Source organism: Georhizobium profundi, from assembly GCF_003952725.1.
In the GTDB taxonomy this organism is placed as follows: domain Bacteria; phylum Pseudomonadota; class Alphaproteobacteria; order Rhizobiales; family Rhizobiaceae; genus Georhizobium; species Georhizobium profundi.
On sequence record NZ_CP032509.1, the window covers coordinates 1,516,661 to 1,572,267 of the forward strand.

At 62.2% G+C, this 55,607-nt stretch carries 58 protein-coding genes, 1 tRNA gene and 1 pseudogene (2 of these 60 running past the window's edge); 33 read left to right on the forward strand and 27 right to left on the reverse strand.

Features of this window, described 5'->3' with window-relative positions; translation table 11 throughout:
- The 8 genes from chvE to D5400_RS07045 all read right to left on the reverse strand — a co-directional run.
- Positions 1-178, reverse strand: partial view of a multiple monosaccharide ABC transporter substrate-binding protein gene (gene chvE, locus D5400_RS07010; protein ID WP_126008964.1) — the 5' portion only. It extends 890 nt beyond the left edge of the window; the window shows 178 of its 1,068 coding nt (coding positions 1-178); the start codon lies at positions 176-178; the stop codon falls past the left edge of the window.
- 141 nt (positions 179-319) lie between these two features.
- Entirely contained in the window at positions 320-1,138 is an 819-nt protein-coding gene (locus tag D5400_RS07015) for an SMP-30/gluconolactonase/LRE family protein (RefSeq protein ID WP_205665533.1), read from the reverse strand.
- A gap of 32 nt (positions 1,139-1,170) precedes the next feature.
- Positions 1,171-2,139, reverse strand: a complete 969-nt coding sequence (gene yjfF / locus D5400_RS07020; protein WP_164528000.1) for a galactofuranose ABC transporter, permease protein YjfF — start codon at positions 2,137-2,139, stop codon at positions 1,171-1,173.
- Positions 2,140-2,141: 2 nt separating this feature from the next.
- Entirely contained in the window at positions 2,142-3,164 is a 1,023-nt protein-coding gene (locus tag D5400_RS07025; RefSeq protein WP_126008970.1) for an ABC transporter permease, read from the reverse strand.
- Positions 3,164-4,666 carry a sugar ABC transporter ATP-binding protein gene (locus tag D5400_RS07030; RefSeq protein WP_126008972.1) on the reverse strand — a complete coding sequence of 501 codons (1,503 nt, stop codon included), beginning with the start codon at positions 4,664-4,666 and terminating at the stop codon, positions 3,164-3,166. The genes D5400_RS07025 and D5400_RS07030 overlap by 1 nt, the downstream gene beginning before the upstream one ends.
- A gap of 61 nt (positions 4,667-4,727) precedes the next feature.
- On the reverse strand, positions 4,728-5,675 hold the full coding sequence (ytfQ, locus tag D5400_RS07035) for a galactofuranose ABC transporter, galactofuranose-binding protein YtfQ (RefSeq protein ID WP_126008975.1): 948 nt from the start codon (positions 5,673-5,675) through the stop codon (positions 4,728-4,730).
- Between the two features lie 163 nt (positions 5,676-5,838).
- Positions 5,839-6,831: an AraD1 family protein gene (gene araD1 / locus D5400_RS07040; protein ID WP_126008977.1), complete on the reverse strand. Its 993-nt coding sequence runs from the start codon at positions 6,829-6,831 to the stop codon at positions 5,839-5,841.
- 163 nt (positions 6,832-6,994) lie between these two features.
- Positions 6,995-7,975 (reverse strand): aldose epimerase family protein, encoded by a 981-nt coding sequence (locus tag D5400_RS07045; RefSeq protein ID WP_245451529.1) that lies wholly within the window; start codon positions 7,973-7,975, stop codon positions 6,995-6,997.
- Between the two features lie 105 nt (positions 7,976-8,080).
- Here D5400_RS07045 and D5400_RS07050 point away from each other — a divergent pair, with 105 nt between their 5' ends.
- Positions 8,081-9,070, forward strand: a complete 990-nt coding sequence (locus D5400_RS07050) for a LysR family transcriptional regulator (protein WP_126008982.1) — start codon at positions 8,081-8,083, stop codon at positions 9,068-9,070.
- Between the two features lie 3 nt (positions 9,071-9,073).
- Positions 9,074-9,433, forward strand: coding sequence for a hypothetical protein (locus tag D5400_RS07055; protein ID WP_126008983.1), 360 nt, complete (start codon positions 9,074-9,076; stop codon positions 9,431-9,433).
- Between the two features lie 24 nt (positions 9,434-9,457).
- Here D5400_RS07055 and phnF read toward each other — a convergent pair whose 3' ends face one another.
- On the reverse strand, positions 9,458-10,192 hold the full coding sequence (gene phnF / locus D5400_RS07060; protein WP_164527818.1) for a phosphonate metabolism transcriptional regulator PhnF: 735 nt from the start codon (positions 10,190-10,192) through the stop codon (positions 9,458-9,460).
- A gap of 70 nt (positions 10,193-10,262) precedes the next feature.
- Between phnF and phnG the strand changes: the two genes are divergently transcribed.
- The 11 genes from phnG (at position 10,263) to phnE (D5400_RS07115) (ending at position 19,229) form a co-directional block, all read left to right on the forward strand.
- Positions 10,263-10,712 carry a phosphonate C-P lyase system protein PhnG gene (gene phnG, locus D5400_RS07065; protein ID WP_425364914.1) on the forward strand — a complete coding sequence of 150 codons (450 nt, stop codon included), beginning with the start codon at positions 10,263-10,265 and terminating at the stop codon, positions 10,710-10,712.
- 2 nt (positions 10,713-10,714) lie between these two features.
- The gene (gene phnH / locus D5400_RS07070) at positions 10,715-11,314 is read left to right on the forward strand and encodes a phosphonate C-P lyase system protein PhnH (RefSeq protein ID WP_126008987.1); all 600 of its coding nucleotides are present in this window, start codon (positions 10,715-10,717) and stop codon (positions 11,312-11,314) included.
- A 1-nt stretch (position 11,315) separates the two neighbouring features.
- A complete protein-coding gene (locus D5400_RS07075) occupies positions 11,316-12,422 on the forward strand; it encodes a carbon-phosphorus lyase complex subunit (RefSeq protein ID WP_126008989.1) in 1,107 nt (368 codons plus the stop codon).
- Entirely contained in the window at positions 12,419-13,297 is an 879-nt protein-coding gene (locus D5400_RS07080) for an alpha-D-ribose 1-methylphosphonate 5-phosphate C-P-lyase PhnJ (RefSeq protein WP_126008991.1), read from the forward strand. Before D5400_RS07075 ends, D5400_RS07080 begins: the two co-directional genes overlap by 4 nt.
- On the forward strand, positions 13,294-14,070 hold the full coding sequence (phnK, locus tag D5400_RS07085) for a phosphonate C-P lyase system protein PhnK (protein ID WP_126008993.1): 777 nt from the start codon (positions 13,294-13,296) through the stop codon (positions 14,068-14,070). Before D5400_RS07080 ends, phnK begins: the two co-directional genes overlap by 4 nt.
- A 9-nt stretch (positions 14,071-14,079) precedes the next feature.
- Positions 14,080-14,787, forward strand: coding sequence for a phosphonate C-P lyase system protein PhnL (gene phnL / locus D5400_RS07090; protein WP_126008995.1), 708 nt, complete (start codon positions 14,080-14,082; stop codon positions 14,785-14,787).
- A 2-nt stretch (positions 14,788-14,789) separates the two neighbouring features.
- Complete coding sequence (locus tag D5400_RS07095) at positions 14,790-15,401, forward strand: DapH/DapD/GlmU-related protein (protein ID WP_126008998.1); 612 nt, start codon at positions 14,790-14,792, stop codon at positions 15,399-15,401.
- Positions 15,402-15,556: 155 nt separating this feature from the next.
- On the forward strand, positions 15,557-16,474 hold the full coding sequence (gene phnD / locus D5400_RS07100) for a phosphonate ABC transporter substrate-binding protein (RefSeq protein ID WP_126009000.1): 918 nt from the start codon (positions 15,557-15,559) through the stop codon (positions 16,472-16,474).
- 109 nt (positions 16,475-16,583) lie between these two features.
- On the forward strand, positions 16,584-17,444 hold the full coding sequence (gene phnC, locus D5400_RS07105; RefSeq protein WP_126009003.1) for a phosphonate ABC transporter ATP-binding protein: 861 nt from the start codon (positions 16,584-16,586) through the stop codon (positions 17,442-17,444).
- A gap of 4 nt (positions 17,445-17,448) precedes the next feature.
- Complete coding sequence (gene phnE, locus D5400_RS07110) at positions 17,449-18,375, forward strand: phosphonate ABC transporter, permease protein PhnE (protein WP_126009005.1); 927 nt, start codon at positions 17,449-17,451, stop codon at positions 18,373-18,375.
- Positions 18,372-19,229, forward strand: a complete 858-nt coding sequence (phnE, locus tag D5400_RS07115; RefSeq protein ID WP_126009007.1) for a phosphonate ABC transporter, permease protein PhnE — start codon at positions 18,372-18,374, stop codon at positions 19,227-19,229. Before phnE (D5400_RS07110) ends, phnE (D5400_RS07115) begins: the two co-directional genes overlap by 4 nt.
- A gap of 7 nt (positions 19,230-19,236) precedes the next feature.
- Here phnE (D5400_RS07115) and D5400_RS07120 read toward each other — a convergent pair whose 3' ends face one another.
- From D5400_RS07120 to D5400_RS07135, 4 genes are all read right to left on the reverse strand, one after another.
- Positions 19,237-19,716 carry a pyridoxamine 5'-phosphate oxidase family protein gene (locus tag D5400_RS07120; RefSeq protein WP_126009009.1) on the reverse strand — a complete coding sequence of 160 codons (480 nt, stop codon included), beginning with the start codon at positions 19,714-19,716 and terminating at the stop codon, positions 19,237-19,239.
- Positions 19,717-19,820: 104 nt separating this feature from the next.
- The gene (locus D5400_RS07125) at positions 19,821-20,597 is read right to left on the reverse strand and encodes a phosphodiester glycosidase family protein (protein ID WP_425364915.1); all 777 of its coding nucleotides are present in this window, start codon (positions 20,595-20,597) and stop codon (positions 19,821-19,823) included.
- Between the two features lie 122 nt (positions 20,598-20,719).
- Positions 20,720-21,358, reverse strand: a complete 639-nt coding sequence (locus D5400_RS07130; RefSeq protein ID WP_126009013.1) for a hypothetical protein — start codon at positions 21,356-21,358, stop codon at positions 20,720-20,722.
- A 100-nt stretch (positions 21,359-21,458) separates the two neighbouring features.
- On the reverse strand, positions 21,459-21,917 hold the full coding sequence (locus D5400_RS07135) for a metallophosphoesterase family protein (protein WP_126009015.1): 459 nt from the start codon (positions 21,915-21,917) through the stop codon (positions 21,459-21,461).
- A 160-nt stretch (positions 21,918-22,077) separates the two neighbouring features.
- On the opposite strand from D5400_RS07135, the gene D5400_RS21070 reads away from it, so the two are divergent.
- Positions 22,078-22,233 (forward strand): hypothetical protein, encoded by a 156-nt coding sequence (locus tag D5400_RS21070; protein WP_164527819.1) that lies wholly within the window; start codon positions 22,078-22,080, stop codon positions 22,231-22,233.
- A gap of 153 nt (positions 22,234-22,386) precedes the next feature.
- Entirely contained in the window at positions 22,387-23,376 is a 990-nt protein-coding gene (gene rsgA, locus D5400_RS07140) for a ribosome small subunit-dependent GTPase A (RefSeq protein WP_126009017.1), read from the forward strand.
- 51 nt (positions 23,377-23,427) lie between these two features.
- Here rsgA and D5400_RS07145 read toward each other — a convergent pair whose 3' ends face one another.
- On the reverse strand, positions 23,428-24,666 hold the full coding sequence (locus D5400_RS07145; RefSeq protein ID WP_245451467.1) for a sensor domain-containing diguanylate cyclase: 1,239 nt from the start codon (positions 24,664-24,666) through the stop codon (positions 23,428-23,430).
- Positions 24,667-24,946: 280 nt separating this feature from the next.
- Here D5400_RS07145 and D5400_RS07150 point away from each other — a divergent pair, with 280 nt between their 5' ends.
- From D5400_RS07150 to D5400_RS07160, 3 genes are all read left to right on the forward strand, one after another.
- On the forward strand, positions 24,947-25,957 hold the full coding sequence (locus D5400_RS07150) for a Tim44 domain-containing protein (RefSeq protein WP_245451468.1): 1,011 nt from the start codon (positions 24,947-24,949) through the stop codon (positions 25,955-25,957).
- Between the two features lie 129 nt (positions 25,958-26,086).
- On the forward strand, positions 26,087-27,709 hold the full coding sequence (locus tag D5400_RS07155) for an ABC-F family ATP-binding cassette domain-containing protein (RefSeq protein WP_126009020.1): 1,623 nt from the start codon (positions 26,087-26,089) through the stop codon (positions 27,707-27,709).
- A gap of 135 nt (positions 27,710-27,844) precedes the next feature.
- On the forward strand, positions 27,845-29,140 hold the full coding sequence (locus D5400_RS07160) for a glucoamylase family protein (RefSeq protein ID WP_126009022.1): 1,296 nt from the start codon (positions 27,845-27,847) through the stop codon (positions 29,138-29,140).
- A 67-nt stretch (positions 29,141-29,207) separates the two neighbouring features.
- On the opposite strand, the gene D5400_RS07165 is transcribed toward D5400_RS07160, so the two are convergent.
- Positions 29,208-30,815, reverse strand: coding sequence for a catalase (locus tag D5400_RS07165; protein WP_245451469.1), 1,608 nt, complete (start codon positions 30,813-30,815; stop codon positions 29,208-29,210).
- 246 nt (positions 30,816-31,061) lie between these two features.
- On the opposite strand from D5400_RS07165, the gene D5400_RS07170 reads away from it, so the two are divergent.
- From D5400_RS07170 to D5400_RS07185, 4 genes are all read left to right on the forward strand, one after another.
- Positions 31,062-31,415: an SPW repeat protein gene (locus D5400_RS07170; protein WP_126009024.1), complete on the forward strand. Its 354-nt coding sequence runs from the start codon at positions 31,062-31,064 to the stop codon at positions 31,413-31,415.
- A complete protein-coding gene (locus D5400_RS07175; protein WP_126009026.1) occupies positions 31,408-31,758 on the forward strand; it encodes a TraR/DksA family transcriptional regulator in 351 nt (116 codons plus the stop codon). The genes D5400_RS07170 and D5400_RS07175 overlap by 8 nt, the downstream gene beginning before the upstream one ends.
- Positions 31,759-31,772: 14 nt before the next feature.
- A complete protein-coding gene (locus D5400_RS07180) occupies positions 31,773-32,288 on the forward strand; it encodes a pyridoxamine 5'-phosphate oxidase family protein (RefSeq protein WP_126009028.1) in 516 nt (171 codons plus the stop codon).
- Between the two features lie 81 nt (positions 32,289-32,369).
- A complete protein-coding gene (locus D5400_RS07185) occupies positions 32,370-33,017 on the forward strand; it encodes a BON domain-containing protein (protein ID WP_126009030.1) in 648 nt (215 codons plus the stop codon).
- A 194-nt stretch (positions 33,018-33,211) separates the two neighbouring features.
- Here the strand turns inward: D5400_RS07185 and D5400_RS07190 are convergent, their stop codons facing one another.
- Positions 33,212-33,898: a Crp/Fnr family transcriptional regulator gene (locus D5400_RS07190; protein ID WP_126009032.1), complete on the reverse strand. Its 687-nt coding sequence runs from the start codon at positions 33,896-33,898 to the stop codon at positions 33,212-33,214.
- Between the two features lie 272 nt (positions 33,899-34,170).
- Here D5400_RS07190 and D5400_RS07195 point away from each other — a divergent pair, with 272 nt between their 5' ends.
- Positions 34,171-34,470, forward strand: coding sequence for a PRC-barrel domain-containing protein (locus tag D5400_RS07195; protein ID WP_126009034.1), 300 nt, complete (start codon positions 34,171-34,173; stop codon positions 34,468-34,470).
- 631 nt (positions 34,471-35,101) lie between these two features.
- The gene (locus tag D5400_RS07205; protein WP_126009038.1) at positions 35,102-35,293 is read left to right on the forward strand and encodes a hypothetical protein; all 192 of its coding nucleotides are present in this window, start codon (positions 35,102-35,104) and stop codon (positions 35,291-35,293) included.
- A 58-nt stretch (positions 35,294-35,351) separates the two neighbouring features.
- Here the strand turns inward: D5400_RS07205 and D5400_RS07210 are convergent, their stop codons facing one another.
- From D5400_RS07210 to D5400_RS07235, 6 genes are all read right to left on the reverse strand, one after another.
- Positions 35,352-36,365, reverse strand: a complete 1,014-nt coding sequence (locus D5400_RS07210) for a sensor domain-containing diguanylate cyclase (RefSeq protein WP_245451470.1) — start codon at positions 36,363-36,365, stop codon at positions 35,352-35,354.
- Positions 36,366-36,480: 115 nt separating this feature from the next.
- Positions 36,481-38,022: a gamma-glutamyltransferase family protein gene (locus D5400_RS07215; RefSeq protein WP_126012895.1), complete on the reverse strand. Its 1,542-nt coding sequence runs from the start codon at positions 38,020-38,022 to the stop codon at positions 36,481-36,483.
- A gap of 54 nt (positions 38,023-38,076) precedes the next feature.
- The gene (locus D5400_RS07220; protein ID WP_126009042.1) at positions 38,077-39,519 is read right to left on the reverse strand and encodes an amidohydrolase family protein; all 1,443 of its coding nucleotides are present in this window, start codon (positions 39,517-39,519) and stop codon (positions 38,077-38,079) included.
- An 85-nt stretch (positions 39,520-39,604) separates the two neighbouring features.
- The gene (locus tag D5400_RS07225) at positions 39,605-40,630 is read right to left on the reverse strand and encodes an ABC transporter substrate-binding protein (protein ID WP_126009044.1); all 1,026 of its coding nucleotides are present in this window, start codon (positions 40,628-40,630) and stop codon (positions 39,605-39,607) included.
- Between the two features lie 48 nt (positions 40,631-40,678).
- On the reverse strand, positions 40,679-41,449 hold the full coding sequence (locus tag D5400_RS07230) for an ABC transporter permease (protein ID WP_126009046.1): 771 nt from the start codon (positions 41,447-41,449) through the stop codon (positions 40,679-40,681).
- Entirely contained in the window at positions 41,446-42,336 is an 891-nt protein-coding gene (locus tag D5400_RS07235) for an ABC transporter ATP-binding protein (protein ID WP_425364903.1), read from the reverse strand. Before D5400_RS07235 ends, D5400_RS07230 begins: the two co-directional genes overlap by 4 nt.
- A gap of 315 nt (positions 42,337-42,651) precedes the next feature.
- Here D5400_RS07235 and D5400_RS07240 point away from each other — a divergent pair, with 315 nt between their 5' ends.
- Positions 42,652-43,344, forward strand: coding sequence for a GntR family transcriptional regulator (locus tag D5400_RS07240; RefSeq protein WP_126012898.1), 693 nt, complete (start codon positions 42,652-42,654; stop codon positions 43,342-43,344).
- A gap of 15 nt (positions 43,345-43,359) precedes the next feature.
- On the opposite strand, the gene D5400_RS07245 is transcribed toward D5400_RS07240, so the two are convergent.
- Entirely contained in the window at positions 43,360-43,788 is a 429-nt protein-coding gene (locus D5400_RS07245; RefSeq protein ID WP_126009050.1) for a nuclear transport factor 2 family protein, read from the reverse strand.
- Between the two features lie 107 nt (positions 43,789-43,895).
- Between D5400_RS07245 and D5400_RS07250 the strand changes: the two genes are divergently transcribed.
- Positions 43,896-45,161, forward strand: a complete 1,266-nt coding sequence (locus D5400_RS07250) for an amidohydrolase family protein (RefSeq protein ID WP_126009052.1) — start codon at positions 43,896-43,898, stop codon at positions 45,159-45,161.
- Between the two features lie 87 nt (positions 45,162-45,248).
- On the opposite strand, the gene D5400_RS07255 is transcribed toward D5400_RS07250, so the two are convergent.
- A complete protein-coding gene (locus tag D5400_RS07255) occupies positions 45,249-45,872 on the reverse strand; it encodes a TetR/AcrR family transcriptional regulator (RefSeq protein WP_205665534.1) in 624 nt (207 codons plus the stop codon).
- Positions 45,873-46,020: 148 nt separating this feature from the next.
- On the opposite strand from D5400_RS07255, the gene D5400_RS07260 reads away from it, so the two are divergent.
- Positions 46,021-47,058 (forward strand): aldo/keto reductase, encoded by a 1,038-nt coding sequence (locus D5400_RS07260; protein ID WP_245451471.1) that lies wholly within the window; start codon positions 46,021-46,023, stop codon positions 47,056-47,058.
- Between the two features lie 74 nt (positions 47,059-47,132).
- Here D5400_RS07260 and D5400_RS07265 read toward each other — a convergent pair whose 3' ends face one another.
- Entirely contained in the window at positions 47,133-48,116 is a 984-nt protein-coding gene (locus D5400_RS07265) for a calcium/sodium antiporter (protein WP_126009056.1), read from the reverse strand.
- 511 nt (positions 48,117-48,627) lie between these two features.
- A tRNA-Met gene (locus D5400_RS07270) sits at positions 48,628-48,704 on the reverse strand.
- 227 nt (positions 48,705-48,931) lie between these two features.
- Between D5400_RS07270 and D5400_RS07275 the strand changes: the two genes are divergently transcribed.
- The gene (locus D5400_RS07275) at positions 48,932-49,900 is read left to right on the forward strand and encodes a Gfo/Idh/MocA family protein (protein ID WP_126009058.1); all 969 of its coding nucleotides are present in this window, start codon (positions 48,932-48,934) and stop codon (positions 49,898-49,900) included.
- A 13-nt stretch (positions 49,901-49,913) separates the two neighbouring features.
- Here the strand turns inward: D5400_RS07275 and D5400_RS07280 are convergent, their stop codons facing one another.
- Positions 49,914-51,170, reverse strand: coding sequence for an MFS transporter (locus D5400_RS07280; protein WP_245451472.1), 1,257 nt, complete (start codon positions 51,168-51,170; stop codon positions 49,914-49,916).
- 568 nt (positions 51,171-51,738) lie between these two features.
- Between D5400_RS07280 and D5400_RS21500 the strand changes: the two are divergent.
- From D5400_RS21500 to D5400_RS07305, 5 genes and pseudogenes are all read left to right on the forward strand, one after another.
- A pseudogene (locus tag D5400_RS21500) lies at positions 51,739-52,044 on the forward strand ((2Fe-2S)-binding protein); the annotation flags it as partial.
- On the forward strand, positions 52,016-52,501 hold the full coding sequence (gene bfr, locus D5400_RS07290) for a bacterioferritin (protein WP_126009060.1): 486 nt from the start codon (positions 52,016-52,018) through the stop codon (positions 52,499-52,501). The pseudogene D5400_RS21500 and the gene bfr, both read left to right, overlap by 29 nt.
- A gap of 237 nt (positions 52,502-52,738) precedes the next feature.
- On the forward strand, positions 52,739-53,503 hold the full coding sequence (locus D5400_RS07295) for a DeoR/GlpR family DNA-binding transcription regulator (RefSeq protein WP_126009062.1): 765 nt from the start codon (positions 52,739-52,741) through the stop codon (positions 53,501-53,503).
- Between the two features lie 144 nt (positions 53,504-53,647).
- The gene (glpD, locus tag D5400_RS07300; RefSeq protein WP_245451473.1) at positions 53,648-55,177 is read left to right on the forward strand and encodes a glycerol-3-phosphate dehydrogenase; all 1,530 of its coding nucleotides are present in this window, start codon (positions 53,648-53,650) and stop codon (positions 55,175-55,177) included.
- Between the two features lie 50 nt (positions 55,178-55,227).
- Positions 55,228-55,607, forward strand: partial view of an ABC transporter ATP-binding protein gene (locus D5400_RS07305; RefSeq protein ID WP_126009066.1) — the 5' portion only. It continues 703 nt past the right edge of the window; 380 of the gene's 1,083 nt are visible here — the first part of the coding sequence; its start codon is at positions 55,228-55,230; its stop codon lies beyond the right edge, outside the window.

Genomic DNA, 55,607 nt, shown 5'->3' on the forward strand with positions numbered 1-55,607 from the left:
TCTCGTAGCCGGCGGCTTCGAACTGCTCGACCATGGAATTGCCATCGGAAATCCAGCGTGCGGAAGACTGCGTCGGCATGGCGATGCCAACGAAGCCCTTGTCCTGCGCGAAAGCCGGTACGGCCAACGCAGTCGTTGCAAGCAATGCTGCGGCAATCGCAGCTGAAATATAACGCATGAGTTCCTCCCATTGGCGGCGTGACTGCGCCAGCCTCGATCCGATCTCCTCATCGGACCCCGAGAGTTAGGCAAAAGAGATATGACGGTCAAATTCCGTATCAGACGAAAGATATACCGCTCCCGGTATGCCTGAAGCGCGTCAGGCCGTCAGGACAGCCGGCTCAGGCCGCCCGGAGACGTCGAGGCGGACGGCGTAGGTCAAGCCATCGGCGGGACGAGGGGACGGAATGTTCTCGAGCGCGCTCGTCACGAAGAGCGTCGAAAAGTCTGCTCCGCCGAATGCGGGGCAAGACACATGGGCGGCCGGTAGAGAAACGACCTTTTTCAGCGAGCCGTCGGGCGCGTAGCAGGCGACACGTGATGCGCCCCATTGAGCATTCCAGAGACAGCCTTCCGCATCCGTCACGGCACCGTCTGGCGAAATGTCTTCTAAGGTCAGGTCGATGAACACTTCGGGCTCGCCTGCCGGCCATCCTTCACGGTCCAGCTTCACCGCGTAGACCATGCCGGAGGTGGTGTCCGCGTAATAGGCTCGGCGTCCATCCGGCGCAAAGCAGATGGCGTTCGGAATGGTGATGGCGTCGAAGAGCTTTTCGACGCGGCCCTTGTTGAAACGGTAGATCGCGCCTCTGCCCTGTTCTGCCTTCTTTCCCATCGTGCCGAACCAGAAGCCGCCGAAGGGATCGGCACGGCCATCGTTGGAGCGGGTGGATGCATCGTCTGCTTCGACCGCGGCGATCCCCGTTCGCTCTCCGGTCGCGATGTCGAAAAGGCTGAGGCCTGTTTCGCTGGCGATCAGCAGCCGGTCGCGGTCGACCCAGCCTGCCGCCGAAACGCACTCGCCGAAGCTCCATTCGAGAGGGCCGTCGGCTGACCGGCTGAGGAGCTTGCCCGCGAGAATGTCGAACCAAAAAAGCTGGCCGCGCTCGGGATGCCAGAGCGCGCCTTCGCCCAGCATGCATGCGCGCTCGTCATGAACCTGAACCTCCCTCATGCGCGCGCCGCGCCGAAGGCCGTCAGGCGAAGAAGACCCTTCTGAAGCAGGATGAAGAGCAGGAGCAGCATGCCGATCACGATCTTGGTCCACCAGCTGGAGAGGCTTCCATCGAAGACGAGATAGGTCTGTATGAGGCCCATCGTCAGCACGCCGAACAGGGTGCCGATCACATATCCGGCGCCGCCTGTCAGGATGGTTCCCCCGATCACCACGGCGGCGATCGCCGTCAGTTCTGTGCCGACGGTGGCGAGCGGATAACCGGAACCGGTGTAGACGGAGAAGACCACGCCGGACAGGCCGGCCATCAGGCCCGAGAAGGCGTAGATCAGGACAGTCGTCCGCCCGACATTGACACCCATAAGCCGCGCGGTCTGTTCGCCGCCCCCGAGGGCGAAGACGCTTGCGCCAAATCGCGTGCGATGGGCGAGCAGGGCGCCTGCCAGCACGACGACGACCATCAGGACGCCGATCAGTGTCAGCCGTCCTCTGCCGGGCATCAGCCAATAGGCGTTTTGAATTGCAGCAAAGAACGGGTCGGTGATGGCGATCGAGTCGATCGTCAGCATATAGGCGGCGCCGCGGGCGAGGAACATGCCGGCCAGGGTGACGATGAAGGCCGGCATGGCAAGCGCATGGATCAGCCACCCCATCGCTGCTCCGAACGCGCTGGTGATGACCAGCAGCATGACGATGACCAACGGCGCCGGCAGATCGGTATCGCGCAGCATCACGGCGATGAATACACCGGAAAATGCGATGACGGAGCCGACCGACAGGTCGATGCCACCCGAGAGAATGACGATCGTCATGCCGACGGCGACGATGCCGAGATAGGCGTTGTCGGTCAGCAGATTGCCGACGACGCGGGTCGACAGGATGTTCGGGAACTGCAGATAGCAGAGAAAATAGCCGACGATGAAGATGCCGATCGTCGTGAGCAGAGGATAGAGGCGCGGATTGATGGTCATGACGCTTCCTTCCGCTCTGCCCGTGCGGTGCGCCGTTCACTGATCAGCGTCTTCAGATAGAACCAGTCGGCCGAGAGGTTTGGTGATTGCATCACGAGGATGACGAGGACCAGACCTGCCTTGATGACGAGATTGTATTCCGACGGAAAGCCGGCAAGGACGATGCCGGTGTTGATCGTCTGGATGATCAATGCGCCGATCATCGCACCGGCGATCGAGAAGCGTCCGCCAAGCAGCGAATTTCCACCGATGACGACAGCCAGGATCGCGTCGAGTTCAAGCCACAGCCCGGCATTGTTCGCGTCGGCGCCGCGGATGTCGGCTGTCGCCACGATGCCTGCCAGCGCCGCGCAGAAGCCCGATGCCATGTAGACGGCGATCAGGATCACGGTGGCATTGACGCCGGCGAGAGCGCTTGCCGCACGGTTGATGCCCGTCGCTTCGATGAGAAGTCCAAGTGCGGTTCGCCGCATCAGCGCAGCAACCAGGATCGCCGTTGCAAGCCAGAGAATGGTGGGGAACGGCATGCCGTAAACCGTGCCCGAGCCGATGAACGCGAAATCGTTGTTGGAGAAAGTGAGGATGCGGCCTTCGGTGATCAATTGCGCGATCCCGCGACCGGCCGTCATCAGGATCAGCGTCGCGACGATGGGCTGGATGCCGATGAGCGCAACGAGGCATCCGTTCCACAAACCTGCGGCAAGACCCGCCAGCAGCGCCAATGCCAATGTCGCGGGAAGGCCGAAGCCGGACGTGATCGCATAGGCCGCGACGGCGCCGGCGATCGCCATGACTGTGCCGACGGAGAGATCGATCCCGCGCGTGGCGATGACGAGCGTCATGCCGACGGCGAGCAGCGCAACCGGTGCCGATCGCTTGAGCACATCCACGATCGGCCCGACAAAGCGTGCGCCATCGTAGGAAATGGAAATGAAGTTCGGGAAGAACAGCGTCACAAGCGCGACGAGGGCAGCCAGCGTCAAGAGCTGCGGCGTGATGCGTTGAAGCGAGCGTATCATCAAGCAGCCTCGGGCTTCGCGATCGCGCGGACGATCGCGTCCGTGCTGATGTCGGCGCCGGCGAGTTCGGTGACATGGCGCCTGTCACGCACCACGATGACACGATCGCAGACAGCGACGAGCTCTTCGAGTTCGGACGAGATGACGAGCACGGCCATGCCGGTCTTCGTGATCTCCTGGATGAGCCGAACGATCTCGGCGTGGGCGCCCACGTCGATGCCGCGGGTGGGTTCATCGAGAATCAGGAAGCGCGGGTTCATTGCCAGCCAGCGCGCGAGAACCACCTTCTGCTGGTTGCCGCCCGACAATTCTCCGATCGGCTTGTCCGCGCTCGATGTTCGGATGTCGAGGCGGCCGATATAGCGTTCGGCAAGCGCATCCTGCTCCTGGCGCGAGATCTTCGACATCCAGCCGCGTTTGGCCTGCAGCGCCAGAACGATGTTTTCGCGCACGGACAATTCGGCGATGATGCCATCGACCTTGCGGTCTTCCGGCGCAAAGCCGAAGCCGGCAGCGATCGCCTCGCGCGGGCTGCCATGGGCGACGCGCCCGTGCTGGTCGGAGGCGCTGCCGCTGTCGCTGGTGCGGACGCCGAAAAGAAGCTCCGCGCTTTCGGTGCGCCCGGAGCCGAGCAGGCCGGCAAGTCCGATCACTTCGCCTTCGCCGACAGCTAGATCGAAGGGTTCGATCATGCCGGCGCGGCCGACGGCTTTGAACGTGAGCAGCGGGCCGCGCTGAGCGTGATCCGTATCCGCATGCTTGCGGTGCTCGTGCGCCGCTTCTTCCAGGTCGCGGCCGAGCATATGGGAAATCAGACGCACGCGGTCGAGGTCGGCTGTTCTCTCCGTGACAATCTTGCGGCCGTTGCGAAGCACGGTGACGCGGTCGCAGATGGCGAAAACCTGATCGAGAAAGTGTGAAACGAAGATGATGCCGAGGCCTTCGGCGCGCAGCTTGCGCACAATGGTGAACAGCATGCGCACTTCGGCTGCATCGAGGCTGGCGGTCGGTTCGTCCAGGATCAGAACCTTGCCCGAAAGCGCCACGGCGCGTGCGATGGCGATGATCTGGCGGATGGCGACCGAGTAGGCGCCAAGATCGCGATCGACATCGATATCGAGCCCGTAAGGCTCCAGCATTGCCCGGGCCTGCGCCCTTTGGGCTCGTGCGTCGACGAGGCCAAAACGGCGTGGCTCGCGGCCGAAGGTCAGGTTCTGTGCAACGGTGAGATTGGGCAGGAGGTTCACCTCCTGATAGACGGTGCCGATGCCGAGCGCTTGCGCTTCTGCCGTCGAGGATGGATCGATCGAAACACCGTCCAGGCGGATCTCGCCGGCATCCCGCTTGTAGGCGCCCGTCAGGCATTTGATCAGCGTGGATTTTCCTGCGCCGTTTTCGCCGAGCAGTGCGTGCACTTCGCCGGCGGCAAGCTCGAAATCGACGCCCTGAAGCGCCTTGGCGCCGACGAAGCTTTTCGACAGCGATGTGATCGACAGGAGCATCGGTTCTTTCCCGCAAGGAAACCGGGGCAATTGCTGCCCCGGTTCTGGTTGGCAGGATCTCTTAGTAACCGAGATCCTTGCGAGCCTCATATTCGGCTGCCGGATCGTCTGCCTGGGTGTAGAGGCGCGATTCCGTCTGGATGAACTTCTCCGGCTCGGTGCCATCCGCCCAATAGGCTTCCAGCGCGTCGAAGGCGGGGCCAGCCATGTTCGGCGTCAATTCCACCGTTGCATTCGCCTCGCCTGCAGCCATGGCCTGGAAGATGTCCGGAACGGCGTCGATGGAGACGATCTTGATGTCTTCGCCAGGTGCAAGCCCGGCTTCCTTGATCGCCTGAATGGCGCCGATCGCCATGTCGTCATTGTGGGCGTAAAGCGCGCAGATGTTTTCGCCACCGCCTTCGGCCTGCAGGAAGCTTTCCATTACGCTCTTGCCGCCGGCGCGCGTGAAGTCGCCGGTCTGGCTGCGCACGATCTCGACATTGGCATGGCCTTCGATGGCATTGCGGAAGCCCTGTGCCCGGTCGATTGCCGGCGACGAACCCGTGGTTCCCTGTAATTCGACCACCCGGCACTCCTCCTCACCGACTTCGCCGAGGAGCCATTCGCCGGCGACTTCGCCTTCGTGGACGAGATCCGAACCGACGGCTGTCAGATAGAGATCGTCCGAGGAATCGACCTGGCGGTCAAGAAGCACGACCGGGATTTCGGCCTCCTGTGCTTCCTGAAGCACGCTGTCCCATCCCGTCGCGACAACGGGCGCGATGAGAATGGCATCGACGCCCTGCGCGATGAACGACCGCAAGGCTGCGATCTGGTTTTCCTGGCGCTGCTGTGCGTCGGAGAACTGAAGCGTATAGCCGCGCTCTTCGGCCTGCTGCCGCGTGAGCGTCGTTTCGGCGGCGCGCCAGCCGGATTCCGATCCGATCTGCGAGAAGCCGACTGTCTGTGCTGATGCTGCTGCCGATAGAGCGAGCAAGGCCGCCCCGGCAAGAAGTACTCTGGTCATGGTTTTCCTCCACTGTCCACGGGTGGGGCTATCGCGCCCAGCCATGTTCCTCCTCGGACCCGTCCGCGCCGGCCCCCTCGCGCTTGCGAACCGGCAGCTTGGCCGGATCGTGTCTCTTCCCGACATCGACAGCGCAACAAATTGCGCGTCAAAGCCTCCGATTTCAAAGCATGCGCACGGTCTGGCGCTTTTCCTTGTCAGGCTTCGTGACGATCTCCAGCCGATTGGTCAGGGGCAAACCGAAGGCGGCAGCCTCGATTTCGAAAACGTCGCCATTCTGCGCCGCGAACCCTTCGGCAAAGGATAGTGTCGCCGTTCCGAACATGTGGACGTGGACGTCGCCGGGCCGGCGGAAGATGCCGTATTTGAAATGATGATGCTCGAGGTTGGCGATCGAATGGGACATGTTCGCCTCACCCGAGAGGAACGGCTTTTCGAAGACCACCTCTGCGCCTCGCCGGATACGACTCGTCCCTTCGATGCTGTCCGGCAAGGGGCCGACGAGCAGTTCCGGCCCGACCGCGGCCTGGCGCAGTTTGGAGTGCGCGAGATAGAGGTAGTTCCGCTTCTCCATGATGTGGTCGGAAAACTCATTGGCGAGCGCGAAGCCGACACGATAGGGCTCCCCATCGTTGCCGATGACATAGATGCCGGCAATTTCGGGCTCTTCGCCACCGTCCTCGGCATAGGCAGGGCATGCAAGCGCGCCGCAAGGCGCGACCAGCGCGTCGCCATTGCCTTTGTAAAACCATTCCGGCTGCACGCCCGGTGCGCCGTTCAAGGGCTTGCCGCCTTCGAGACCCATGCGGAACATCCGCATGGAATCGGTCTCATTATCGCTAGCTTTCTCGTGCATGGCCGCGCGTGTCGATGCCGATCCCAGATGGGTCAGCCCGGTTCCCGTCAGGTGCAGGTGGCTCGGATCCGGATGCAGGACGGGCGGCAGGAGCCGGCCATCGGCGCAGAGCGATGCCAGGTCCACGGCCTTGCGCAGGCCAAGATTAAGGATCGACGATCTGAGATCGGCGCCATCGTTCGCGCAGGCTAAGGCCAGTTCGTAAAGCGATGCATCGGTCGCGACGTCGTAGGCTTCCGTGCCCTCGCGAGCAACGATCTGGGCCTTTCCATCTTCGCGACGGTACTGTGAGAGCAGCAATTCGGACCTCCTCCAATGCCTCTCCGCGCCCGCCGCGGCGGTTGCGAAGAAGTGTGGCCCGCAGTCTCCCCCCGCAGACCTGATCTTGTGAGCCCGTGGGTAACATCGGCTGATATACGGTACAAATTCCAATATTTGCCGCAGCTATACCACTCCGGCCATATCAAGGCATCGATCGCCGAATTTCAAAGAGCGTTTCGCTTCTGTAGACTTCTCCTGGCCGCAGAATCGCGTCCGGAAAATTCGGACGGTTCGGTGCATCGGGCCAGGCTTGAGCTTCCAGGGCGAGGCCTGCGAATGCAGGAAGGCTGCGCCCAGCTTCATCGACAGCAAATTGCGTGTTTTCGCCATCGTAGAACTGAAGGCCGGGCTCGGTCGTCGAGACATGAAGCGCGATATCCGCATCGGGTGCTTTCAGAACAGCGGCCGGCCGCAGTGGCCCCCGCCCATCTCGAAGACAGAAATTGTGGTCGTATCGATGCCCGCCGATCCGGCGCGGTTGCCGGAAGTCAAACGCGGTGCCGCCGACCGAGGCGACGTCGCCGGTCGGGATAAGCTCGTCGTCGACTGGTAGATAATGCGCGGCGTTGATCGTCAGCATCTGCTGCCGGATGTCTCCATCTCCCAGACGGAAAAAGGCATGGTTGGCAATGCTGCAGAGGGTAGCGCGGTCTGTCGTCGCCGTCGTCGTGATCCGGAGCGAGGAGGGCGCCTCGATCTCATAGCGGGTCTCAATGTGCATGTGACCCGGAAACCCTTCGTCGCCGTCGGTCAGGTCGATCGTCATGGTGACGTGCTGATCGCTTCGGTCAACGATGTCCCATATGTGGCCGTGAAGCCCGAGGCTCCCGCCGTGGAGTGTGTGGCGGTCGAGAAAATTCGGGGTCGTCTGGTAGGTCGTCCCGTCGATGGAGAACCCGGCGTTCCCGATGCGGTTGGCGAAACGACCGACCATCGCCCCGTAATAGGCCATAGGCCCGAGATAGGGCTCAAGCGTCGGGGCACCGATGACCAACGAATGGCCGACGCCGACCAAATTCAGCGATTGCAGCCGTGCCCCGTAGGTCAAGATGCAAGCGCTAAAACCTCCCGCCTGAATGCGAACCCCGACGACCTCCTGCCCATCGGGCATCGTTCCGAACACAGCCAAACCATTCCCTCCGTTGCATGGTTTACGCCAGCGTTGCTAGAAGTCGACATGCGCGTCAAATCGCATTTCCGCTTCGAGAGATAACAGTATGGTCATGTCATGAGCCAGGCCGAGGGTCTCACCAGCCAGAACCACCTTGTTCGCAAGGGGCTGAAATTCTCGCAATTGCGGCTGCTGGCCGTCTTGCGGGACACCGGACAGATCGGCGCGGCGGCCGAGCAGGTGGGCATGACGCAGCCGGCCGCATCGCGCCTCATGGCACAACTTGAGGAGATGATCGGCACGCCGATCTTCACCCGCCATGCGCGCGGCGTTTCCTTGACGGAAGCCGGCCACATCATGGCCGATCAGGCGGTACGGACCCTGCGCGAGCTCGATCTTTCGCAGGAACGTGTGGTCCAGGCGATCCAGGGAACGCGTGGCCTCGTGCGCATCGGATCAGTCACCGGCCCATCGCTCGAGCTGATCCTGCCGCTTGTGCGCGAGATCCGGGTGCTTTCGCCGGCCGTGGAAATCGCGGTTCAGGTCGATACGTCGAATAAGCTCGCCGAAGCGCTCCTTGCGCGTGAACTGGATTTCTATGTCGGCCGCATACCCGATGGTGCCCACGCGCAACCATTCGCGGTGTCTGACATCGGTGACGAACCGATCGGCCTCGTGGTGCGGGCGGATCATCCCTTGACCCGGATCGATCCGTTGTCGCTCGACCGGTGTCTCGATTACGATTGGGTGATGCAGCCGCCAGGCGGCCTGCTGCGGCGTACGGCGGAGGACTACATCCTCTCCAAGGGCTTGCGTCTTCCCCGCCGCGTGCTCGGCACCGCGTCCACGCTTTTCACCCTTGCGCTCGTGCAGAAGACGAACGCAATCGCGCCGCTGGCCAGGGCGGTGGCGGAATTCTTCATCGACAGCAGCGGCCTCGGCAGCCGGCTTGCCACCTTGCCCGTGGCGCCCGACCTGACGGTCAAGACCTATGGCGTCGTGACCCGCCAGGAGCGCGATCTCTCTCCCGCTGCAGAAACGATCCTCGCGACGCTGCTGCGCCGCTGTTCACCGGGTAGTATGCAAGGTGGAGAGGCGGGTGGCTGACCTATGAGCAATGGCAGTGCGCGCCATCCCGTCACGCCGGATGGGCGCTACTTTGTCGTGCGCGGAAGGCTCTGGCGGACGACCAATCCCGATCTCGATGCCGATGCGCGGACAAGGCTCGTGAAGGAGCTCATGGATGCGCGTCGCGCGGTCAAGTCGGCGAAGGCCGCGACCGATGCCGACGCACTCGCTGATGCCCGCGCCGCCGTGCACAGCGCTAAGGTGGCTCTCGGCGAACGCGGCGCGGTCTGGTGGGATGACGGCGCCCCCGATTTCAACCGCCACCTCGCGCGAAACACGCCCTACCGCGATTGGTTCGAAGCTTTGCCGACGGACGGTGGAGAAAGCGATATCGAGCCCTGAGCCAAAGCCGGCGATGGCCATCCCTCAATGCTCGATCCGCAACTCGATGCGGTCGGCTGCGAAGCGGGTTCGAGTGAGGTGGAAGGCCCGTCCGTCAAGCGTGGCGTTCGTTCCAGTCGCCACGAGCACGATCGAGCCTTTGGGCAGGTCGAGATGCTTGAGCTCGGCTTCACCGGCGCCTTCGGCCAGCACGCGGGTTTCGCGGCGGATATAGTCGTCAATGCCGAATTTGCGGAACGCTGCGGTCATGGATCCGGTCGCTTCGAAGGCGTCGGCAAGGCCCTTGAACCGCGAGGCGTCGAGCCAGTGCGTGGCGAGCGAGATGGGGCGGTCTGCGGCAATGCTCACAGTCTCCAGTTCCAGCAAGCTGTCGCCAGCGCTGAGGCCGAGTTCTGAGGCCACGCTCGGGCTCGCCTCCCGTTCCTGCGTGCCCAGCAACCGACTTTCGATCGAAGCGACCTGATCGGACAGTCCTGTGCTGAGCCGTGTGCGGAGGCGGATCGGGTAGGACAGGCGGCCTGAGCGGGTGACGATGGTGCCAAGCCCGTGCCGGGTCTGCACCAACCCTTCCGACGCAAGATGCGCGATTGCTGCGCGTGCAGTGTGGCGGTTGACGCCGAACTGTCGACCGATCTCGAATTCGGACGGCAGCTTTGAGGCGGGCGGAAACTCGCCGCGGTCGATTGCGCCGCGCAGTTGGTCCGCCACTTGGCGCCACAGCGCGACCCCGCTTCTGGAAATGCCCACCTTGTCCGCCATCGTCACAGCCTTGTCATCGATCATCTCTAGTGTAGGCTACAGTTGTCTAGATAAACAGACAAGTGACGGGATGGCTTCGATGAGTTGGGACGGCCGGAAAGAAGCGATGGGTCTGCTTGCCCGCGCTGACATGTCATTACTGGATCACTTGTGCCAGGAGGCTGGTCTGCCTCGGGAGACACGCGTCGTCCGGCCGCCGGAAACCGGCCTTGTCACGCTGCGCGGACGTATTGGCGGCGGTGGTTCGCCGTTCAATGTGGGAGAGGTGACCGTGACGCGGGCGAGCGTCGAGATCGACGGTCACATTGGCCATGCCTATGCGCTGGGACGTGATCGCAAGAAGGCGCTGCAGTCAGCGATCTGCGATGCGCTCTGCCAGGATGAAATGCGGCGCGAGATGATCGAGCAGCAAATCCTCAAACCGCTGCGCAAGGCGGAGCAAGAGGCTGACTTACGGCGTGCCGCAGAGACCGCGGCCACCAAGGTCGACTTTTTCACAATGGTTCGCGGCGAGGACTGAAGATGACCGCTTTCGCAACACAGCAGCCTGCCGATCCGGTCTTCCGCGCACAGGCGAATTTTCGGGCATTGATGGACGCGCTGTCGCGTCCCGGCTCGATCCAGCGGCTTCTCGTCGATGATGACGCCGGCGCCATTGATGCCGATCTGGCCGCCATTGCGCAGACGCTCATCGATCACGAGACGTTCCTGTGGCTGAGTCCGTCGCTCGCCGACGATAGGAAAGCGCGCGAGTGGCTCGCTTTCGCAACGGGCGCGCCGCTCGTCGATGCGCCCGAGCGCGCCGCCTTCGCGCTCGTCGCCGAGGCCGATGCGCTGCCCGACCTTCGCGCTTTCGGGCAGGGAACGCAGGAATATCCGGATTGCTCGACCACCATCGTCAAGGCCTGCGGAGGCCTCACGCATGGACCGCGCCTGGCTTGCTCGGGCCCGGGCATCAAGACGCCAACGACCGTGGCACCCGCCGGTCTCGGCACGGATTTCGTCGAGCGCTGGGCGGAGAACCGGGTGCTGTTCCCCCGCGGTGTCGATCTCATTCTGTGTGCCGGGGGCGGCGTGATGGGCATGCCGCGCACACTCACCATCAAACGCCTGGAGGTCTGACATGTATGTTGCCGTCAAGGGTGGCGAAAAGGCGATCGCCAACGCTCACCGGCTTCTGGCCGACCGTCGTCGGGGCAACCGCGACCTGCCAGCGATCGGGCTCGAGCAGATCGTCGAGCAACTGGCGCTCGGGGTCGATCGCGTCATGGCCGAAGGATCGCTTTACGACCGCGAACTGGCCGCACTCGCCGTTCGGCAGGCGCGGGGCGACATGATCGAGGCGATCTTCTTGCTGCGGGCCTATCGCACCACGCTCAGCCGCTTCGGCTATTCTCGCCCGATCGAGACGGGTGAGATGCGGATCGAGCGACGCATTTCAGCCACCTTCAAGGATCTGCCTGGCGGGCAACTGCTTGGGCCGACTTTTGATTACACGCACCGCCTGCTCGATCCGGCATTGGCCGGCGACGAAGCGATCCCCGAAGGCGAGCGGATCAGCGTCGACGATGCATCGCCGCCGCCGCGCGTGTCGGCGCTGCTTGCCGAAGAAGGTCTGGTGGAAGAAGACGGAAGCGTCGAGGGCGACCATATCGCCGACATCACCCGCGAACCGCAGGACTATCCGATGGGCCGCGACGGACGGCTTCAATCTCTCGCCCGCGGCGACGAAGGCTTTCTGCTCGCGCTCGCCTATTCGACGCAGCGCGGCTTCGGTCGCTCTCATCCTTTCGCCGGCGAAATCCGCATCGGCGAGGTGGAGGTGGAGCTCGATGTTCCCGAGCTCGATTTTGCCGTGCCGGTTGGGCGCGTGCGCGTCACCGAATGCCAGATGATCAACCAGTTCAAGGGCTCGGCGAAGGCGCCGCCGCAGTTCACCCGTGGTTACGGTCTCGTCTTCGGCCAGTCGGAGCGCAAGGCGATGGCCATGGCGCTCTGCGACCGGGCCCTGAGGGCCGGCGAACTAGGCGAAGAGACGGGCGCACCGGCGCAGGACGAAGAGTTCGTGCTGTCCCATTGCGACAACGTGCAGGCCACCGGGTTCGTCGAGCATCTGAAGCTGCCGCATTATGTCGATTTCCAGGCCGAGCTCGATCTGGTGCGCCGCATGCGTGCGGTGCACGAAGCGGAGAACGAGACTGCCGACGACCAGCGGGAGGCCGCCGAATGACCGGGGAACCCTTCTACAATTTCGCCTATCTGGACGAGCAAACCAAGCGCATGATCCGGCGTGCGATCCTCAAGGCGATCGCGATCCCCGGCTATCAGGTGCCTTTCGCCAGCCGGGAAATGCCGATGCCTTACGGCTGGGGGACCGGGGGCGTGCAGGTGACTGCCGCCATCATCGGCCAGGACGATGTGCTCAAGGTCATCGACCAGGGCGCGGACGACACGACGAATGCCGTTTCCATCCGGGCATTCTTCCAGAAGGTGACCAATGTCGCGGTGACCACCGACACGGGCGCCGCAACGATCATCCAGACCCGCCACCGCATACCCGAACATCCGCTGACCGATGGCCAGATCATCGTCTACCAGGTGCCGATCCCCGAGCCGCTGCGCTTCCTCGAGCCGCGGGAGACCGAGACGCGGACGATGCATGCGCTTGAGGAATACGGCTTGATGCACGTCAAGCTCTACGAGGACATCGCCCGTCATGGCGAGATCGCAACGACCTACGCCTATCCGGTCAAGGTGGAGGGTCGCTATGTGATGGATCCGTCGCCGACGCCGAAATTCGACAATCCGAAAATGCACATGTCGCCCGCACTGCAGCTTTTCGGGGCAGGGCGCGAACGGCGCATCTATGCAATCCCGCCCTATAGCGACGTGGTGAGCCTCGATTTCGACGACCATCCCTTCACGGTGCAGCGCTTCGACAAGCCGTGTGCGCTGTGTGGCGCGGACGATGTCTATCTCGACGAGGTGATCATGGACGACCGCGGCACGCGCATGTTCGTCTGCTCCGACACGGCGCACTGCGATGGGCGCCGCTCGGAAGGTCATGTCGGAAAACAGGCCGCTGTCGAGGAGGCACGGCGATGAGCGACCAGCCCCTGATGACCGCACGCGGCGTCACGAAAATCTATGGCGAGCGCATCGGCTGCGAAGCCGTCGACCTCGACATCCACCCTGGCGAAATCGTCGCGATTGTCGGCGAATCCGGGTCGGGCAAGACCACGCTTTTGAACTGCCTTTCCGCGCGGCTCGCCCCGTCGGCCGGCAGCATCGACTACCGCATGCGCGACGGTCGGCTGCAAGATCTCTATGCGATGGGTGAGGCCGAGCGCCGGTTCCTCATGCGCACCGATTGGGGCTTCGTGCACCAGAATCCAGCGGATGGCCTGCGCATGGGCGTCTCGGCCGGCGCGAATGTGGGCGAGCGGCTGATGGCTGTCGGCGAGCGCCACTATGGGCGGATTCGCGACACCGCGCTTGACTGGCTGGAGCGGGTCGAGATCTCGACCGACCGCATCGACGACAGGCCGAATGCCTTCTCGGGCGGCATGCGCCAGCGGCTCCAGATCGCGCGCAATCTCGTCACCGGCCCGCGGCTCGTCTTCATGGACGAACCGACCGGCGGTCTCGACGTCTCGGTCCAGGCCCGGCTTCTCGACCTGCTGCGCGGGCTTGTCGGTGAATTGGGGCTCGCAGCCATCGTCGTCACCCATGATCTCGCCGTGGCGCGGCTCCTGTCGCAGCGGATTATGGTGATGAAGGATGGGCGCGTCATCGAGCATGGTCTGACCGACCGGGTGCTCGACGATCCGCGCGAGCCCTACACGCAGCTTCTCGTCTCTTCCATCCTGCAGGTGTGAGGAAAGACCATGTCAGACCCACTCGTCGTTTCGGGCGTCGCCAAGAGTTTCACCATGCATCTGAGAGGCGGGCTGCGTCTGCCCGTCGTCGACAATGTCATTTTCCGTGTGGCGCGCGGTGAATGCGTCGTACTCGGCGGCCCTTCGGGTGCCGGCAAGAGTTCGATCCTCAAGATGCTCTACGGCAATTACGCGGTGGACGGCGGCGAGATCCTCGTCACGCACGATGGCGAGACCGTCGATCTTGCCCAGGCCTCCCCACGCCAGGTGCTGCAGCTGCGCCGCAGCGTCATCGGGTATGTCAGCCAATTCCTGCGCACGGTGCCGCGCGTTTCGGCGCTCGATGTCGTCGCGGAGCCGCTGATCGCGCGGGGCCAGGACGCAGAGGCTTCGCGGCAGCAGGCAAGCGCGCTGCTTGAACGATTGAACCTTCCGCACGCGCTCTGGTCTTTGCCACCGGCGACGTTTTCCGGCGGCGAGCAGCAGCGTGTGAACATCGCGCGGGGCTTCATCACCGAACATCCGGTGCTCCTCCTCGACGAACCGACGGCATCGCTCGACGCGCAGAACAGGCGCGTGGTCATCGCGATGATCGAGGAGAAGAAGCGCGCTGGTACCGCCTTGCTCGGCATCTTCCACGATGAGGAAGTGCGCGAGGCGGTGGCAGACCGGATCATCGACGTCACGGCCTTTCGGCCGGCGCGCGAGGCCGCCTGATCATGGGACGACTTTCACCTGAACCGTCCATCCACGAAACGGCCGAGATCAAGGGGTGCACGCTCGGGCGCTACACGGAAATCAGCGCGCGCAGCCGCGTGGCCGAAACGGTGCTCGGCGATTATTCCTACATCATGCAGGATTGCGATGTGTGGTGCGCGACGATCGGCAAGTTCGTGTCGATCGCTGCGGCCGTGCGCATCAATGCCACCAACCACCCCACCTGGCGCGCGAGCCAGCACCACTTCACGTACCGGGCCGGCGACTATTTCGATGGTGCCGAAAACGATGCCGCGTTCTTCTCTTGGCGCCGGGAAAATGCTGTCACAATCGGCCACGACGTGTGGATCGGCCATGGCGCCACACTTCTTCCCGGTGTGTCGATCGGCAATGGCGCGGTGATCGGTGCAGGTGCCGTCGTGTCGAAGGATGTCGAACCTTACACGATCGTCGGCGGTGTCCCCGCCAAACCGATCCGCAAGCGTTTCGAGGCCGATATCGCCGCCGAACTCGATGCGCTTGCCTGGTGGGATTGGGACCACGACAAGCTGCACGCGGCGCTTGACGACTTCCGCACGCTGGCCATCGGCGACTTCATCGCCAAGCATCGCTGACGGTCTGCCGAGGCTGCGGCCATAGCTCCCCGCGAGCCTTCATCAATCTGTTGCAATACCGTCAACCCACTGTCGTGAACGCTCGGTAGGGAGTGGATGCCAGGCCGGATGGGGTGTCCGGACCGCACATATTCCAATTGATCGTGGAGATCAGGATGATCGCTCAAATCGCTCGCGGCGCCGTCAACGTAGCGCTCGCAACCAGCCTTCTCGCCGGCTCGGCCCTTGCTCAGGACATCGATGTCTTCCGCGTCGGCCTTCTCGGCGGTGAAAACGAAGCCGACCGCCTGCGCAAGAACGACTGCATGGTTCAGCAGCTCGGCGAAATCCTTGGCGTGCCTGTCGAGCTCTATCCGGCTTCGGACTATGCCGGCGTGATGCAGGGCCTCGTTGCGGGCCAGCTCGATGCCGCCCAGCTCGGTGCCTCCGGCTACGCCGGCATCTACCTGCAGGATCCGGAAGCCGTCGAGCCTGCCTTCGTCGCACTCGAAGCCGACGGTTCGGATGGCTACTACGCCATGATGTACACCAAGGCCGACAGCGGCATCGAGTCGCTCGAAGACATGGAAGGCAAGTCTCTCGCCTTCGCCGATCCGAACTCCACGTCCGGCTACCTCGTGCCGAAGGCCGAGCTCGAAGCCCAGGAAATCGTCATCGACGACTATTTCTCTCAGACCGGCTTCGGTGGCGGCCATGAACAGGCGGTGATCGCCGTTCTCAACGACCAGTATGATGCTGGCGTCACCTGGACCTCGGGCGTCGGTGAAGAGTCCGAAGGCTTCTCGCGCGGCGCTCTGCGCTCGATGGTCGATAAGGACCTTCTCGACATGTCCGACCTGCGCATCATCTGGCAGTCGAGCCTCATCCCGAACGGTCCCTGGGTAAACCGCAAGAGCCTGCCGCAGGACGTCAAGGACAAGGTCAATGGCTGGCTCGAGACGCTGAACGAGACCGATCCGGAGTGCTACATCAACGTGTCGCAGGGCGAAGGCCAGGGCTTCCAGGCCGTGGACCACTCGTTCTTTGAAGGCGTCGTTGCCATGCGCCAGCGCGAACTCGAAGGCTCCCGCTGAGCTGATCGCAAACCAGCGATAAGTCAGACAGGTCCGCAGCTTCTGCGGGCCTGTCTTTCCGCGAATGGCAGCCACCCGTCCGGGTACCGGCAACCTCGAAGGACATCCCATGCTTGCGATCAAGAACCTGACCAAGAGCTTCAAGACGCGCAATGCCGTCGACAATATCTCGCTCGATATCCCAGACGGACAGATGGTGGGAGTCATCGGGCGATCGGGTGCCGGCAAGTCGACGCTTTTGCGGATGATCAACCGGTTGGCAGAGCCGACCGGCGGCTCGATCATCTTCGACGGCCGGGACGTAACGGCGCTCAAAGGCCGGGAACTCCTCGAATGGCGGGCTAATTGCGCGATGGTGTTCCAGCAGTTCAATCTCGTCGGTCGCCTCAACGTTCTGACCAACGTGCTGACCGGGCGTCTCTATCACCATGGGCTGATCGCCAGCATGTTTCAGGTGTTCACGCCTGCCGAACGTGCCTTCGCCATCCGCGCGCTCGATCGGCTGGGCATGGCGCATACGGCTTTGCAGCAGGCCGATACGCTGTCAGGTGGTCAGATGCAGCGCGTGGCCATCGCCCGTGCGCTTGCCCAGGAACCGAAGATCGTGCTCGCGGACGAGCCGATCGCGTCGCTCGATCCGATGAACGCGAAAGTCGTCATGGATGCGCTGCGCACGATCAACCGCGAAGACGGCATCGCCGTCATCTGCAATCTTCATACGCTCGATACAGCCCGCAACTACTGCGACCGCGTCATCGGGCTCTTCGAAGGCCGTGTCGTGTTCGATGGGCCGCCATCCGCGTTAACCGAGCAGGCAGCACGCGAGATCTACGGCGCGGAGGCGGACGAGGCCTTCAGCGAAAGCATGACGTCTACGACGCTGAAGCCTGCAGGCACCGAGGTGCCGGCCGAGCGTCTGACGGAGGCGGACCTGCAGCAGCGCGCCCGCGCAGAACTCCTGGCAGGCTGAGCCCATGGCCTCCATAGATGTGAACGCGGGGCCGCAGCCCGACGACGCTGTTTCCGTATTCGAGCGTCATCGCAGCGAATTGCGCCGCCAGCGCCTCGGCATGAACATCCTGTTCATCGGCGCATTTTTGCTGGCGCTTGGCCTCTCGATCTGGGTGTCGCGCTTCTACCCGGATCGGCTGGCTGCCGGCCTGCCGCGCATCTTCGAGTATTTCGGCACAATCATGCCGGACCTGCAGTTCGACGTGCTGTTCGAAGGGAGGGGAGCCGACGGACGCGCCGTGCCCGGTTCGCTGACCTACTGGTATTCGGATTTCAACGTCTACATTCGCCTCATCGTCGAAACGATCTTCATGGCGCTCACTGCGACCATTCTCGGCGCAACGGCCGCCTTTCTTCTCTGCTTCCCGGCATCGCGAAACCTCGCGCCGAACAGCTTCATCTACATCGTGTCGCGCCGCTTCATGGAGATTTGTCGCGGCGTGCCGGAAATCCTCTACGCGCTGGTCTTCGTCTTCGCGATCGGCATCGGGCCGCTCGCCGGCGTGCTGGCAATCGCAATCCACTCCGCCGGCGCACTCGGCAAGCTGTTTTCCGAGGTCAACGAGAACGCGTCGATGCGTCCGGTCGAGGGCATACGCGGCGTTGGCGGCAACTGGTTCGAGGAAATCCGCTACGGCGTCGTTCCGCAGGTCATGCCGAATTTCGTCTCCTACACATTGCTGCGCTTCGAGATCAACGTGCGCGCGTCCTCCATCGTCGGCTTCGTTGGTGCCGGCGGCATCGGGGCGGAACTCAACCGGGTGATCAGCCTCTATTCCGACGATCGCGTCGTGGCCGTCCTGCTGCTGGTCGTCATCACCGTCACGCTGATCGACCTGCTTTCCGAACAGATGCGGACGCACTTCATCGGCCGGGAGAACCTGCAATGACCGCGATGACGCTGCAGTCGATTTCGTCGAGCGACATTGCCAGTGTTCGCCAAAGCCATCCGCAAGCGTTCGGCTCCACCTTCTCGACGATCACGCGGTGGGCGATCTGGCTCTCGGTCATCTTCTATGTGATCGGCTCGCTCTATTATTTCGAGGTCTACCGGCTTCTCGATGCCTCCGGGCGCGCCCTCAACCTCATCGCGGCGTTCTTCAACTGGGAAGACATGGGCGAGTGGCAGTATCGGCAGATCTATATCGGGATCGCACAGACCCTCGGTATGGCATTTCTCGGAACATTGCTCGGCACCGTCATGGCGCTCTTCATCGGGTTTTTCGCAGCGCGCACCACGATGCCGTTCGTCGTGGTTCGCCAGATCGTGCGGCGTATTCTCGATATTCTGCGTGGTGTGGATCAGCTTGTCTGGGGTCTGGTGTTTGTTCGGGCAGTCGGACTGGGTCCGCTTGCCGGCGTGCTCGCGATTGCCGTATCGGATACGGGCACCCTATCGAAGCTCTACTCGGAAGCGCTCGAAAACGTGGACCGCAAGCAGGTCGAGGGCATCCGCTCGACGGGCGCCGGTCCGTTGAAGATCGCGCGCTATGGCTATCTGCCCCAGGTGCTGCCGATCTTCATTTCGCAGTCGCTCTACTTCTTCGAATCCTCGACACGAAGTGCAACGATCCTTGGCCTTGTCGGTGCCGGCGGCATCGGCATGATCATCATCGAGCGCTTCCGCGCGAACCTCTTCGATCAGGTCGCATTCGTCGTCTTGAACGTGCTCGTCTGCATCTTCGTCATCGACTGGTTGTCGAAGAAGATCCGTGCGCGGTTGATCGGCGAAACGTCTCACTAAGGGCGTGCTAAGCCGCTGCCTGGCGGTCCGTACCGTCGATGGTCACTTCGTCCGTGTGGGCAAAGCCTTTCGAATAATCGAGCACCGAGATCACTTCCGGGCGAAGCTCGAAGACAGCCACGCCGCTGATGTCGAGGCCGCTCATCATCGAGGCGTATTCCGGATACTTTTTCGGAAGCTCGGAAACCAGTATGTCTCGGATCATCGCTTCATCAGTGACCGGGAAGGCGCGGGCCGCCATCGATAGACCGGTGATGGCCATCGGATCGGTCGTGTCGTGGTCGATGGTCAGCGACACGCGGTTGTCGCCCGCGAGATTCCGGGATTTCTGCGTATCTCTTCCCGTTATGAACCACAGGGTCAGTCCACGGCTGACATAGCCCACCGTGGTCGCCTGCGGCCAACCGTCCGCGCGGAGCGTGGCCAGCGTGAGGATGCGGTGCTTGTCGAGCAGGTCGAGAATGGTGCTGCGAAGTTTGCTATCCATTGGAAAAGCCTCCTGCATAGCGATCGCAGGAGAATATTGACTGAGCAGTCGATCGCATTGATTTCGCGCAAATCGGCTCGTTTTCGTCGAGCGTGACGTCGTCGCTATTCCACCACGCCCAGGATCGGGCCGTAGCCGCCGTGCCAGGAAAAATCGTTGCGTCTTTTTTCGGGGAGAAAGAGACCAGCGCCGCGGCCACCGTCGAGAAAAAGTGCGTTGGGGCAGGCCAGTTGGTCGCGGAAGAACCGCGCGAATTCATGAAAATTCACGCGCCAGTCGCTGATCGCGAACCGGATGAGCCCGCCTTCGCAGACACCGACGCCGCTGCGTCGGGTTGTATCGGTCGAACCGGGGATCAGCGCGGGGTGGAGCGCGTTCTCGATGACGAGCATTGGTCCCGACTGGGTGGCCAATTGCGCATCGGGCTTCACAGCAAGAAAGTCTTCCGTCGGCAGGATGCCCGCTCCATCCTCTCCGGAAAAGAACACGCCGTTGGGCTTTTTGTAGAAATTCGGCACCTGTCGCGGCGGGCCTTCGATCGTGGTGGTATCGGCCGACCGCAGTTCCTCTCCATTCTCGATATAAAGGCCGAGCGGCGAAAAATCGGTCTGGTACATGCCGGCATTGATCGCGAAGATGAGGTTCTGCTCCTGCTCCCGGAGCGCGCCAGCGAGGTTGGAGAAGCGGCGGTAAGGCAGACCCTCTTCATTTCTCCAGAACAGACGCAGGTCGGACACGGCAGGGTCGATCGTGCAGACGACATAGCCCGAACCCTCGAAACGTTCGTCGCTGCACTGCAGAGCCTTGGCCTCCGGAAGCGCGAAGAGCACGGCGATTACCGCCAACACGGCCGTCAACGCAGCACCGGCCAAACCTCGTATTGCAGTCATGCACTGTCCTCGCTCGCTGTGATCGGTCGGTCGATAGCAGGAGAGTGCCGTAATTCTAAGACCACGCTTCACCCGTGCCTTGGAAATTTCGAGGTATCGGCGGCAATCGAGATCTAGCGAAGAAGCCCGTCGAGATCGAAGTCGTCCCACCCTTTCAGGCCGGACGACTGTTTCTCCCCGCTGACAGTGCCTTCGGCGCGGCCGGACGAGCCGCCCAATTTGCCCGCCTTCTTCAAAGCAGCTTTCTGGGCTCCGCGTCGTCTGTTTTCGGCCGCGGTCGCTGAGTCTTCTTCACGCCAGACCTCGGGAAGATCGCGGTCGAGCACATCCTCGATATGGCGCGGATCGAAAACGTGAAAGGTGATCTTGCGCGCCCGGCCACGCAGCTTGACGGTTCGGGTTCCTGCACTTTCCAGCCGGCCGTCCTTCAACCAGCGATGGCGTTCAGCGGGCTTGATGGCGAGAATGTCCTCGACCTCGCGGGGTATCACCGGAAGACTTTCGATGCCGACAAGTTTGCTGGTGACGGCCTTTACGAGTCCGAAGTGATCGTCCTCATCGTCTTCCGGCACGCGAAGCACGATCGCGCCGGATTCGATGTCGACCTTCCTGCGTTCCTTGAAAGGAAGATGCGCACGGATTTCGAGGAGGATGCCCCTGGTGCGCACAGCCGAACCCAATGTCGCGGCCGGTGAAAGGGGCCATTCTTGGATCAGTCTCGTCGGTGGTTTGGGTTTTGGTGCTCGGGGCATGATGCTCAGATGGAGTCTGACGCATCGGCCTTCAATCTGATTCTTTCGGCCGTTTGCAGTCTGCGCCAATTCATGGCGACCGGTACGACGCCCATGATCCTCATACGATTTCGTGGATCACAGGCATCAACTGCCCGTTCGTGATCTGCACCTTTGCCAAGGTGATGGGCAATCTGAACCTGCGCGGGCCCGTACTGCCGGGGTTCAGGTAAAGCACGCCATCCCCCATTTCGATGCTCGCCCGGTGAGAATGTCCCGAGATGACGAGGTCGATGTCTGTTTTACCGGGAGAAAACGCCAGGTCCTTGCGATCGTGGATCACGAATATACCCAGATCGAAAAGCCTTGTCCGCAGCGTCTCGGGATAGGTCGCTGCCCAAGAGTCGACATCGATGTTTCCGCGGATCGCCGAAACCGGGGCGACCGTTTCCAGTCGCTTGATAATGTCGGGGTTTCCGATGTCGCCGGCGTGGATGATGTGATCGACGCCTTGCAGCAGGGCAATTGCCTCAGCGCGCAGGAGACCATGCGTATCCGAGATGACGCCGAGTGTGGGCATGGCAGAAGGGGTCCTTCACATCAGAATGAAATAAGCGGCTTTGTCTTGGCAGATCAGCAAAAGTAGGGCTCGCTCAAATCACGCATTCCTCGCCTTCGCCACAGGGATCTGGCACACCATGTGTCGGGGTACGGACGACACCGCCCCAGTTGGAGGACCGATGCCGAAGAACAAAGGCCAGAGCACTCTCGACAAGGAGCGTGCGAAGACGGAAAAGCTCCTTAAGAAGGTTGGGTATACAGCCTTGAAAGAAGCCGGCGTCAAATCGATGCGTCCCAGCCTGCCGAATTTGAAGACCGTGAAGCGCGAGCCGTAGTCTGGCCCATCAGCCCGTCTCGCACCGGTCCCCACAGGTCCTAAACATGCAGGCGCGCCGCATCATGCTGTGGTAAGCAGGCGTCGCATGTCGGCGAGTGCATCTCCTGCGTCGTCCAAGATTTCGGCTGTGCCCGTGGAAAAGAGAACACCAATGCTTGAACCGACCGGCGTAGCCGCCCTTGGCGCTTTGGGCTGGTCGTCATTTTTCAGCGATCAGATCGGCGAAGACGACGTTCATCTCGTGCCCGTCCGCATCGCGAATATCCATCGCGCACGCATCAGCGGATACTCCGCAAATGGCCCCGTCGACCTTGTTCTGCCGGCGAGCGAAGCCGTTGGCGATTATGCGGTCGGCGACTTCGTCCTTGCAGAACCGGGCGATCATCTCGTTCGTCGGCGCCTTGAGCGCACCTCGCTGCTTTCGCGGCGCATGAGCGACGGCAGCACGCAGCTCTCCGGTGCCAATGTCGACACGCTGTTCATCGTCACTTCCTGCAATGACGATTTCAACGTTCCACGGCTCGAGCGGTATCTGGCCATGGCAGCACAATGTGAAATCCCTCCGGTTCTGGTGCTGACCAAAGCGGATACCCCACAAGGAGCCGATCCGTTCGTGACACTGGCGAGCGATCTGGCGCGAGACCTGCCGATCGTGGTGGTCGATCCGCGCCGCCCGGAGGTTGTTTCGAAACTGCAATCCTGGTTCGGCTTCGGCAAGACCGTGGCGCTCACGGGCTCTTCCGGGGTTGGCAAGTCGACGCTCGTGAATACGCTTTCAGGCTCCAGCGCCGATAGCGCCCAACTCACCGGCGCCGTTCGGGAAAGTGATTCCAAGGGACGACACACGACGACCGCGCGCTCGTTGCACGTGGTCAGCGTCGGTGGCTGGGTGTTGGATTCGCCCGGTATCCGATCGGTGCATCTCGGAGAAATGGCCGAGGGGCTCGATGCGGTGTTCGCCGAGATCAGCGAGTTGGAGAGCCGGTGCAAGTTCAGAAACTGCACGCACAGCCACGAGCCGGCCTGCGCCGTGCTCAAGGCCGTGGAAGATGGGAGGATCGATCCCGATCGCTTCGCCCGCTGGCGTAAGCTGCATGACGAAAACAGTGCTTCCGGTGCGCATAAGTCGTCACGCCGGTGAGCTTTCCGAACAGCCGCCGAGAGATCAGCTGATCGTCAAGCCGTCAAGCCGTCATCCGAAGTCGACTTCGATGCGTCGATCGCCGCGGACCCGGACCCGGCAGATGCGCGAGAATTCGTCGGCCATGATAAGCAGCTTGAAGCGATCGGGGACGTCGGCTGTGCTGATGAAATCGAGCCCGGCGCCGGTTTCGGAGAGGGTCCGCACCGTGCAATCCATCGTCGACCGTCCTCCATTGAACGCGATGCGTCCACCTTTCAGTACCCGACGACGTACATCGGCTGGAATTGGCTGTGCGGGACTTTCCCAGCGGATACAGCGGTTGCGTCCGTCCGACTTCGCGACATAGAGCGCCGCGTCCGCCCGTTCGAGCAGAGTGTCTATGTCCAGCGTGGTCCGATCGAGACCGGCCACGCCGACACTGATCGTCGCGCCGACCGGTCCATCGACATGCTCTATTCGAAGACGGGCAACCGCAGAGCGGAGTTTTTCCGCGACGTCAAGCGCTGCCGCGGCGCTCGATTGATGGAGGATGATGGCGAATTCCTCGCCGCCAAGTCTTCCGATGATGTCTGAGTGACGGGCGTTCGCCTTGAGCGTCGATATGACCTCGACCAGAAGCCGATCGCCGAACCGATGCCCGTAGGTATCGTTGACGCGCTTGAAGTGATCGAGATCGATCATCATCACGCTGAGATCGGTGCCGTGACGCCGGGCGAGGCCGATGGCGCGCGCTGCCTCTTCGCGGAATGCGCGCCGGGAGAGGGCACCCGTTAGCGCATCGGTCATGGCCAGCGTTCGCAGCTCCAGTTCGCTGACGACGAATTGGGCGAGATCGGCGAGAATGCCCTGGTCGCGCTTCGAAAAAGTACGGGGCACCGTGTCCGCCGCGCAGAGCGTGCCGATGACGTGACCATGCGGTGTGCGCAGCGGCATCCCGGCGTAGAAGCGCAGCTTCAATCCCTCGATTACCGCCGGATGATTGTGAACGGTGGGATGAACCAGTGCATCTTCGACGATGAGCGGCTCGCCATTGACGACGGCGATTTGGCAAAGCGATTGCGACAGGTCGGTTTCCGCCACATCGACGCCCTGGCGGGATTTGTACCATTGTCGATGCCCGTCGATCAGCGTCACGGTCGAGATCGACACATCGAAGATCTGACGGGTAAGCCGGGTGATCCGATCGAAGGCTTCCTCCGGTGGCGTGTCGAGCACGTCATAGCGCTCCAGGGCAGCGAGACGATCATTCTCGTCGTCCATCTCGCGCAGGGCATCGCGCTCGCTCACGCTCTCAATCTCCTTCAGTGATTTGCCGAAACCGTGCTGGCATAAATTAAAGAATTTCTTAATTCGCGGCGGACAGTTTAACGGATTGTTAGAGCAGATGAAGCGGTTGCCGGACGGGCATCCACCACCTCGGCGCCTTGCAAGAGAGGGTGGATATTGCCATATCCCGTGCAGCGGACCGGGCCCCTCTGGCGAACTTCTCGAAGCGTCGCGATGTCGGACCGTCTGGATATTGGCCCGCTTTGCGACTTCTCAGCGGGCAACTGGAGCAACGGTTGCCATGATGCATCTCGGACGTTTTCGCTTTTTCGCCCTGCTGTCGGCGGCATTCATCGCTATGGCGCTTGTCTCTGTCGATTTTGCCGAGGCGCGTCGTGGCGGCAGTTTCGGCAGCCGCGGCTTCCGCACGCAACAGTCCGCCCCACCCACGCGAACCGCACCGAACCAGACCGGTCCGGTCGAGCGCAGCATGACGCCGGCGCCGAGCACCGCGCCGCGCCAGCAGCAGACGGCAGCTCAGCAGCAGCAGCGGCCGGGCATGTTCGGTGGCCTGGGCGGCGGGTTGATGCGCGGCATCTTGATCGGTGGTCTGTTCGGCATGTTGCTCGGTTATGGCTTCGGCGGCTTGGCCGGTGCGCTCGGCTTCCTGGTGCAGTTGCTCCTCATCGGCGGGCTCGTGTGGCTGGCGATGGCGTTCTTCCGCTCGCGCCGGCAGCCGGCCGTCGCCGGTGGCGCCCGCACGCAAGCCTCGGCCGGTGGACCGGGCTTTGGACATTCCTCGATGCGTGATGCGGCGCCCCAGTCGTCGCCGAAGGCATCAGCTGCGGGTTTCACGGTCCCGCGGATTGGCGGAGGCGCAGCTGCTGCTGCCCCTCAAATGACCGACATCGCCGTCGATCAGGAAGATCTCGACATGTTCGAACGCCGTCTCGGCGAGGTGCAGCGCGCGTTTGCAGACGAGGATCACGCTGCTCTGCGCCGGCTTTCCACGCCCGAGATGGTCTCTTATTTCTCGGAGGAACTGGCCGACAACGCAAAGCGCGGGGTGCGCAACGAGGTGACCGGCGTGAAGCTTCTGCAGGCAGATATTGCCGAAGCGTGGAACGAGGGCGAGGACGACTATGCCACCGCCGCGTTCCGCTACGAGGCGACGGATGTCCTGCGCGACCGCACCACCCGCGCTTTGGCGGGCGGTGTCGACGAACCGACCGAAACGGTCGAGTTGTGGACCTTCGTGCGCCGGAACGGTGGGGATTGGAAGCTTTCGGCGATCCAGGAAGCTGCCGCCTAGAGCTGCAACCCCCTGCCGATCGCGTTGAGACGTCATGTAAAACCGAGCTTGTGGCGCGGCAGCTCTTGCGCCGCAGGCGGCAGGATGGTTTGAGGCGGCTCCCCGCTTAAACTGACCCGGACACCGCGCATGATCCGCCTTGAAAGCATCGGCAAGCAGAACGGCAAGCAGATCGTCTTCATCGAGGCGTCGGCAGCACTTCAGCGCGGCGACAAGATCGGCCTTGTCGGCCCGAATGGGGCTGGCAAGACAACGCTTTTTCGCATGATCACCGGCGAGGAACTGCCTGACGAGGGGCAGGTCTCGGTCGATAAGGGTGTGACGGTCGGCTATTTCAGCCAGGATGTCGGCGACATGGCCGGGCGCAGCGCAGTGGTCGAGGTGATCGACGGTGTCGGCCCAGTCAGCGCGCTGGCAGCCGAGATGGCAGAACTCGAAGCCGCGATGGCGGACCCGGACCGTGCCGATGAGATGGACGACATCATCACGCGTTATGGCGAGGTACAGGGCCGCTACGACGAGCTCGACGGCTACGCGCTCGATGGGCGCGCGCGCGAGGTCCTGGACGGGCTTGGCTTCAGCCAGGACATGATGGATGGCGATGTCGGCAAGCTTTCGGGCGGCTGGAAGATGCGGGTGGCGCTCGCCAAGATCCTGCTGATGCGGCCCGACCTGATGCTGCTCGACGAGCCATCGAACCATCTCGACATCGAAAGTCTCATCTGGCTCGAAACCTTCCTGAAGGGGTATGACGGCGCCATCCTGATGACGTCGCACGATCGGGAATTCATGAACCGCATCGTCGGCAAGATCATCGAGATCGATGCGGGTGCGCTTACCACCTATTCCGGCGATTACGAATTCTATCGCCAGCAGCGCGCAATTGCCGAAGTGCAGCAGCAGGCGCAGTTCGAGCGCCAGCAGGCAATGCTGGCGAAGGAAGTCGCCTTCATCGAGCGATTCAAGGCGCGCGCAAGCCATGCCGCGCAGGTGCAAAGCCGGGTGAAGAAGCTCGACAAGATCGAACGCGTGGAGCCGCCGAAGCGCCAGCAGACCGTGCGCTTCGAATTCCAGCCCGCACCGCGCTCCGGCGAGGATGTCGCGACCGTCAAGGGCGTTCACAAGAGCTATGGTGACCGCACGATCTATGATGCGCTCGACTTTCAGGTGCGCCGGCGCGAGCGCTGGTGCGTGATGGGCGTCAACGGTGCCGGCAAGTCGACGCTGCTCAAGCTGATCGCAGGCGCTTCGGAGCCAGATGCCGGCTCCGTCACGCGTGGACCGAGTGTGAAGATGGGCTATTTCGCGCAGCACTCCATGGAGCTGCTGGAAGGCGAGAGCACGGTGCTACAGTCGCTGGAAGATAGATTTCCGCTGGCGGGGCAGGCGCCTTTGCGGGCCCTTGCCGGCTGCTTTGGCTTTACCGGCGACGACGTGGAGAAGAAGTGTCGCGTGCTTTCCGGCGGCGAGAAGGCCCGCCTCGTCATGGCCAAGATGCTGTTCGACCCGCCGAATTTTCTCGTTCTCGATGAGCCGACGAACCATCTGGACATTGCCACCAAACAGATGCTCGTCGAGGCGCTGTCGCGGTTCGAAGGCGCGATGCTGTTCGTCAGCCACGACCGTCATTTCCTGGCCGCGCTCTCCAATCGTGTGCTGGAACTGACGCCGGAGGGCCCGCATCTCTATGGCGGCGGCTACACCGAATATGTGGAGCGGACGGGCCAGGAGGCCCCTGGCCTGCGGAGCTGAGCCAGTCGTCTGGCACTTTCGGCATCAAGCCCTATCTGCTTCCGTCAGGTCATAAATGACCGGCAAACCGAACACTGGTCAAAGGCAGACGTCGACGGCCATGGAGCTTCGGGCAATGGGACTTACAGACGCTTCATGACTGGTAACCTTGCTGCGCCTGCCACAGTCTCTGCCGAAGCGGATGACGCACTGCTCGAGATGGTGCAGCGGCAGACCTTTCGCTATTTCTGGGAAGGAGCGCATCGTCCGAGCGGGCTTGCACGGGACCGGCAGAAGACGACCGGCGACCCGAACAACGATCTCGTCGCGATCGGCGGTTCCGGTTTCGGCTTCATGGCGATCGTCGTGGCGGTCACGCGCGATTGGACTTCGCGGGATGCGGCACTGAACAGATTGGGCACGATGCTGTCCTGTCTGGAGCAGGCGACGCGCTACCGGGGTATGTTCGCGCACTTCATCAACGGGCGTACAGCGCAAACCATACCGTTCAGCCGAATGGACGACGGAGCCGACGTCGTTGAGAGCGCCTTGCTCTTCCAGGGGCTTCTTTGCGTCCGGCAATTCTTCGACCGTGCCACGTCCGTAGAGCGGTCGCTTCGCGAACGCATCGACCGGCTGTGGCAAGAAGCGGAGTGGGACTTCTATCGGCGCGACGGGGGCAACCACCTCTATTGGCACTGGAGCCCGAACCATGGCTTCGCCATGAATCAGAAGGTTACGGGCTGGAATGAAGGGCTGATCGTCTATGTGCTTGCGGCGGGCTCGCCAAGCCATCCGATTGATGCGGATGTGTATCATCAGGGTTTCGCGTCAGGGCCGGGCTTTCGAAACGGGCGCAGCTACTACGGCATCGAACTTCCGCTTGGCATGGAATTCGGTGGTCCGCTGTTTCTCGCGCACTATTCGTTCTGCGGCCTCGATCCGCGCGGGTTATGCGATCGATATGCCGATTATTTCGAGCAGAATGTCCGCCATACGCAGATCAATTACCGGCACTGCGTTACGAACCCCCATGGCTACAAAGGGTATGGACCGGATTGCTGGGGGCTGACGTCGAGCCACAGCCCTTCAGGCTATGTCGCGCACGCACCCGACAACGACATCGGTGTGATCACACCGAGTGCTGCGCTTTCCAGTTTCAGCTATACGCCTGAGGAGGCGATGCGGGCACTTCGGTCGTTCTCGGCCAAGCCCACCAACCGCATCTGGGGCCGGTTCGGCTTCGTCGACGCGTTCAGCGAGAGCCGCAACTGGTTCGCCCGCACCTTTCTCGCGGTCAATCAGGGGCCGATCGTGATCATGCTGGAGAATTTTCGGAGCGGCCTGCTCTGGGATCTGTTCATGGCCGCTCCCGAAGTGCAAATCGGGCTTGCGAAGCTGGGCTTCACCAGCCCGCACATGACGAAGAACCGTGCTTCGATCGGTTCCTGATGCAGCGTTCGGACCAACCGCCTGTGTGGTCGGCCCGAATGGTCAGTGTTAAAGTCGCACGAGATAATTACCGTGCGCGGGCAACCTTCTGGTCGTGAGCCATGGCGTTCTTGTCTCCTTCGCCTTTGGCGAATGACGACGTGGCGGGAACGCCCTGATAGCCGGAGATCGATTCCGCGCTCGCCATGCCCGGAGCGTCCGACGTACCGCCGACCAAATCGCGGGTGGCTTTCTCGATCCGGTCACCGATCTCCTTGTCAACGTTGCGCCAGTAGTCGAATGCCCGTTGCAGGATCGGCTCGCTGACGCCATTGGCAAGGTGGCCGGCAACGTTGTCGACGAAGCGCGCGCGTTGCGCATCGTCCATCACGTCACGCACGAGCGCGCCGGGCTGACTCCAATCGTCATCTCCCTCGCGCAAGGTATAGGCGGCGCGAACCATTTCGCCGTCTGCCATCCATGTTGCTTCTCCACCGACTTCCGGCTGTGCAGCCGGGCCACCGTAGGAGTTGGGCGCGTAGACCGGATCGACGGCATTGACCGTCCGGCCGCGGCCGGCGCGCGAGTAGGAATGCACCTCGGCCGCCTTTGCCTGATTGACCGGTATTTGCTTGTAGTTCACGCCGAGGCGGGCGCGGTGGGCGTCGGCGTAAGAAAAGCCGCGTGCCAGAAGCATCTTGTCGGGGCTGAGGCCGATGCCGGGTACCATGTTGTTCGGCTCGAACGCCAACTGCTCGATCTGCGTATCCCAATCGACCGGGTTGGTATCCAGCGTCAGCTTTCCGACTTCGATCAGCGGATAGTCCTTGTGCGGCCATGTCTTGGTGAGGTCGAACGGATTGATGCGATAGGTCTTGGCGTCTTCGAACGGCATCACCTGGAATTTCAGTGTCCAGCTCGGGAATTCGCCTTTGGCGATATGATCGAAGAGGTCGCGGCGATGATAATCACCGTCCTGTCCGGCCATCTTGTCCGCTTCGTCCTGGGTGAGGTGCGCATTGCCGTCACCGAGATCGGTGTGGAAGTGCCATTTGACCCAGAACTTCTCGCCGGCCTCGTTGATCAGCATGTAGGTGTGGCTGCCATAGCCGTTCATTTCGCGCCAGTTCTTCGGCACGCCGCGATCGCCCATGAGATAGGTGACCTGGTGGGCGCTTTCCGGGCTGAGCGTCCAGAAATCCCACTGCATGTCATGGTCGCGCAGGCCGTTGTCGGCGCGACGCTTCTGGCTGCGGATGAAGTGTTGGAACTTCATCGGGTCGCGGATGAAGAAGATCGGCGTGTTGTTGCCGACCATGTCGAAATTGCCGTCCTCGGTGTAAAATTTCACCGAGAAACCGCGCGGATCGCGCCATGTGTCGGGGCTGCCGCGCTCACCGGCGACGGTCGAGAAGCGGATGGCAGTCTCGACCTTTGCACCGGGCTGAAGGAACTTGGCCTTGGTGTACTGGCTGATGTCTGCCGTCACTTCGAAATGGCCGAACGCACCGCTGCCCTTGGCGTGGGGCTGGCGCTCGGGAATGCGCTCGCGGTTGAAGTTCGCCATCTGCTCGATCAGGTAGTGATCGTTGAGCACGATCGGGCCGTCTCGTCCTATAGAAAGCGAATGTTCGTCGCTTTGTACCGGGATCCCGGCATCGGTCGTCGTGCGGGGGGCGAATGTTTTCTCGGCCAATATCGTGCCCTCGGGAGCGTGTTGTGGGGATAATATCGCTCAACGGCAGAGCGAGCAGCCGGTTCCGTCAATAGTTGAAGAAGATGATCCTGCAGGATCGCAGCTCACTGTGCTGTGGCCCGGGACCGGCTGTTCCCAAAGACGTCGGGCACACTCAACACCATTCCGGCGGAGGTTTCGTTGACCCATGTCAATGGCGTCGCCCGTCTAGGAGCATAGAATTCGTCCTTCACGGAGGATTTCGCCATGGAACGATATGGATGGCAGGATTGGGTGATCTTGCTTCTCGGCGGATGGCTTGTTGTGTCGCCCTTCGCTTTGCGCACCCTCGGATATGAAAGCGGGCCGGCGCTTGCCGCGGATTGGAACGCCTATATCGTCGGCGTTCTCGCCCTCGGTCTCGGCATCGCCGCGTTGCTGGCACGAAGGATCTGGGAAGAGTGGGCCGACATTGCGCTCGGTGTGTGGCTTATCGTGTCGCCCTGGGTGCTGAGCTTTGCGTCCGATCGTCCGATGACGACCAATGTCATCGTGGTCGGCGGGCTCATGATCCTGGTGGCTGCATCGACCATCGCGACCGATCGGACGTCTCATGCGTGAGACCACGGGAAAGCCCGACGGGCTCGATGTCGACGCCATGCGGCGCATACTGACGGCGCGCCGGGATGAACTGGATCGGCGCTTGGGCAGGATTGGCGCCGATCTGGCCCAACCGGGTGACCGGGATCTGGAAGATCAGGCTATCCAGCGCGAGAACGACGAGGTGCTGGAGGAACTGGGCGAGGCTGGCCTTGATGAACTGCGCCAGATCGAGGCCGCCTTGAAACGGGTCGAAGAAGGTACCTACGGGATTTGCACGCGCTGTGGGAAGCCGATCGACGCGCGGCGGCTACAAACCCTTCCCTCGACGCCCTTCTGCGGGTCCTGCGCCACAAAACGCTGAACGGCGGGATCTTGATGATCACTGAGATGACCAGCGAAGACTGCATGGCGCTTCTCTATGAAGTTGCGACAGGGCGTCTCGCCTGTGCGCTTGACGATCAGCCCTACGTGGTTCCGATCCTTTTTGCAGCCGAGCCGGGGCACCTCTATGGATTTACGACCCTGGGGCGCAAGGTCGAGTGGATGCGTCAGAACCCGCGCGTCTGTGTTGTCGTCGACAGGATTGAGCATCGGGAATCTTGGGAAAGCGTCATCGTCATTGGCCGCTATGAAGAGATTTCTCCAAATAACGGCCACGAGGGGCAGCGCGATCATGCCTGGTCCCTGCTGCAGGCCAATGCTGGCTGGTGGGAACCCGGTTACCAGCACACGCGGATCGGCGATGTCGACCGCCCACTTCTGCCCGTGTTCTTCCGCATCGCCATCGTCGAGATGACGGGGAGGCGGTGCGCAGTCGAGAAACGGGCGCAGCTGCCACCACAGCCAGGCTTCGTCGAGCGGATGATCGGCCGATTTACGTCACGAACTTGACCCTGATCAAGGCAGGGCCCGGACATTGTTCTAGAAGGGGACACGAGAGGCTGGAAGGTGGCTCATCCCAAGGAGGACCACATGCTCGACAAGACACTCAGACAAAACATCATCGATGCGCTGGATTTCGACCCTGGACTCGATGCCGCCGATATCGGCGTTGCGGTGGAAAACGGCGTCGTCACGTTGACCGGCCATGTGCCGACTTTCGACGAGAAACTGACGGCGGAAGATCTCGTCAAACGCATCAAGGGCGTGCGCGGCATTGCGCAGGAGATCGAAGTCCGCCCGGCCGGCACGCATCGCACCGCCGATGACGAGATCGCAAAGCGTGCGCTGAACGTGATCCGATGGAACACGACCATTCCCGACGAGCAGATTCAGGTGAAGGTGCAGAAGGGCTGGGTCACGCTGACCGGAAAGGTGGAATGGCAGTACCAGAAGAACGCCGCAGCCGGTGCAGTCCGCGGGCTCTCAGGCGTGACCGGCGTTTCCAACATGATCGAGATCCGGCCGCGGGCGGAGGCGACCGACATCAAGAAGCGCATTGAGGATGCCTTCAAGCGCGATGCCGAACTGGAGGCCCAATCGATCAGGGTCGACGTTCACGACGGAAGAGTGACGCTGGAGGGCCATGTGAAAGTGTGGGCCGACCGGCAGGCCGCTGAACGCGCCGCATGGTCGGCGCCGGGCGTGACGGCTGTTGAGGACCGCATCACCCTGGCCTGACGCGGTTCGGGTAACCGTCGTGGAAACGCGGTCGTCGAAAGGCGACCGCGTTTTGCCGCCCAGCGATCCGCCGGCGCGACCGTCCGAGTGCAAAGGAGAGAAGGGGCAAATACTTCGTTTTGACCCCCATCGATGCCGACCATCGGTATCTCAACGAAGCGAGTTGACGCAGATGAATGCCTTGCTGGCTCGCACTAATGATGCGTCATGCTGGAGAGGGGTGCCGCCACACCGGGATGCTGGAGATAGCCCTCCTGGAAGCCCGCGAGATCGATCAGCCCCTCAAGATCGATGACTGACAGCATCTGTCGGTCCCAACGCACCAGCTTGGCGGCACGCAATGTCTGCAATGTTCGGTTGGTATGGACGACCGACAGGCCGATCATGTCGGCAAGGTAGGTCTGCGTGGCCGGAAAGCGCAGGTGAGACCCAGTCGTGAGGCCAGCTGCCCGCGCCCGCAAGAAAAGTTCACAGATCATGTGCGCGAGGTGCTGCTCAGCATTGCGCCTGCCAAGCGAGGCAATCCAGGCGCGTGCAATGGCGCCGTTTCTTTCCGACAACTGACAGAGGCTGTTGGCAAGTGGTGCACTCCGCGATGCCGCCCGGCTCATCGTGTCGTTACGGAACCTGGTGGTCGAGCAGGCGCCCATGGCTACCACACCATCATTGGACGGCTGCTGCGCGCACAGGCGCAGATCGATGAAATCCCCGCACATGTAAATCGCAGTGATCTGCCGTGTTCCCTCGGGCGTCAGCTGGTAGCGTGCAGCAAAGCCATGTTGCACCAAGTGGCTGTAGGCGGCCTCATCTCCCGTGTGCAGCAGATGCTCATGGCTGCGATAATGGGCGGATTGACCGGCCGTTTCGTCAAAAAGCGCCATGAAGGCGGCGCCCTTGCGATCAGCAAGTCGCTCCTCATGCAGATTGTCATAGGTCAAGATGCTGTCCTCTCAGTCCGCAAACAGCATGCGCCTGTGACCAAAAGGTTTCAAATCACAAACTATTATCGTCTCATCTGCTGACAATTTTTACGGAGCCGAGTTTGTTGGACCGATGACGCAATTGGCATCGGCCCAGGCGAGGCGCGCGCTCTTCATTGGAACCGAGACGCGTCTGCGCTGTTGCCCTTGCGCAAACACGAGGAGACAGCACCATGGATCACAGCAAACACGCCAGGCTCTCGGATATCGAGATCACCGAGCGCAATCTCAAAGGCTCCACCGTTTATGGCGCCAACGACGAAAAGGTCGGCAGCGTAGCTCACATGCATGGCGTGGGAAAAACCGCCCGCGTCGTGATCGACGTCGGCGGCTTTCTGGGCTTTGGCGCGAAGTCAGTCGCGGTGGCTGCCAGCGAGCTCGATATCATGCGAGATGAGGGTGGCACGGTCCACGCGGTCACCGCTTGGACGAAAGACCAGCTCAAGGACATGCCCGAGCACACCGACTCATGATGGATCAGGCCCGGTTCGCGCCGGGCCTTTTGCCATTACGTCTGCGCGAGCCATTCCGGATCGTTTGTATTTGGAACAAACCGGGGTCGGCCCGTCTTAGCCCTCCAATCAACAGGAGGCGATGACATGAACTATCTATGGCTTTTTGTCGTTGCGGGCGGCGCAATCATACTTGGGCTCGTTCTTGCTTTCGCCGCGATGAACACGCGATCGCACGCCTGCCGAAGCCGCTAGGGGCAAGGCCAAGACGCGCGAGATGTATCAAGAACGCGACGATGAGACCAATCCGCTCGAGGCGGTTATCGACAACCGGGTCACGAAGCCATCGGAGCACCACACCACAGTGCCATCGCAATCCGGGGCGTCGACCGCACAGCCACCGCAACCCGGAACATCAGATGAGCGCCCTCGTTGGGAAGGTCCGGCGGAAAACCGGCCGCGCGGTTATAAACCTGCCATCGACGATCCGAGCCAAGCATAGACTGTCAATTCCGGAGCATCCCGCGGCGTCACTTCGCGCCACTGCGGGTGCTGGTTGCGCTGGTACGACGACGGCGAGGACATCGGCTGCATAGCTGCAGCAGGCATGGTATTTGCTTGGTACGCCGCATCGCTTGTTCGGAGAAGCAGCATGATCGACCTTGTTTTGCTTGCATGCCTCATTTCGCAGCCGGATCAATGCCGTGAACACATCATTTCCTCAGAAGGGTCCAAGGCTGCCTGTGTGCAGACTTCTATCATGACGCTTGCACGCTGGGCTGGCGATCATCCCGGCTGGCATATCGAGAAGTTCCGCTGCGAAGAGTTTAGCCGAGATGCCTAATCGGCGCGCGTCAGGGTCTGCCTGTTGCTTCGATGGCGGCTGACCGGCTCATCGCACATCAAGCGGCTGCGCTGTTGCGTCCCGTAATGGATGGACCTTCGACCTTGGGCGGGCCTTTGAAGATCCGGAAAGTACCGCGGCCAGCGGACTTTGCCGCGTAAAGCGCCGTGTCGGCATTGGCGAAGAGATCGGCTGGGTCGATCCCTTTCGCTAAGGCAATGCCGACCGAAGCGCCGAGTGCGTGACTGTTTCCTGCAAGCTCAAAAGGGTTGGCCATGGCAACAGTGATCGCGCGGGCGCATTCCGCGATGTCCTCCAGATTGGCACCCGCACCCATCAGCACTGCAAACTCATCGCCGCCGATCCGCGCGACGAGATCGGCTGACGCACACGTCGCCAGAAGCCGTGCAGCCGTTTCGCGCAGGCAGGCGTCTCCCACCATATGGCCGTGCCCGTCATTGACCTGCTTGAAGCCATCGAGATCGATGAGGAGCAGTGCCGAAATCGCGTCGGCTGCTCCCTGGTTGACCAGCCTCTCCTGAAATTGCGACCGGTTCGGCAACCCGGTCATCTCATCGAACGCTGCGAGGTGACGCAGGCGGTCGACAGCGCGTTTTTCGGCCGTGATGTCCTGCTTCATGCCAAAAATACGAACCGCGACGCCGTTCTCGCACTCGACCTGCGCGGTGATGCGCATGAACTTCTGTACGCCTCTCGCAGTGACGATCTCGGCGTCGAACGAAAAGCCGGTGCGGTCTGCGATCGCCTGGCTGCGTCGTCGCTCCATCTCTGCCCGCGACTGCGGTGTGTAAAGCGCAAGCGTGGTTTCTCGCGTAGGCATCGAGCCTCGCGGCAGATCGAAAATGTCGTAGACTACATCCGTCCAGCGCAGCGAATTGTCTGCGAGTTCACACTCCCAGACGCCGATCTGTGCTGCCTCGGACGAGCGCGCAAAGATTTTGCGAGAGTGGGCGAGCTCCCGTTCCTGCAAGGCGACGACTGCAAGCAGTTCGTCGACGCGCCGGCGCAACACAGCCATATCGTCAAATTGACTCGCCAGAAACTCGTGCACCAGTGCGCATCCTCAACGTTGCGCCGGAAGTCTAGTGCGGGAGAATTAAGGATTGCTCACCTGCCGTCGCAGCGCGAGCAGGCTTTCTTCAGTCGCGCGGATTGGATCCTCCGGCTCAGAGACCCAACGCGACACCGTCGCTGCGGGGATCATGTGCGCCTTCGATGATACCGTTCTCGACGCGGATGAGACCGGCCTGTCCCGAAATCGGACTGTGCGGTTCCAGCAGGCTGATCTCGTGGCCGCGCTGCGCAAGCTTGTTGAGCACCTCTTCACCGACGCTCTCTTCGATCTTCAGGCTGTCGCGGCTGTCCGAAAAGGTTCGGCCAAGCAGGAAACGCGGCGCCGCCAGTGCAGCGGCTGGATCGAAGCCATGGTCGATCACCCGCGACAGAAGCGTGGCAAGCGTTTGCGGCTGACCGTCGGCGCCCTGCGTTCCATAGAGGAGGTGCGGCCTACCATCCTTCAAAGTCATGCCTGGGTTGAGCGTATAGAAGGGACGGGCGCCCGGACGAAGGCGGTTGGGCGAGGCCGGATCGCGTGAGAATGCCGCTCCCCGGTTCTGCCACAAAATGCCCGTGTCGCCGGCCACGACACCGCTGCCCCAATCAAAATAGATGCTCTGCAAGACACTGGCGCTACGGCCATGCGCGTCAACAGCGGCAAAGAATACCGTATCCCCGGTCTTGAACCTGTGAGGCCAGGGCAGGGCGGCTTGCCGATCGATCCGCGCGGCTTTGTCGGCCAGGCGTTCAGGAGCGAGCCATGCGCCGACGTCCAGAGGGCTGAAGTCCGGATCTGCGATGTCGGTCCGTGACAGGAACGCCTGTTTGATGGCCTCGACAACGAGGTGATAATAATCGGCGTTGTCGGCCGCAGCTTCGGCGATGCCAATGCGGTCGAGCAGAGCCATGATCTCGAGTGTCGACACGCCCTGCGTCGGAGGCGGCGGAGCCAGCAAATCCAGTCCGCGATAGCCAAGGCGCAGCGGCGGCTCGACGCGCGTGCGCGTGGCAGCGAGATCGGCGGCGCTCAGCGGCGAACCGGCCGCCTGCAAACCTTCGGCGATCTTGGCGGCAAGTTCACCTTCGTAGAAGCTGCGGTATCCGTCGCGCGCGATCATGCGCAGGCTCGCTGCCAACTGCGGCAGGCGGACCAAGTCGCTTTCGGTCTTCAGGTGCGATGTGTCGTAAAGTGCCGAGAAGCCGGCCCAGGTGCCCATCTCGCTGCGGCGGAAATCGAGCCAGAAGGCCTGCGATGCGCTGAGGGGAAATCCCTCCTCGGCCAGGGCAATTGCCGGCTCCAGAAGTGATGCGAAACTTGGTCCGCCGCCCCAGCGCGTTCGCGCGAAGTCATGGGCTGTGCCCCAGCTGTCGACGACACAGGCACTCGTGATCGCCGACATGGGACCGCGCAGCGGTATCGGAGCAGGGATGTTGCTGATGTTCGCGGCGGCCTGGCCGATGCCGGACAGCGTGTCGGCCTTGCCGGTCTCATCACTGACGATCCAGATGGCATCGCCGCCAAGTCCGCAGAAATGCGGGTAGACGACGGCGAGCGTGGCGCCGATCGCGATTGCCGCATCGATCGCACTGCCGCCTGCGGCCAGCACATCTCGTCCGGCCTCGCTCGCCAGGTGGTGGGGGCTTGTGACCATTGCCGTCCTGGATGTCGCGAGCCGGCCTTTGGTGTCGTGCATGGTCAATGTCCTTCAGCAGCAGCCGGCATGATCGCGGAACCAGCCTTCGAGCGCCGTCTCGATCTGCGGCCAGGCGGCATCGAGTTCGGCGAAGCGGTCGGCCTGCTGGCGATACCGTGCGCGCAGTTCGTCTTCGGCTGCGGGAAGATCGACGCCCAGGACTCCACCGTTCTTGACGATGCTGCGGCCGGCCACGACGACCTCCTCGATATGGGCCGCGGTTGCCCGAGCGAAGAGGAGGTCGATCGGATCGACTTCCATGATGCGATCGCGGTCGAGGGCCTCGTGGTCGATGACGATGAAGTCGGCGGCCTCGCCGGCCGCGAGGGCTCCTGTTCCCGGCGCACCGGTGGAACGGCGCCCATGGGCAACGCTTTCGAGAAGAAACTCTGTCCGGTTCCAGCTTTCGTCGAAGCCGAGGCCGCCGTGCAGGGCGTTGGCGATGCGGGTTTCGCGAACCATGTCATCGTCTTCGTCGAAGGCCAGGCCGTCCATGCCGATCGCGATCCGGCAGCCTCGTCGCCGCGCTTCGGCAATGGGCCCGATGCCCGAGCGCAGATGCATGTTCGACGAGGAGTTCGTGACGATGGATGCGCCTGCTTCGGCGATCATGTCCAATTCGTCCGGCCTCGCATGAATGCAGTGGGCGAGCGTTAGGCGCGGCGACAAAAGCCCGATGTCCTTTAGATAGGTCACGATGCCCTGGGGAAAGGTCCGGTCTGCCCAGTGCCGCTGATAGGGCGTTTCAAGCAGGTGCATGTGGACGCGCCGACCGGTTTGTGCGGAACGCTTAGCGACACGGACGAGAAGTTCATGCGAGCACCATTGAACGGCGGCCGGGCCATACTGCACATCGACCATGGGTCCGGTGATTGCATCCGCGATCTCGTCCGTCATGTCGATCAGCGCGTCGACGGTGAGCGGAGGCCGGCAGTAGGTCTCTTTCACGATCTTCTCCGCTTCGGGCGATAGTCCTGCAAGCAGGCTCGCTTCATCGCCATAGACGATCGGGTTCTGATCGCGGATCGCAGGCGCGTAGGCGATCCGCACGCCGATATCGCGGGCGGCGCGGGCGACCTCGCGCGCCTCGTCGACCGGCGAGAGCTTGCCGCTCGGACGGGTGTAGTGAACCATGATCGAGCCACAGCCGGAGCGCGCCGCGCGTGCGAGCGGTGCCAGAGCCGCAAGATAGGCGTCTGGCGGTGTCGCGAGCATCGAGCGAGGCAGCCATGTTTCAAGCGGCATGAAGGCGGCGCCGAAGGACGACAGCGCAAGCGGCCGCGCGTGATCATGCGCATTGGCAAAAGCGGGGATGATCAGTCTGCGCGGCGCATCCTGTTGAAGAGGCGCCGTTGAGGCCCGCGTGATGAGCTCGTTTTCCCACGACAGGGCGAGCGGGACCGAAAGATCGGCTCCACGTCCCGTCAGCGCGTGGCGTGCTTGGATTGTGGGCATCGGACTGCGCCCGCCTCTGCTTGAATTGACTGCGGCGCCGACAAAGCCAGCGCCGCCTGATTTTGGAGATCGACGGTCGCCGGCCTCAGTCGGCTTCGTAGACCAGTTCGCGCTCTTCGCGTGGCGGCAGGAATTCGCGCGAGAAGACCTGGTCGACGGCCGGGGTTGCGGTTAGCCCGTAGCCTTCGACCACGATGTCGATGGCCCGTGCGAGACGCTCGTCATCGACATCGCCGAGACCAATTTCGGCCGCTTCTTCCGATGCCATCAGCCGCTCATAGGCGAAGTTCAGGCGCTGGCGCTCGATCTCGGCGTTGACGAGGTTGTCGTAATTGACGACGGCTTCCATCGCCGTGTCCTGATCAACGCCGATTTCGATCGACGCCTTGTTCACCGCACGGACGAGGCCTGCCACTGCATCTGGATTTTCGTCGAGCAGTCGCTGCGACACCATCAGGCCGTTGGAATAGAGATCCATGCCGTAGTCGCCGAACTGCCACCAGTCGTAGTCGGCTTCCGGATCCTGGCGGTTTGCGAGCAGATTGAAGTAGCTGGTGATGTTGAAGACCAGCGCACCGTCGATCTCGTCCCGGATCAGCATCGGTTCCTGGAGGTTCGGCGCCATGTTCGAAATCTCGATGGCTTCCATGTCGAGATCGTTCGTGCGGGCGAAGACGGGCAGGAGGCGCGTGGTCGGCGTGCCTTGTGCGCCGCCGAGCGTGCGCCCCTGGAAATCCTCGATCGAGGTGATGCCGCTTTCCTTCTTCGTCACGATGGCGAAGGGCGGCTGGTTCCACATCATGTAGACCATGACCGGCGCGTCGTCCGGCCGTTCGGAGGCGTTCTGGATGATGGCGTTGATATCGCCGAAACCGGCATCATAGGCTCCGCCCATGATGCGCGTGACGGTCGCGCCTGAGCCTTCGCCCTGGTCGATGATGACGTTGAGGCCTTCCTCTTCGAAATAGCCCTTATCCTTCGCAACGAAAAACGCAGCGTCGGAGCCCTGGGTCTTCCAGCCGAGCGTGAAGCGGATATCGGTCAAGTCTTGTGCCAGCGCGGACGAGGCAAGCAGCGTGGTCACCAGCGTTGCGGTCAGAAAGGTCTTCATGGCAGTTCCCCTGTGTTGTGGTGTTCGGCTTATGGTTGGTCGTTGGGTTCAGGTGGCGATTTCGTTCTTGCGGGTCGCCCAGCCGATGACCCGGCCCTCGATCGCAGAGAAGATCGCGTAGAGCGTCACGCCCATGCCTGCGAGAATGAACAGGCCGGCAAAGACGAGCGGGACATCGAAGTTGGAGGAGGCCGACATCATCACATTGCCGATGCCGCGGTTCGACGCGACGGTTTCGGACAACACGGTGCCGACGAAGGCGTAGGTGATGGCCACTTTCAGCGCAGCAAAGAAGAAGGGCATGGTGCGCGGCAGGCCGACATTCCAGAGAATGTCGAACTTGCTGGCGCCGAGCGCTTTCAGCGTGTCCTCCTGCTCCGGCTCGGTCGTGGCGAGGCCGGTCGCGATGTTCACGACGATCGGGAAGAAGCAGATGACGATGGCGGTGAGGATGGCAGGGACGGTGCCCGAGCCGAACCAGAGCACGAAGATCGGGACGACGGCGACCTTCGGGATCGACGAAAAGCCAATTAGCAGCGGGTAGGCGGTGTCGTAGGCCGTACGCGATACCCCGATCACCGAGCCAATGATGACGCCGACGGAAACACCGCAGGCAAAGCCCACCATGGTCGTCATCAGCGTCTGCACGATATGCGGCCACAACACGTTGATGCGGGTGAAGAGCGTGGTGAAGACTTGCGACGGGCGCGGCAGCACGAGATCCGACACGCCGAGCAGGATGCACAATGCTTCCCAGGTGACGAAGAACGCGACAATGAGCGCGCCGGCCGCAATGCGGCGTTTGAACTGCTCGTTCATGGGCGCACCTCGCTGGTGGCGGTGTTTCCGCTGCGCGCTTCGACGATCAGTCCGCGCAGTCGCTGGTTGAGCTCGACGAAACCCGGTTCGAACGTCATCTCGACCGTGCGCGGACGAGGGAAGGTGACGGCGCTGTCGTCAAGGATGCGACCCGGTCGGGCGCTCATGACGCAGATGCGCTCTGCGAGATAGCCGGCTTCCTTGAGGTCATGGGTGACGAGCAGCACCGTGGGTTTCAGCTTCAGCCACAGGTCCTGCAGCGTGCTCCACAGTTCCTCACGGGTGAATTGGTCGAGCGCCCCGAAGGGTTCGTCGAGGAGCAGGAGGCGGGGTTCATGCACGAGGGCGCGGCAAAGATTAGCGCGCTGCAGCATGCCCCCTGACAATTGCCAGGGATAATGGTTGGCAAACCCCTTGAGCCCGACTTCCTCGAGCAGGGCATGAACACGGTCGCGGAACTCTGTCTTCCGCTTGGCGCGGAATTCATGACGGAACGGCCGCACGATCTTGAGTGGCATCATCACGTTCTTCTCGATCGTGAGCCATGGCAGCAATGTGGGGTTCTGGAACGCCATTCCGATCCGCAAAGCCTTGGCTTCGACTTCCCTGCCGCCGACGAAGACCGCTCCGGTCGTCGGTCTGATCAGGCCGGCGGCGAGCTTGAGGATCGTGGATTTGCCGCAGCCGGAAGGGCCGACGAGGGCGAGAAACTCGCCATCGCCGATCTTGAGCGACGTCTCGGAAAGCGCCGGAACCTGATTGTCGCCCCGTCCGAACGTCACGGTCGCCTGGGAAAGCTCCACAGCCGGCGTTCGGATATGCCGCTGCGCTGCTGCGGCGATCTGCGAGCCAGCCGGGGGAGGGGTCAATTTGTGCATACTGTTCATAACAGAGAGTGTATGCAATCGTGATGCCAGTTTCTCGTGGATCGGAGAAGGGCAGTGTTTTCAATGGTCCACGAGAAATCGGCGGAACGACGACGCGGCGAGCAATCGATCGATTGCCGTTGCTGCACACGAATTGAGCAAAGCGTTGGCTGCAAATTGAGCGGCGAACTGCATGCGCACAGCACTCTCCTTGATTGATAAAGACACCCGCTGCCGTTAATCACTCTGTCGCTGGGATGGAGAACTTCTGTGGTTCGAGAAGACAAGGCGCCGGGTTCCCCCGTTTCGCGCGATGGTCTGGGTGACAAGGCGGGCATGATCTGTCGTGCAATCCGCCGCGCCATTGTGGAGCAGGCGCTCCGGCCAGGCGATCGGCTGCCGGAAGATGCGCTTGGCGAGCGCTTCGGGGTGAGCCGAACGATTGCTCGCCATGCCCTCGGGCAACTCGGGGCAGAAGGTCTGGTCGACCTGCGGCGCAACCGCATCGCGGTGGTCGCCACGCCCTCGATGGAAGAGGCGCGCGACACGTTCGACATCCGCATCGAACTGGAAGGCCTGGTGGTGAAGGCGCTTGCCGGCCGGCTCGACAAGAAACAGATCGCTCGGCTGCGCGAGCATGTGGAGGCGGAGCAGGCGGCGCGGCAGGGCAGTGAGGCAACCTCGATCAGGCTTGCGACCGAGTTTCATGTGCTGCTTGCCGAAATGACCGGAAAGCCGATCCTCACGCGCTACGTCAACGAGGTCTCATACAGATGCGGCCTTACGCTCTCCGCTTTCGGCCGGCCGCACTCGTCGGAATGTGCCGTCAACGAGCACAGCGTGTTGATCGACGCTCTTGCTGAAGGAGATGTTCAGGAAGCCATGCGGCTGATGCGTGAGCATCTCGAGCAGGTGGCCGATCGCGCGCTGCTAGTCGCACCGGACGCGCGCAATCGCGAGCTCATGGATATTCTTGCACCTTATGCGGAAGAGGTTGCTTCGCGATCGAAGCGTCCGCGCAAGGCTTAAGTCTTGCCGGCAGCCTCAGCTGCGGGAAACTGAAGGATCGAGGATCCATTCGGCGCTGTCGTTCCAGACATCCATCTTCACGATCTTGCCGTTGCGAACGACGAACCGGTCAACGTAGCGGTTGTCCTTGAAGGGCGTCCCATCAGGCCATTCGCCGTACAATGTACCGATGCTGTAGACGACAGTCTCACCGTCGCCCGGTGCGACGTCGAACCGATCCATCTTCTTCTTCACCCAGTTGTAGCGGGCGGCGTTAAACGCCGTGGGACCGCGCGGATGGTCGAAATCGCGCCCACCGGTGAAGGTCACGACGAATTCCGGCGCGACGAAAGCGGCGGCGCCTTCCGGATCCGGGATCATCGATGTCTCCAGATAGCGGCGCACGATCTCGGCATCGTCATGGATGCGATCGTCAGGGGCATTGGCCAGGGATTGGACAGACATGATCGCTCCTTCGTTCGCTCGTGCGGTGTGTCGAGTATTCGGCTTGATTGAATACATTTTGATATGCATATTGCATGCTATTCTTTCGCGCAAGTGAGCGGTCTTCAATGCTTGATCTGGTTCTCCGCAACGGGCGGATACGCGGCCGCGCAGAGCCCGTGGACATTGGCATCCGTGGAGGGCTGATCGCGGAAATCCAGCCACGGATTTCGTCATCCGCACCGCATGAAGATCTTGGCGGAAGGCTGATCCTGCCGGGCTTCTGCGACACACATGTGCATCTGGACAAGGCGTGCCTCCTGAACCGCTGCGGCCATGACCATGGCGGACTGGCCGATGCCATCGCTGCCGTTTCCCGCCTCAAAGCCGATTTCACCTGCGAGGATGTCTACGCCCGCGGCGCACGATGCCTCGACCGCGCAATCACCCAAGGAACGAGCCACATGCGCACCCATGTGGAACTGGACCCGGCGGTCGGGCTTCGCAGTTTCGAGGCGATCCTAAGCCTGAAGCAGGATTATGCGTGGGCCATCGATCTCAACATCTGCGTGTTTCCGCAGGAAGGGCTGTTCAATCGTCCGGGCACGGAAGCGCTTCTGGTCTCAGCGCTCGAGCAGGGCGCCGACGTCCTCGGTGGCTGCCCCTATACCGACACGCGTCCCGATGCTCATGTCGCACGCATCTTCGATCTGGCTCAACGCTTCGATGTCGATCTCGATTTCCACCTCGATTTCGATCTCGACCCCAGTTGGATGCACCTCGACGCCGTCATGCGTGAAACGGAGCGACGCGGCTGGGGAGGGCGGGTTGCCGTGGGGCACGCGACGAAGCTTTCCGCGCTCTCCGCTGACGCCTTGGCGCAGATCGCAATACGCTTGGAGCAGTCGGGCGTTGCCGTGACCACTTTGCCGGCCACGGACCTCTATCTCATGGGCCGCACGCATGACGGGAATGTGCCGCGCGGCGTGACGCCGGTCCACCGCCTTCAGGCGCAGGGCGTCACCTGCTCGATCGCCACCAACAATGTGCTGAACCCGTTCACACCTTTCGGCGATCTCTCGCTGCTGCGCATGGCGAACCTCTACGCCAATGTCTGCCACGCCGGCCCTTCGGACTTTGGCTCTGTGCTCGACCTTGTGACGGAAAGTCCTGCACGCTTAATGCGGCTTCCAAATTACGGGATCGCTAGGGGTGCCGCTGCCGACATGATTGTTGTCGATGCGCGAGACGAGGTCGAGGCCCTGGCGGCGCTTCCAGATCCGATCAAAGGCTACAAGCGCGGCCAGCCGACATTCGTGCGTGAACCGGCGCGCCTGCTCTCTCCTTCGCACGTCAAGCAGGCAGCGCTGCGGAAAGGCAGTTCCAGCTTCTGATAGGGCCGTCCAAAGGCTCGGCAGAACCCCGCTCGCACTTCCGTTCGCGTCACCGCCGTTCAAATGGCCTGCCGGCAGCTGGAAGTCTCAGGGATCTGTCTGCGGCCAGCCGGCCATCACGCGATCCACAATTCCCAGCAGCTTGGTCCGAGAGGCCCCGTCCTTAGCCAGGGTCGACATGCCCTGAATGACAGCGAAGACGTGGCCCGCCAGTATCTCCGCATCGGAACCTGATGGAAGGATGCCCTCACGGATATCCCGCTCGATCCGGGCGCGCAGGGCCGCCTCGATGCTCCTGCGGATAGCGGCCAGCGACTCGCGCACGGCATCGGCTTCCGTCGAACTGCTGACGAGGGAACTGGCGAGAAGACAGCCGGGCGGCGCGTCGTCCCGCGTGTCACCGAGTGCTGCGGCGACGAGCAGGTCCCGGGCTGCATCATGGGCTGTGGGCGCCTCCGCAATTTTTTGCTCGATGGCATCGAGGCCGCCCAGATAGAGCTGAACCGCCTCCAGGAAGAGGCGTCGCTTGTCCCCGAAAGCAGCATATAGGCTTGGCGGCATGATGCCCATGACACGGGTCAGGTCGGCGATCGAAGTGGCCTCATATCCATGGCGCCAGAAGAGGTGCATGGCGCTGTCAAGCGCCGCGTCCCTGTCGAAGGACAGCGGGCGACCAGCGCGTTTTGTCGTGGATGCGGCCGTTGATTTCATAAGGTTCACTGTAGAATGCTTGACCGACTATCTCAAGGCGGTTAGAGAGGTTTTGTAGCGATCACTAGGAAACCATCGTATGTCTCTGGGTTCATATCGTCCGCTGGGTCGGTCAGGCCTTCTCGTAAGCCCGCTTTCACTGGGGACCATGACCTTTGGCATCGATCGATGGGGCATGGAGCGTCCCGACGCAGAAGCTGTTTTCGATGCCTATGTCGAGGCGGGTGGAAACCTCATCGACACCGCCGACGTCTATGCCGGAGGCCGCAGCGAGGAAATGGTCGGCGAAATCATCGCGGATCGCGGGCTGCGCGACAGCCTCGTCGTTGCGACGAAATCCGGCTTTGCCAACGGCCGCGGCCCACATGTCGGTGGCAATGGCTCCAAGCACGTCCACGCCGCGCTTGAGGGATCGCTGCGCCGGCTTGAGACCGACTATGTCGACCTCTATTGGGTCCACATCTGGGATACGGTGACGCCAGCGGAGGAACTTCTGGAGACGATGACGAACCTCGTGCGGGCAGGCAAGATCCGTTACTGGGGACTGTCCAACGCGCCTGCTTGGTATGCCGCGAGAGTGGCGACGCTTGCGTCCGTCCACGCCATGCCTGGCCCCATCGCGCTGCAGTATTTCTATTCTCTCGTCAGCCGTGAGGTGGAGGCCGAGCATCTGCCGCTTGCTCGGGCGATGGGCCTCGGCATGGTTCCCTGGAGCCCGCTTGCCTACGGCCTGCTCACGGGCAAGTATGATCGCGCTGCGGTCGAAGCGGGCGCGCCCCGTGCCGGAGGGCTGCCGAGCGATGCCGGGACCGGTGCTTCGCGTCCGGAAGGCGACAAGCGGCTGGATGGAAGCAATCCCTTCGGCGATACGCTGTTCACCGATCGCAACTGGGCCATCGTCGAAGCGCTTCGCGGTGTTGCCGATACGATCGGAGAGACGCCTGCGCGCGTGGCGCTGGCCTGGGTTCTGTCGAGACGCGGGGTCGATACGGCCCTGATGGGGGTGAGCCGCGTGTCTCAGGTTCACGACAACGTTGCTGCCACCGAGCTTCGGCTGCCGGCAGACCAGATCGCCATCCTCGACGAGGTCAGCAGCCCACAAACCGCGATGCTCTATGGGCTCTTCTCACCGCAGGCGCGCCAAAACTTCGTCTTCGGCGGAGCCTCCGTCGTCGATCGCGAATAAAACAGTAGGTTTCCAGCGCGTTTGACGAGGGCGCAGCCCAAGGCGGGGCCTTTGCTCAGTCAGTCTCGGGTCTCTCACGGCCAGATGAGGAAGACGTAGCCAGCGTAAAGCGCGAGCAGTACGCCCCCTTCCCATCTGCTGACGCGTCTGCTGGTGAAAGCAAACGCAAGGAGCAGGAAAGCCACGGCGATCATCACCAGATTATCGAAGGTGGCGATCTCACGCGGTACCGCGCCCGGAGCGATGAGAGCGGTGAAACCGCCGATGCCGAGAATATTGTAGATGTTGGAGCCGACGATGTTGCCGAACGCGACATCGCCCTGTTTTTTCAGGCCCGCGACCACCGAGGTCACCATTTCGGGCATCGAAGTTCCCACTGCCACGATCGTCAATCCGATGACGGTCTCGGAAATGCCAAAGCCCCGTGCAAGCGCAACGGCGCCCGATACGAGAAACGTGCCTCCGATGATCACGAGCGCCAACCCTGCGATGGCGGTGGCGAGGGAAAAGCCGAGAGACCGGGCCGGGCGCACTTCAGTCGGAGTAAGGGCAGAACCTGCCTCCTGCCGCGCAGCACCTTTGTCGAATGCCGCTCCATGATCGGATGGGCCCGTGCTTTCCTGGCGAAACGCGATGTAGATATAGGCGCAAAGCGCAAGGATGAAGACCAGGCCCGCCAGTCTGCTCATCGGCATGAAGGCGGCGATACCCGCGAATACAAGCGTGGCTGCGACCATCGTCACGCCATCGCGCCGCAATGCGCGCGATTCAACCGCAATTGGCATCACGAGTGCTGCAACGCCCATGATCAGCAAGGTGTTTGCGATGTTCGAACCGACGATATTGCCGTACGCAATGCCGCTGGAGCCGGCAAGCCCGGCCTGAACCGAGGTGACGAGTTCGGGCATCGAAGTTCCGAAGCCAACGAGCGTCAGCCCGATGACGAGAGGCGAGACGCCAAGGCGCGTAGCCACGTTCACGGCACCGCCAACGAGGAGTTCGCCGCCAACCAACAGCAGAACAAGGCCTCCGAGCAGTGGGAGCCAGACCTCGAACATGAATAGAACTCCTGATTAGAGCGCGGCCCGCTAGCGCGGTGCGACTGACGTGATGCCTGCGGTTCAGCATGAGCCGACATCGACCACGCTTCCGATCCGATGTAGCCGTGTTGTCGAAGTAAGCAAGAGCCAAGCACCGGCGCAATCGAGGCTGACAGCACGTTTTCCCGCGCCATCATCCGAACCCGTGCCCAGCTTGCGTTGAATAGCAGCGTGTCGCCGGGCACGTTCGTCGAAGCTTCCATGCCGATCGAAGAAATCCGCGCTTCGGGGCGCCGTGCACGGAACGCAAGCGCGTCTCGTCCGGAAAGATCAATTCGAAGCAATGGACCGCCAAGCGAGACGCCGTTGCTTTGAGATCGGCGAGCTGTCGCACGTAGTAACGCCCGTCCCGGCGCGTGAGGTAGGAAATCCGACCCATTACATCTCCGCATACATTGGCGCGAGATGTCACACATAAAACTGAACCCCTGTTCGGCCTTAAGTGTTTGATTTTGCTTGGATAAGACAATGGTAGCGGAGGAGGGATTCGAACCCCCGACACAAGGATTATGATTCCTCTGCTCTAACCTACTGAGCTACTCCGCCGGGTCCCGTGCGACAGGTCTTGGTGCGGGTGCGCCGCTCAATCGCTGGGGTCGGCGGCATATAAGGTGTGGCGGTTTTCGGTGTCAAGCGGCAGCGCTTCAAAAGCTTGGGACCTGGGTGATCTCCGGGCAGGCGGGTTGTTCAAGCGATGTGCGCCCCCCCACTGCCGACTTGCGCTTCAATGGCGGGATGACTATCCCAGCCGCAGGCAAGAAGAGGCGGAAACCATGACGGAACGGGACGTGCCGGCCATCGCGGTCATCGGGGCGGGCTATTGGGGCGCAAACCACGCGCGGACGCTGCGTGGCCTCGGCGCGCTGGTGGCGGTGGCCGATCGCAATGCGGAGCGGGCGGCCGCAATTGCCGCGGAGACCGGGACGGTTGCGCGCACGCCTGCCGAGGTTCTGGCAGACCCCGATATCGACGGCGTCGTGCTGGCACTGCCGCCGCAATTTCACGCCGAGAATGCGCTGGCCGCGATCGCCGCGGGCAAACATGTGCTCGTGGAGAAACCGATCGCGCTGAAGATCGAGGACGGCGAGGCGGTGGTCGCAGCCGCGCGCGACGCCGGCCTTATCGCCATGACGGGTCACGTGCTGCGCTTCCATCCGGCGTTCGAAGGGCTCATGGACCTGATTGACAGCGGCGAGCTCGGGCAGATCCGCTACATTCACTCGCACCGGGTCGGGCTCGGCAAGTTTCACCCGGAAAACGATGCGCTATGGGATATCGCGCCGCATGATCTGTCGCTGATTTTGGCGATCACGGGGGAAGAGCCCTCGCGCGTGTCGGGCGAGGGCACGGCCGTCATCGATCATTTGAGCGATTTCGCCCATCTGCATCTGACGTTTCCCTCCGGGCTTCGCGGTCACGTGTTCACCTCGCGGCTCAATCCCTACCGCGAGCGGCGGCTTTCGGTGATTGGCGACAAGGCGATGGCCGTGTTCGACGATGTCGCGCCGTGGGCTGAGAAGTTGCAGCTTTATCCGCACCGGGTCTGGCGCGAGGACGGCAGCATCCATTTCGAAAGTGCCGAGCCGGTCTATCAGCCAATTCCCGAGGGCCTGCCGCTGACGCGCGAGTGTGCGCATTTCCTGCACTGCATCAAGACGGGCGAAGCACCGCGCACTCCCGTCTCCGATGGCCTGGCGGTGATGCGTATCCTCACGGCCGGCATGGTGCGTCACCAGAGCTGAGGCTGCTCATCTGTCAGGCGGTTGCCGGCACCGACGGGCTGCCGCGCGATCGCATCATGATGAAGGTGATGATTGCGACGTTGAGCACGTTCCAGGCGATGCCGTTGATGAAGGCGGCGTGGTAGGAGCCGGTCCATTGATAGATCGCGCCGGATAGCCAGCCGCCGAGTGCCATGCCGAGCACGGTTGCCATGATGACGATGCCGACGCGGCGGCCGGCTTCCTCGGCCGGCAGATATTCACGCACGATGATCGCATAGCTCGGCACGATCCCGCCCTGGGACAGACCGAAGACGAGCGACACCACATAGAGTGACGTCAGCCCATCGGAGGGCAGATAGAGCGTCAGCGCAATAAGCTGGCCGATGGTGCCGAGAAGCAGGGTTCGGATGCCGCCGATCTTGTCGGCGAGTACACCTGACAGGAGACGGCTGACGACGCCGCCGGCTACCATGACGGCCAGCATTTCAGCGCCCGCGGTGACGCCGTAGCCGAGATCGGCGCAGAGCGCGACGATGTGCACCTGTGGCATCGACATGGCCACGCAGCAGCCGACGCCCGCGACGGCCAGCAACCACTGCAGCTGGCGCGGCGTAAGCGTCATGCGCTGGCCGGTTGCCGGGTCGATGCCAACGCGATTGGCATCGGCCGTGAAATTGGCTGGAATGCGCGGCCGCAAGAGAAGCGCGCCGGGGATCATCACGCAAAGCGAGATGACCGCGATGGTGAAATAGGCGGTGCGCCAGCCTTCGACCGCGATGATATCCTTGAGCAGAAGCGGCCAAATGGAGCCGGCGAGATAGTTGCCGCTGGCGGCTGCCGCGACCGCGATGCCGCGGCGGCGCCGAAACCAGTGCGAGACGTCGGCAATCAGCGGGCCGAAGGATGCCGCCGTCCCGATCCCGATGAGAAAGCCCTGGATCATAGTGAAGACGATGAGGCTTGGCGCCATCGCCGCGCCGGCAAAGCCGATGGCGAGCGCCAGGGCCGCGCCCAGCAGGCACGGTGCTATGCCGAAGCGATCGACGACGCGGCCGAGCAGCAGGTTGCCGACGGCAAAGCCGAGCATCGTTGCCGTGTAGGGCATGGATGCCATCGATCGGCTTACCGCGAACTCCGCCTCGACAGCGGGCATGACGAGGATGACCGACCACATCCCGGCGCTGCCGACCGTGCCGATCAGAGCCGATATGGCAAGCCGCGTCCAGGAATAGCGGCCATCGAGCGCAAAGGATGCGGGAACGCGCCCGGAGAGAAATGACGAAAACACTTGGACGACCCCGCTCGTGACCCGCTGAAGAGGGCCGCGGCATGCTGGGCAGCGCCCGGCACGACGCTGATTGCGCCGCCCGCCTGCTGCCCGGCGAGAATGCAACCGTGGTTCTTCCTGCACAAGTTTTAATCGGTGTAGGATCTTTCAGAAATTCTGATGGGTCACAAAGCCTGCATTCAGGTCTTCAGGCCGTCTGGCACACTGGTTGCATAGTCTTGTTCAAGGTCCAGAGGGGGCCAGCAAGACGGCATCGAACGATGCCAAAGGAAAAGGCCGCCGGGCCCGGAACGCGACCTCGGATGAACAGGCGCAAACCGGGTTCCGGCGGCCTTTCGTCGTCCGTGACCAACAAAATCCCAAGCAACTTTCAGTTTGGAATAATTCTAAACTATTGATTTCATGGCGCGATCTGTCCGCGGCCTTTGACAAAGTTGATCCGCTGGCTCATATAAGACTGGCGAGCCCAGCCGATCAGCCGCCTTTCGCTGCCCATGCGATGCGAGATGGCAACCGGTCGGCGATCATGGCCGCCTGTTAACTCGGCGGCATTGCAGAGTGGTTGGACATGATCGTTTGTCACTGCAATTACATCAGTCAGAAAGACATCGAGTCGACGATCGTGTCGTTGCTCGATGAAGATCGCTGGCAGCTGATCGTGCCCGCAAAAGTCTATCACGCACTCAGCAAACGCGGTAAATGTTGCGGATGTTTCCCCAATGTGGTGGATACGATCCTGAGGGTTACCGAAGAGTACCACACCCGCAACACACCGAGCGCTGAGGTCCTTCCTTTCATGGAGCGGCTGAACGCGCTGCTCGATCAGTATGGAAGGACGAGGCATCATGAAGGGCGACGAACGGGTCATCGAGCGACTGAACAAGGCGCTGTTTCTCGAATTGGGGGCGGTGAACCAGTACTGGCTCCACTACAGGCTTCTCGCTGACTGGGGTTACGGCCGCCTCGCCAAGAAGGAGCGCGAGGAATCCATCGAAGAGATGCAGCACGCCGACAAGATCATCGAGCGCATCATCTTCCTCGAAGGTCATCCGAACCTGCAGTCGGTCGCGCCGCTGCGCATCGGGCAGAACGTCAAGGAAGTTCTCGAATCCGACCTCGCTGGTGAGTACGACGCACGCACCTCCTACAAGGAATCGCGCGACGTCTGCCACGATTGCGGCGACTACGTCACGATGGAGCTTTTCGAAGACCTGCTGAAGGACGAGGAAGGCCACATCGACTTCCTCGAAACACAGCTCGAACTGATGGCCAAGATCGGCGAAGAGCGCTACGGCCTCCTGAACGCATTGCCGGCCAACGAAGCCGAGTAATCATCGAGCCGGCGGCATCCAGGTGCCGCCGGTTTTTCTTTGACGAGCGATCCGTTGCAGATCGCGACCAGCCTCAGGCTCTCGCCGCAAATCTCCCACTTTCGGTTTTCTTTCGTTTGGCGCATAGTGCACCGGCAATGTGCGTTGTCGTGCCCGGCGGAGGGTGTGGCGGCATTTCGGCGCCGCTGATCGGGTGCGCGCATGCAAGGCAAGTTCTGGTGAGGAGAGGCGTGCATCATGTTTCTGTCGGTTCGGCAGCAGCAGATTCTCGACATTGCCAAGGCTGATGGCCGGGTCATTGTCGACGACCTTGCATCGAAGTTCGGGGTCACGCCGCAGACCATCCGCAAGGATCTCAACGATCTTTGCGATCATCGCCAGCTCGTTCGCATTCATGGCGGCGCGGCTCTGCCGAGCGGCAGCGAGAACCTGCAGTATGAAAAACGCCGTCTGATCGCCTCGCGCGAAAAGATCGCGATTGGTCGTGAAGCGGCGCATCTCATTCCCAACAACGCCTCCTTGTTCATCAATATCGGCACGACGACGGAAGCCGTCGGCGAGGCGTTGACCGACCACACCGAATTGATGGTCATCACAAACAACATCAATGTTGCCAACAGGTTACGTCTTTACCCATCGATCGAAGTGGTGATTGCAGGCGGCGTGGTCCGTGGATCGGACGGCGGCATCGTCGGCGAGGCGGCAGTCGATTTCATCCGTCAATTTAAGGTCGATTACGCCGTGATCGGTGCCTCCGCGATCGATGAAGACGGCGCATTGCTGGATTTCGATTTCCGAGAAGTGAAGGTCGCGCAGGCGATCATCGCCAATGCGCGCCATGTCATTCTCGTGTGCGATTCCACAAAATTCGAGCGGACAGCGCCCGTCCGGATCGGGCACATTTCGCAGGTCGACAGCTTCATCACGGACCGTTGTCCAGACCCTAGAATTCGGAGGATTTGTGAGGAATCCGACGTCCGCCTGGTGGAAGTCGCCATCTGATATTCTTGTTGTGCCTGCCGATCGCGGGCCAAAATGACGTGCGTTCTTCGAATTCGCCTTTGACATTCGTTTTTGGTTCGTTATGCTTTCACTAACTTTCGTGCAGCGCAATAGAATGCTGCATTGCGAAGTGGGAGGGGTTCCGTGTCCGGTTCGAAGGCGTTCGACATTTTCATTGTCGGCGGTGGCATCAATGGATGCGGCATCGCGCGGGATGCCGTTGGTCGCGGCTACAGCGTCTGCCTGGCCGAAATGAACGATTTTGCTTCGGGCACATCCTCATGGTCGACGAAGCTCGTCCATGGCGGTCTTCGCTATCTCGAGCATTACGAGTTTCGCTTGGTGCGCGAGGCGCTGATGGAGCGCGAAGTGCTCTGGGGCATGGCGCCGCACATCATCTGGCCGCTGCGTTTCGTGCTGCCCCACCACAAGGGTCTGCGTCCTGCCTGGCTGCTGCGCCTCGGGCTCTTCCTCTACGACCATATCGGCGGGCGCCGCCGTCTTCCGGCAACGAAGACGCTCGACATGAAGCGCGATCCAGCCGGCAAGCCGCTGAAGCCGCTGTTCTCAAAAGCGTTCGAATATTCCGACTGCTGGGTCGATGATGCGCGTCTCGTGGTGCTGAACGCCCGCGATGCGGCCGACAGAGGGGCCGTCATCCGGCCGCGCGCCAAGCTTGTTTCTGCCCGCACGGAAAAGGATGGCTGGTTGCTGACGATCGAAGATCAGGCGAGCGGCCGGCGGGAAGACGTTCGGGCGCGCGCCGTCGTCAATGCGGCAGGTCCCTGGGTCGATCAGGTTCTCTCGCGTGCTGTCGGTCGTAACGATGTTCACAATGTGCGGCTCGTAAAGGGCAGCCATATCGTCGTGCGGCGGCTTTTCGAGCATGACCGGTGCTACATTTTCCAGAACGCCGACGGCCGGATCATCTTCGCCATTCCGTATGAGGGCGATTTCACGCTGATCGGCACGACGGATCTGGACTATGAGGGCGACCCGAAGGACGCTGCCATCTCGCAGGCGGAAATCGATTATCTATGCGATGCCGCCAGCGAATATTTCGCCAATCCCATCAAGCGCAGCGACGTCGTCTGGACCTATTCGGGCGTGCGGCCGCTTTATGATGACGGCGCCAGCAAGGCGCAGGAAGCCACGCGCGACTATGTGCTGAAGCGCGATGGTGCGAATGGCGGACCGGCACTGATCAACGTGTTCGGCGGCAAGATCACCACCTATCGGCGCCTGGCGGAATCGATGATGGACAAGATCGCCGAGGCGATCGGGCCCAAGGGCAAGCCATGGACGGCAGGCGCGACTTTGCCGGGGGGCGATTTCGATGCCGAAGGCTTTCCGGAGCAGGTGCGCCGGCTCAAGGGCGACTATCCGTTCCTGAGCGAGCAGCAGGCGCATCGCCTTGTCCGGCTTTACGGGACGCGCGCCTGGAAGCTCCTCGGCACTGCCTCTCAGGCAAGCGATCTTGGCCATCATTTCGGGGCTGATCTCTACGAGTTGGAGGTCGCCTACCTGATCGAGCAGGAATGGGCGCAATCGGCCGAGGACGTTCTGTGGCGTCGCACCAAGCTCGGCCTGAAGACCGGCGCGGAGGAGGCTGCCGCGCTCGATCGATACATGCGGGAAAAGAGAAGCGGCATCAGCCATTCGGCGGCCGAGTAAGACGGGCGGCCGCGGCCTGGCCGCGAGACTGCGCGAAGGGAGGAGGACACATGCTGGAGCTCAAGGGCGTCACCAAGATGGTGGGTGCCGAGACGCATATCAGCGACATCAACCTGACGCTGGAGCCGGGAACGCTGAACGTTCTGCTCGGGCCGACGCTGTCCGGCAAGACGAGCCTGATGCGGCTGATGGCGGGTCTCGACCGGCCGACTTCGGGTCAGGTGTTTTTCCGCGGCAAGGATGTGACCGGCGTTTCCGTGCAGAAGCGCGATGTCGCGATGGTCTACCAGCAGTTCATCAATTACCCGGCGCTGACGGTCTACGAGAACATTGCCTCGCCCATGCGGGTCGCCGGCGTCGACAAGGCAACGATCGACCGGGAAGTGCGAAAAGCCGCCGAACTGCTGAAGCTCACGCCGATGCTCAAGCG

What these genes read in the sequence shown, in the direction of transcription:
- D5400_RS07015 (WP_205665533.1), bottom strand. Translation starts at nt 1,138, where the DNA reads ATGCTGGGCGAAGGCGCGCTCTGGCATCCCGAGCGCGGCCAGCTTTTT.
- D5400_RS07025 (WP_126008970.1), bottom strand. Translation starts at nt 3,164, where the DNA reads ATGATACGCTCGCTTCAACGCATCACGCCGCAGCTCTTGACGCTGGCT.
- D5400_RS07030 (WP_126008972.1), bottom strand. Translation starts at nt 4,666, where the DNA reads ATGCTCCTGTCGATCACATCGCTGTCGAAAAGCTTCGTCGGCGCCAAG.
- ytfQ (WP_126008975.1), bottom strand. Translation starts at nt 5,675, where the DNA reads ATGACCAGAGTACTTCTTGCCGGGGCGGCCTTGCTCGCTCTATCGGCA.
- D5400_RS07050 (WP_126008982.1), top strand. Translation starts at nt 8,081, where the DNA reads ATGAGCCAGGCCGAGGGTCTCACCAGCCAGAACCACCTTGTTCGCAAG.
- D5400_RS07055 (WP_126008983.1), top strand. Translation starts at nt 9,074, where the DNA reads ATGAGCAATGGCAGTGCGCGCCATCCCGTCACGCCGGATGGGCGCTAC.
- phnF (WP_164527818.1), bottom strand. Translation starts at nt 10,192, where the DNA reads ATGGCGGACAAGGTGGGCATTTCCAGAAGCGGGGTCGCGCTGTGGCGC.
- phnG (WP_425364914.1), top strand. Translation starts at nt 10,263, where the DNA reads ATGGCTTCGATGAGTTGGGACGGCCGGAAAGAAGCGATGGGTCTGCTT.
- phnH (WP_126008987.1), top strand. Translation starts at nt 10,715, where the DNA reads ATGACCGCTTTCGCAACACAGCAGCCTGCCGATCCGGTCTTCCGCGCA.
- D5400_RS07075 (WP_126008989.1), top strand. Translation starts at nt 11,316, where the DNA reads ATGTATGTTGCCGTCAAGGGTGGCGAAAAGGCGATCGCCAACGCTCAC.
- D5400_RS07080 (WP_126008991.1), top strand. Translation starts at nt 12,419, where the DNA reads ATGACCGGGGAACCCTTCTACAATTTCGCCTATCTGGACGAGCAAACC.
- phnK (WP_126008993.1), top strand. Translation starts at nt 13,294, where the DNA reads ATGAGCGACCAGCCCCTGATGACCGCACGCGGCGTCACGAAAATCTAT.
- phnL (WP_126008995.1), top strand. Translation starts at nt 14,080, where the DNA reads ATGTCAGACCCACTCGTCGTTTCGGGCGTCGCCAAGAGTTTCACCATG.
- D5400_RS07095 (WP_126008998.1), top strand. Translation starts at nt 14,790, where the DNA reads ATGGGACGACTTTCACCTGAACCGTCCATCCACGAAACGGCCGAGATC.
- phnD (WP_126009000.1), top strand. Translation starts at nt 15,557, where the DNA reads ATGATCGCTCAAATCGCTCGCGGCGCCGTCAACGTAGCGCTCGCAACC.
- phnC (WP_126009003.1), top strand. Translation starts at nt 16,584, where the DNA reads ATGCTTGCGATCAAGAACCTGACCAAGAGCTTCAAGACGCGCAATGCC.
- phnE (WP_126009005.1), top strand. Translation starts at nt 17,449, where the DNA reads ATGGCCTCCATAGATGTGAACGCGGGGCCGCAGCCCGACGACGCTGTT.
- phnE (WP_126009007.1), top strand. Translation starts at nt 18,372, where the DNA reads ATGACCGCGATGACGCTGCAGTCGATTTCGTCGAGCGACATTGCCAGT.
- D5400_RS07120 (WP_126009009.1), bottom strand. Translation starts at nt 19,716, where the DNA reads ATGGATAGCAAACTTCGCAGCACCATTCTCGACCTGCTCGACAAGCAC.
- D5400_RS07130 (WP_126009013.1), bottom strand. Translation starts at nt 21,358, where the DNA reads ATGCCCCGAGCACCAAAACCCAAACCACCGACGAGACTGATCCAAGAA.
- D5400_RS07135 (WP_126009015.1), bottom strand. Translation starts at nt 21,917, where the DNA reads ATGCCCACACTCGGCGTCATCTCGGATACGCATGGTCTCCTGCGCGCT.
- D5400_RS21070 (WP_164527819.1), top strand. Translation starts at nt 22,078, where the DNA reads ATGCCGAAGAACAAAGGCCAGAGCACTCTCGACAAGGAGCGTGCGAAG.
- rsgA (WP_126009017.1), top strand. Translation starts at nt 22,387, where the DNA reads ATGCTTGAACCGACCGGCGTAGCCGCCCTTGGCGCTTTGGGCTGGTCG.
- D5400_RS07150 (WP_245451468.1), top strand. Translation starts at nt 24,947, where the DNA reads ATGATGCATCTCGGACGTTTTCGCTTTTTCGCCCTGCTGTCGGCGGCA.
- D5400_RS07155 (WP_126009020.1), top strand. Translation starts at nt 26,087, where the DNA reads ATGATCCGCCTTGAAAGCATCGGCAAGCAGAACGGCAAGCAGATCGTC.
- D5400_RS07160 (WP_126009022.1), top strand. Translation starts at nt 27,845, where the DNA reads ATGACTGGTAACCTTGCTGCGCCTGCCACAGTCTCTGCCGAAGCGGAT.
- D5400_RS07170 (WP_126009024.1), top strand. Translation starts at nt 31,062, where the DNA reads ATGGAACGATATGGATGGCAGGATTGGGTGATCTTGCTTCTCGGCGGA.
- D5400_RS07175 (WP_126009026.1), top strand. Translation starts at nt 31,408, where the DNA reads ATGCGTGAGACCACGGGAAAGCCCGACGGGCTCGATGTCGACGCCATG.
- D5400_RS07180 (WP_126009028.1), top strand. Translation starts at nt 31,773, where the DNA reads ATGATCACTGAGATGACCAGCGAAGACTGCATGGCGCTTCTCTATGAA.
- D5400_RS07185 (WP_126009030.1), top strand. Translation starts at nt 32,370, where the DNA reads ATGCTCGACAAGACACTCAGACAAAACATCATCGATGCGCTGGATTTC.
- D5400_RS07190 (WP_126009032.1), bottom strand. Translation starts at nt 33,898, where the DNA reads ATGGCGCTTTTTGACGAAACGGCCGGTCAATCCGCCCATTATCGCAGC.
- D5400_RS07195 (WP_126009034.1), top strand. Translation starts at nt 34,171, where the DNA reads ATGGATCACAGCAAACACGCCAGGCTCTCGGATATCGAGATCACCGAG.
- D5400_RS07205 (WP_126009038.1), top strand. Translation starts at nt 35,102, where the DNA reads ATGATCGACCTTGTTTTGCTTGCATGCCTCATTTCGCAGCCGGATCAA.
- D5400_RS07215 (WP_126012895.1), bottom strand. Translation starts at nt 38,022, where the DNA reads ATGGTCACAAGCCCCCACCACCTGGCGAGCGAGGCCGGACGAGATGTG.
- D5400_RS07220 (WP_126009042.1), bottom strand. Translation starts at nt 39,519, where the DNA reads ATGCCCACAATCCAAGCACGCCACGCGCTGACGGGACGTGGAGCCGAT.
- D5400_RS07225 (WP_126009044.1), bottom strand. Translation starts at nt 40,630, where the DNA reads ATGAAGACCTTTCTGACCGCAACGCTGGTGACCACGCTGCTTGCCTCG.
- D5400_RS07230 (WP_126009046.1), bottom strand. Translation starts at nt 41,449, where the DNA reads ATGAACGAGCAGTTCAAACGCCGCATTGCGGCCGGCGCGCTCATTGTC.
- D5400_RS07235 (WP_425364903.1), bottom strand. Translation starts at nt 42,336, where the DNA reads ATGAACAGTATGCACAAATTGACCCCTCCCCCGGCTGGCTCGCAGATC.
- D5400_RS07240 (WP_126012898.1), top strand. Translation starts at nt 42,652, where the DNA reads ATGATCTGTCGTGCAATCCGCCGCGCCATTGTGGAGCAGGCGCTCCGG.
- D5400_RS07245 (WP_126009050.1), bottom strand. Translation starts at nt 43,788, where the DNA reads ATGTCTGTCCAATCCCTGGCCAATGCCCCTGACGATCGCATCCATGAC.
- D5400_RS07250 (WP_126009052.1), top strand. Translation starts at nt 43,896, where the DNA reads ATGCTTGATCTGGTTCTCCGCAACGGGCGGATACGCGGCCGCGCAGAG.
- D5400_RS07255 (WP_205665534.1), bottom strand. Translation starts at nt 45,872, where the DNA reads ATGAAATCAACGGCCGCATCCACGACAAAACGCGCTGGTCGCCCGCTG.
- D5400_RS07260 (WP_245451471.1), top strand. Translation starts at nt 46,021, where the DNA reads ATGACCTTTGGCATCGATCGATGGGGCATGGAGCGTCCCGACGCAGAA.
- D5400_RS07265 (WP_126009056.1), bottom strand. Translation starts at nt 48,116, where the DNA reads ATGTTCGAGGTCTGGCTCCCACTGCTCGGAGGCCTTGTTCTGCTGTTG.
- D5400_RS07275 (WP_126009058.1), top strand. Translation starts at nt 48,932, where the DNA reads ATGACGGAACGGGACGTGCCGGCCATCGCGGTCATCGGGGCGGGCTAT.
- bfr (WP_126009060.1), top strand. Translation starts at nt 52,016, where the DNA reads ATGAAGGGCGACGAACGGGTCATCGAGCGACTGAACAAGGCGCTGTTT.
- D5400_RS07295 (WP_126009062.1), top strand. Translation starts at nt 52,739, where the DNA reads ATGTTTCTGTCGGTTCGGCAGCAGCAGATTCTCGACATTGCCAAGGCT.